A 55,695-nucleotide genomic window follows, 5' to 3' on the forward strand; every position below is an offset into this window, starting at 1 on the left:
GGCCGCCTGCGCGCGACGAGCTGGCGGCCATGGCGCGCGCCTTGCACCACCGCGGCCCGGACGGCCAGGGCGTATGGGCCGACGGCCCCATCGGCCTCGCGCACACGCGCCTGGCGATCATCGACCTGGCCGGCGGCGCACAACCCATGGCCAGCGCGGACGGCCAGGTGCAACTCGTTTTCAACGGCGAGATCTTCAACTACATCGAGCTGCGCGCCGAGCTGCGCGCACTGGGCCACCACTTCCGCACCGACTCCGACACCGAGGTGCTGCTGCAGGCCTACCGGGCCTGGGGCGATGCATTCCTGCAGCGCCTGAACGGCCAGTTCGCCATCGGCCTGTGGGACGCGCCACGCCAGCGCCTGCTGCTGGCGCGCGACGGCGTGGGCATCCGCCCGCTGTTCTGGACGCGCGTCGGTGACCGCCTGGCCTTTGCCTCCGAGGCCAAAGCCCTGTTCGCCCTGCCCGAGGTGCCGCGCGCGCTGGACCCGGCCGGCCTCGCATCCACCTTCGGCTGGTGGGCGCCGCTGGCGCCGCGCACGGCCTTCGCGGGCATCCACTGCCTGCCGCCGGGCCACTGCCTGGCGGTGGACGCGCGCGGCGAGACGATCACGCGCTGGTGGGACTGGGACTTCCCCGACACCGACCCCTTCGCGCCGGTGGACGAGGACGCGCTGGCCGACGAGCTGCACGCCCTGCTGGTGGACGCCGTGCGCCTGCAACTGCGCGCCGACGTGCCCGTGGGCGCCTACCTCAGCGGCGGGCTCGATTCGTCCATCCTCACCACCGTCATCCGCCGCCACACCGACACACCGCTGCGCAGCTTCTCGCTCACCTTCGACGAGGCCGAGTACGACGAGAGCGAGCACCAGCGCCTGATGGTGCGGCACCTGGACACACAACATTCCGCCATCGGCTGCGGCCGGGGCGACATCGCCGCCGCCTTCGCGCGCACCGTGCGGCACGCCGAGACGCCCCTGGTGCGCACCGCCCCCGCGCCCATGCTGCGCCTGGCCGACAGCGTGCGCGCCGCCGGCTACAAGGTGGTGCTCACCGGCGAAGGCGCGGACGAGGTCTTCGGCGGCTACGACCTGTTCAAGGAAGCGAAGATCCGCCGCTTCGTCGCGCAACTGCCGGGCTCTGCCAGGCGCGCCCGCGCGGTGGAGCGGCTCTACCCCTGGATGGCACGATCGCCCGGTGGCGCCCACAACGCGCTGGCGCAGCGCTTCTTCACCGACAGCCGCGTGCCCGACGGCGACGCCGGCTTCGCGCACCAGACGCGCCTGGCCAGCACGCGCCGCGCCTGGGCCTTCTTCACACCCGAGTGGCAGCGCGCGCTTGCCGCGCACGACCCGGCCGCGCAGTGGCAGGCGCAAGTGCCCGACGCCTTCGCGCGGTGGCCCGGCATGGCGCGCGACCAGTACACCGAGGCGCACACGCTCATGAGCGGCTACCTGCTCGCCGCGCAGGGCGACCGCATGGCCATGGCCGCGTCCATCGAAGGGCGCTACCCCTTCCTCGACCCGCGCGTGATCGCTTTCGCCGCCGCGCTGCCGCCGCGCCTGAAGATGCGCGGCCTGCGCGAGAAGCTGCTGCTGCGCCAGGCCTTCGCGCGCGAGCTGCCGCCCGCCATCGGCCAGCGCACCAAGCAACCCTACCGCTCGCCCGACTGCGCCAGCTTCTTCGACAAGGGCCAGCCCCTGCCCTGGGTGCGCGAGCTGCTGGGCGAGGACAGCCTGCGCGAGGCCGGCCTGTTCGACGCGCCCGCCGTCGCGCGGCTCAGCGCCAAGTGCGCGGCCGGCCGCGCCATCGGCTTCGCCGACAACATGGCCTTCGTGGGTGTGCTGTCCACCATGCTGTTGCACCGGCAGTTCGTGCGTGCCGAAGCGCCTGCGCTGGAGACCACTTGAACATGGGCCCCCACGCTCCACCGCTGCGCGGGTCGCTGCCCCCCGAGGGGGCTGATCCGCCTTGGGGCGGCCCTGCGGCGGATCGCGCGGGCCCCTTCGTGCACAGCGCCTTTGAAGCGCGTTGCCACGAGCAGCCGGGCAAGACCGCTCTGGTGGTGGGCGAGCGCCGGGTGAGCTACGGCGAACTCGCCGCGCAGGTCGAGGGCATCGCGGTGGCGCTGCACGAGGCGGGCATCGCACCCGGTGATCGTGTGGTGCTGCTGCTCGACAGCGGCGTGGACTACGTCGCCGCCTTGCACGCCGTGTGGCGCCTGGGCGCAGTGGCGGTGCCCCTGGGCCCGCAGACAAAGGCCGCCAAGCTCACGCACGTGCTGAACGACACCGGCGCGCGCGCGCTGCTCACGCAGGCCACGCTGTCGAGCGTGTGGAGCGCGGCCTCGAACGGTGCCTCGCTGCGCGTGTGGGTGCGCGGCGAAGCGCCCTCACCCGCCCTCGCGTGGCCCTCGCCATCGACCCACGCCGCCGAGCTGCCCGGCCCCGCGAACGCCAGCGATCTCGCCACCCTCGTCTACACCTCGGGCACCACCGGCCAGCCCAAGGGCGTGATGCTGAGCCACGCCAACATGCTGGCGGCCTGGCGCTCGGTGCAGTCCTACCTGCAACTGCGGCCTGACGACGTGATCGGCCTGGCGCTGCCGCCCAGCTTCAGCTACGGCCTGTACCACGTGCTCATGGGCCTGGGCATCGGCGCCACGCTGGTGCTGGAGAACACCGCGGCCTTCCCCGCGAAGCTGGTGCAACGCCTCGCGGCCGAGCGTGTCACGGTGTTCCCCGGCGTGCCCATGCTCTGGGCCAGCCTGCTCGCGCTCGACCTGGCTGCGCACGACCTGTCTGCGCTGCGCCTCATCACCAACGCCGCCGCTGCGCTGCCCGCCGCGCACACCGCGCAGCTTCGCGCCCGCCTGCCGCAAGCGCAGTTGCTGCTCATGTACGGCCTGACCGAGTGCAAGCGCGCCAGTTACCTGCCGCACGACGAGGTGGACACCCGCCCCGAGAGCGTGGGGCGCGGCCTGCCCTTCCAGGAACACTGGCTCGTCGACGAGCATGGCCAGCGCCTGCCCGACCAGGGCTGCGCGACCGGCGAACTGGTGGTGAGCGGCCCGCACGTGAGCGTGGGCTACTGGAACACGCCCGCCGGCCATGGTGCGCGCATCACGCCGGGCCCGCGCCCGGGTGAGCACACCCTGCGCACCGGCGACGTCTTCCGCCGCGACGAACACGGCTGGCTCTACTGCGTGGGCCGCACCGACGACATGTTCAAGTCGCGCGGCGAAAAGGTCTACCCGCTGGAGGTGGAGCACACCATCTGCGAGCTGCCCGGCGTGCTGGAGGCCGCCGTCGCGCCCATGCCCGACGAGCGCCTGGGCCTGGCCGTGAAGGCGCACGTGCGGCTCAAGCCCGGGGCCACGCTGGCCGAGCGCGACGTGATCCGCCACTGCCAGGCGCGGCTGGAGAGCTGGATGGCGCCCAAGGCCGTGGCCTTCGTCGATCAATTGCCCCAAACCGAGTCCGGCAAGCTGCGCCGGCGCGACCTGGCCTGAACCCGTTTCCCTTTCATTCCAACGAGCACACCACCATGAGCACCATCAAAGCCGAGGTCCGGCGCTACATCGAGGAGAACCTGCTGCTGGGCGCCGGCGCCGTCTCGCCCGGCGACGACGAGTCCTTCCTGGAGCACCAGGTGCTCGACTCCACCGGCTTCCTCGAACTCGTGGCGCACCTGGAAGAAACCTACGGCATCAAGATCGGCGACGACGAGATGGTGCCGGAGAACCTCGACTCGCTGAACGCGATCGAGGCATTCGTTCAAACCAAACGGGCAGTGGCCTGATGAGCACCGCCACGCCGCTGGGGCCGCAGAGCCTCGAACTCGACTGCGCGGCCGAACTCGCGCGCATCTGCGAATGGATCCCGCGCGTGCTGACGCAGAAGCTGCGCCGCCGCGGCCTCGTGGTGGCCATCAGCGGTGGCATCGACAGCTCCGTCTGCGCCGCGCTGAGCGTGCGCGCCGTCGGCGCGAAGAAGGTCTTCGGCCTGCTGCTGCCCGAGCGCGATTCCAGCGGCTTCAGCACCGAGCGCGGACGCCAGCTGGCCGAGCACCTGGGCATCGAGTACCAGGTGCACGACATCGCGCCCGCGCTGGAGGCCCTGGGCTGCTACCAGCAGCGCGACGAGGCCATCCGCCGCGTGGTGCCGGCCTACGGCGAGGGCTGGAAGAACAAGATCGTCATCGCCGGCGGTGTCGAGGGCGGCATCAACTACTTCAAGCTGGTGGTGCAATCGCCCGACGGCGAGCAGCAGAGCGTGCGCCTGCCGCTGCGCGAGTACCTGCAGATCGTGGCGGCCACCAACTTCAAGCAGCGCGTGCGCAAGACCATGGACTACTACCACGCCGACCGCCTGAACTACGCGGTCGTGGGCACGCCCAACCGGCTGGAGTACGACCAGGGCTTCTTCGTCAAGAACGGCGACGGCTCGGCCGACTTCAAGCCCATCGCCCACCTGTACAAGACCCAGGTCTACGCCATGGCGCGCCACCTCGGCCTGCCCGAGGCGATCTGCAATGCCGTGCCCACCACCGACACCTACACCCTGCCGCAGGGCCAGGACGAGTTCTATTTCGCCCTGCCCTACGCGCAGATGGACCTGGCGCTGTGGGCGCTGGAGCGCGGGCGCTCGGCGGAGGAACTGGGCACCGCGCTGGGCATGACAGCGGCGCAGGCGCAGCGGGTGTACGACGACATCCGCGCCAAACGCCGCGCCACGGAGTACCTGGCCGCGGCACCGGAGCTGCTGCCCACCTGATCGCCAGACGCTGAGCTACATTGCGGGCTTCATTCAGGAGCCCACCATGCCCAAAGGCGAACAACGCAGCAACAAGATGGTGAAGAAGCCGAAGAAGGACAGCGGCGCCCCGCTGGAGCCTTCGCCCGGATCGGCCTCGTCGCCCCGCCCGGTGGCGCCCACCACCTCGGTCTTCCCCAAGGGCAAGCTGAAGAACAAGTAGCGCGGTGCGCGGGCGGTGTCGGCCCGCCAGTGCCTTGAACCCCTCCCGCGCCCGCCATGGACATCAAGCTCATCGAAGACCTGGCTGCGCTGGAACGCTGCGCGAGCTTCGTGAAAGCGGCCGAGGCCCGGCACGTCACCCACCCCGCCTTTGGCCGGCGCATCCGCGCGCTGGAAGACTGGGCGGGTGTTCCCCTGGTGGCCAGTACGCGCGCGCCCGTGCGCCTGACCCCCGAGGGGCAGGCGCTGCTCACGCAAAGCGCGCCACTGCTGGCGGGACTGCGGCAACTGCGCACGCAGTGGGGCGCGCGCGACCCCGCCGAAGGGCAAGGCAGCGGCCTGCTGCGCGTCGGCACCGGCCGCACGCTGGCGCGCACCCTGGTGGCCGACTGGCTGGGCCGCCTGCGCGGCACCATCCGCGGCGCGCGCGTGCAGCTTCGCACGCAGGCCATGGAGGAGATCTGCGCCACCTTCGAGCGCGGCGAGGTCGACCTGCTGATCTGCTACGAGCACCCCGCGCTGTCCTATGGACTCACGGGGCAGCGCTTCCGCCACATCACCCTGGCCACGGATCGCCTGCTCCCCGTCGCGCGCGCCGACGCGTCGGGGCGCGCGCGCCACGACCTGTTCGACGCCACCTGGATCGGGTACGCGCCCAGCCTCACCCTGGGCCGCTTGCTCGAAGACCACCTGGCGGCCACGCGCACCGGACAACAGCCACCCCCCACCATCGTGTGCGACTCGGCCGACGCGGTGCTCGAACTGGCCATCAAGGGACTCGGCATGGCCTGGCTGCCGCATTCGCTGGCCGCGGCCGCGGTGCGCGCCGGCCTGCTGAAGGTGCTCGGCGGACGCGGCGACCAGATCCACTTCGAGGTCCGGCTGTACCGGCACCGCGCCCGGCAATCCGATCTGATCGAGGCTGCCTGGGAACACAGCAACCGCTAGACGTCACGCGCATGGGTTGGCACGGTTCGGTGCCGATCCGGCACGAAACGCCTCGTCGAGGTGCCTACAGTCCGCTTCACCGCTGCGCCGTTGCAGCCTACAAGGAGCGCCGATGAAGTCCCCACTTGTCCGCCGCCGTGAGGTTCTGATCCTCTCGGGTGCCGCCGCCGCCCTGGGCTGCGCGCCGGCACTGGCCCAGAGCACTAACTACCCGAATCGCCCGATCACCCTGGTGGTGGGCTACCCCCCGGGCGGCAGCACCGATCTGACCGCGCGCGTGCTGGGCGAGCACATGGCCCGAACGCTGGGCCAGCCGGTCGTGATCGAGAACGTCGGCGGCGCGGGTGGCGCGCTGGGCGCGCAGAAAGTGGCGCAGGCCGCGGCCGACGGATACACCCTGCTGCTGGGCAGCAACAACGAGATGGCCATCGCAGGGCTGGTCAACTCCGCGCTGCGCTACGACCCGCTCAAGCACTTCTCGCCCGTGGGCATGGTGGCCTCGCAGCCCATGGTGCTGGTGGCGAGCCCGCGCGCCGGCATGCCCGACGTGGCCAGCTTCATCGAGCGCGTGAAGCAGAACCCCGGCAAGTTCAGCTACGGCTCCTCCGGCATCGGCACGGGCCTCAACCTGGCGGGCGAGATGGTCAAGCAGGCGGCCGGGCTGTTCATCGTGCACATCCCCTACCGCGGCGTGGGCCCGCTCACCACCGACCTGATCGGCGGCCAGCTGGAGCTGGGCGTGTACGTGTTGTCCAGCGGCCTGCCGCAGATCAAGGCGGGCAAGGTGGTGGCGCTGGGTGTGACCGAGCGCGAGCGCTCGCCTGTGGCGCCCGACATACCGGCCCTGGCCGAAACGCCCAGCCTGCGCTCGGTCGACATCGGCACCTGGTTCGGTCTGTGGGGCCCGGCGGGCCTGCCGGCACCGGTCACGCAGCGCCTGCGCGCGGCGCTGGCGGAATCGCTCAAGGCGCCGGCCCTGGTGGACAAGTTGACCGCCTCGGGCGCCACCATCGCCCAGCCCGATGTGGTGCTCGGCGACTTCCAGGCGGCCGAGATCGCGAAGTACCGTCGCATCGTCGACCAGGCCGGAATCCGCGTGTGAACCCGCCGCCCTTCGAGATCTCGCCGCCGGACATGGGCCCCTGGCTGGCCGGCAACACCGGCACGCCCGGCGTGTGGCGATGGGTCGCCGATGAGCCCGGCCGGCACGTCATGGTGAGCGCACTGGTCCACGGCAACGAGTTGTGCGGCGCCTGGGCGGTGCGGGACCTGCTGTCCAGCGGGCTGCGGCCGCGGCGCGGCACGCTCAGCGTCGTGCTGGCCAACCTGGAGGCCTTCGCGCGCTTCGACCCGCAACGGCCGCACGTGTCGCGCTATCTGCACACGGACCTCAACCGCGTGTGGGGCGACATGCCCTGGCGCCACGACGGCACCGCGACGGGACCGGAACACCGGCGCGCGCTGGAACTGCTGCCGCACGTGGAGGCCAGCGACTGGCTGCTTGACCTGCATTCCATGCACGAGCCGGGCCCGCCGCTGGCGCTCACCGGACCCCTGGCGCACCACGCCGCCCACGCGGCCGCCCTGGGGCTCGGCGCCTTGCGGGTGGCGGACGGGGGCCACAAGGCCGGCGTGCGCCTGCGCGACCACGGGCGCTACGGCCGCGCCGAGGCGCAAGAGGCCTTCGCGCTGCTGGTGGAATGCGGCTACCACGGCGCACGCTCTTCGGTGGACGTGGCTCTCGATGCACTGGCCCGCTTTCTCGAGCTCAGCGCCGTGGTGGATGCCGCGGACATCCCGCGCCACTGGTGGCGGGACGAAGGGCCTGCCGATGCGCCCTTGCTGGTGGTGACGGACGCCGTGACCGTGGCACCCGATTCGGTCCCCGCCTTCGTGCGGCCCTGGAAGAGCGGCGACCGCGTCGCCAAGGCCGGCACGCTGATCGGGTGGAACGCGGCGCTGCCCGTCACCACGCCCTACGACGACTGCGTGCTGGTGATGCCGACGCTGCTGCACGCCCGGCCCGGGGCCACGCTGGTGCGCTTCGCCCATGAGGCAAACCCCAGTTGAACTGCCTGGATTCGCGGCCAGATGGAAGATTTTCCGGAGATATTCCTTTATCAGGTACATTTGTTCCTGATTAAGGAATATCTCAATGCATCCGCTCGACGCCCTCCTGTCCCCAGCCGAGCAACGGCTGATGAGCACGGTCCTGGTCCGTCCGGACCGGGACTTCGGCACCCTTGAACTGCTCAAGCGCATGGGCAACAGCCGCAGTGCTGGCAGCACGGCAATCAAGCGGTGGGTGGATGCCGGACTGCTGCGCGAGCGCAAAGTCGGCAATCAACGGAGGTTGAGCGCCAACCCGCAGTTCCTGCTGTATCCCGAGCTCCGGCGCATGGTGCTCAAGACGCGCGGGCTGACCGAGCCCCTGGCGAAGGCGCTCGCCCCGGTCGCGGACCGGTTGACGCAGGCGTTCGTCTTCGGCTCCGTGGCCTCAGGCAACGACACCAGCGAAAGCGACATTGACCTGGCGCTCGTGGGCGACGTGGACCTGTTCGCTGTGTCGCCGCTACTGGACGACGTTCAGGCAGAGCTCGGGCGAGCCATCCACGTGAACCTCTATTCCGCGAAGGAATGGGCCCTGGACGACCCGGTGCTCGCCGTGATCAAGCACGGCCCTCGGCTGGAGTTGATGGAGGCTATCCATGCCGAGGCCGCCTGAGTACGACAACCTATTGAAGATCGGCAGTTTCAAGGAAGCCGTCACCAGTGAGGCGTCCATTGCGCAGTTTCTGCGGACGGCCGACGACATGATGGCCGCCGCACAGCACCCCATGCCGGACTCGGCTCGTTTTTTTCTTGCGTACGAGGGCATGTTCAGCGTCGTGATGGCGGTGCTCGAGTTCCATGGCGTACGGCCCGCCGATACAGGCGGTCATCGGGCGACCGCCATCCGGCGTGTTGCGGTTGACCTCCAACTCGACGTGTCACGGCAAAGCGTTCTTGGGAGGCTGCACGATGTGCGCAATCGGGTCACGTACCGCGCGCCCTTGCCGCCGATCACGAAGGCCGATGCGGATGCGCTGCTGGCCATCCTGCAAGAGATGTTGATCGCAGGCAAAGCGCTGATCGCCAAACCGGCCGACGCAGGCCAGCGCTAGGCGCCGGTCCCCGCCGGCAGCACCAGCAGCGCCCGGAAGTCGTTCACGTTGGTGTGCGTCGGCCCGGTGATCACGAGATCGCCGATCGGCTCGAAGAAGCCGTAGGCGTCGTTGCGCTCCAGGTGCTGGCCGACCTTCAGGCCCTTGGCCGCCGCGCGCGACAGGGTATCGGGCGCCACCATCGCGCCGGCGTTGTCCTCGATGCCGTCGATTCCATCGGTGTCAGCCGCGATGGCCCAGACGTTCGCCTGCCCGCCCAGCGCCTGTGCCAGGCCCAGGCAGAACTCGCCCGCCCGGCCGCCGCGCCCGCGCGGCTGGCCTTCGGCGCGTGGTCGCACGGTCACGGTCGTTTCGCCGCCGCTGAGCAGCACGCAGGGCGCCTGAAAGGTGCTGCGCCCCAGCGCCACCGAGCGCGCCAGCGCGGCGTGCACCTTGCCAACCTCACGCGACTCGCCTTCGATCTCGTCGCTGAGGATGTGCGCCGGCAGGCCCATTGCGCGCGCCGCCTCGGCCGCGGCCTCCAGGCTCTGCTGCGGCGTGGCGATGAGGCGCGTGTCGTGGCCCGCCAAGCGCGGGTCGCCGGGCTTGGGCGTTTCCAGATCGCCGGCTTCGAGCGCGGCGCGCACCGGCGCCGGCACGGCGATGCGGTAGCGGTCGAGGATGGCGAGCGCGTCGGCGCAGGTGCTCGCGTCGGCCACGGTGGGGCCGCTGGCGATGACGCTCACGTCGTCACCGGGCACGTCGCTGATGGTGAGCGTGACCACCTGGGCCGGTGCGCACGCCGCCGCGAGCCGACCGCCCTTGATGCGCGAGAGGTGCTTGCGCACGGTGTTCATCTCGCCGATGTGCGCGCCACTGTCGAGCAGCTCGCGGTTGATGCGCTGCTTGTCTTCCAGCGTGAGGCCGTCGCAGGGCAATGTGAGCAGGGCCGAGCCGCCGCCGGAAATGAGGCACAGCACCAGGTCGTCGGGCGTGAGGCCCTGCACGCGTTCCAGGATGCGCTGCGCGGCCGCGAGACCGGCCGCGTCGGGCACGGGGTGCGAGGCCTCGACCACCTCGATGCGCTCGCGCAGGTCCGCCGGGCGCGGCGGCGTGTGGTGGTAACGCGTGACCACCAGGCCCGACAGGGGCGCGTCCGCCGGCCACAGCGCCTCCACGGCCTGCGCCATGGCACCGCCGGCCTTGCCCGCGCCGATGACCACGGTGCGCCCCTTGGGCGGTGGCGGCAGGAAGGCGGCGGTGTTGTGCAGGGGCAGCGCGCGGCGCACGGCCGCGTCGTAGAGCTGGCGCAGCAGGGCGCGGGGGTCTTGGAGGGACGGGCTCATCTCGTACGGAAAGTGGATGGGGTCGCGGCACCCGGCATTGTCCACAACGCGCGCGGCCGATCCGGCGCCGGGCCGCCCCAAGCCGGATCAGCCCCCTCGGGGCTGAGCCCCGCGGCTCCAGGCCTGCCTGCGCAGGCCTGGACGGGCGAAGAGGCGTTGCCTCCGGGAGCGCCGCGGCCTGCAAGGCCTCGCGACCCGCGAAGCGGCGGAGCGTGGGGGCTTGTCAGTCCTCGCCGGGCCAGCGCAGCGGCCGCTCCTCGAACTCGGTGCTCAGCACCACCGTGCTGGTGGTGCGCGCGACGCCGGGGATGGCCTTGATCGCGTAGAGCACGTCTTCCAGGGCGCGGGCGTGGGTGGTGCGCAGCTTGGCGATGAAGTCGTGCTCGCCGGCCACGCTGTGCAGCTCCAGGACTTCGGGCAGTTCGCGCAGGCGCGGCGCGATCTCGCGGCAGTGAACGCCGCCGTCGTTGCGGATGGCCACGAAGGCGGTGAAGTGCAGGCCCACGCGCTCGGGGTTCACCCGCAGCGAAAAGCGCTCGATCACGCCGCGCTCGACCATCTTCTTCACGCGCTCGTGCACGGCGGCGGTGGACAGGCCCACCTCGGCCGCCACGTCGGCGTATGACCGGCGGCTGTCGACACTCAAGGCCGTAAGAATTCCGGCATCGATGTCATCGAGCTGAATATTTGCTTGCATGGGCGCCCAGTTCTGATAAAAATACGGCCAATTGGCGATTCACCGAAAATATTACGTCACAGGTGGCTGCATGCCGTCCATTTTCAACCGATTCGGGTCACATGGCCAATCCGGCCCCTCCTGGCGCCTCGCCCTGGCGCTGCTGATCGTCTACCTTGTCTGGGGCACCACCTACTTCGCGCTGGCCGTGGCCATGCAATCGCTGCCGCCCCTGCTCATGAACGGGGCGCGCTTCGTCGCGGCGGGGCTGGCCATGCTGGCGATCGCGCGCTGGCAGGGCCTGGCCTGGCCCACGGCCGCGCAGTGGCGCGCCAGCGCGCTCATCGGCGGCCTGATGGCTTTCGCGGCCATGGCCCTGGTGGTGCTGGCGCAGAAAGCGGGCATCGGCTCGGGCCTGATGGCCACCGTGGTCACCACCATGCCCATGTGGCTGGCACTGTGGACGCGCTGGGGTGGCGAGCGCGTGCCGGTGACGAGCTGGCTGGGCCTGGTGCTGGGCGCGGCCGGCGCCCTGCTGCTGGCGCTGGAGGGGGACTTCTCCACCACGCTGCTGGGCACGCTGTGCGCCTTCGGCGCGCCGCTGGCCTGGAGCCTGGGCTCCTACGCCTCGCGCAAGCTGGCGCTGCCGCCGCCGGCCATGGCCTCGGCGGCGCAATGGCTGCTGGGCGGGATGATGTGCATGCTGGCGGCGCTGCTGTTCGAGCCCGATGCGCGCACGTTCCAGTGGGCGCAGGTGTCCATGGCTTCGGCCCTGGCCTGGCTCTACCTGGTGGTGATGGGCACCATGGTCACGCTCAATGCCTACCTGTGGCTGCTCAAGAACACCAGCGCGGCGCTGGCGGGCAGCTACTCCTTCGTCAACCCGGTGGTGGCGCTGGCGGTGGGCGTGTGGCTGGGCGGCGAGCGGCTCACGGGCTGGGTGTTCATCGCCCTGCCCCTCATCGGCGTGGCGCTGGCCCTGATCCTCTATGGCCGGCCGGTGGTGGACGCGGCCACCACGCTGTGGCGCCGCCTCAGCGCAGCAGGTCGAGCAACCAGCGGTTGAGGTCACCCACCTCCTCGGGGCACACGCTGTGGCCCATGGAATACGTGTGCCACTCCACCGGGTGGCCCAGCGCCAGGAGCGCATCGCGCGCGGCCTCGCCGCGTTCAAGCGCCACGATCTCGTCTTCTTCGCCATGACCCATGAACACGGGCAGGCCGGCGTTGGCCGCGCTGCGTTCTGCCGCCGTGGTGGCGGGCAGCGGCAGGTAACCCGACAGCGCCACCAGCCCGGCCAGGCGCTGCGGCGCGCGCAGGCCGGTGAGCAGGGTCATGGCACAGCCCTGCGAAAAACCCATGAGCACGATGCGCGAGGCCGGCACGCCCATCGCGATCTCGCGATCGATGAGGGCCTGCACCTGCGCCATCGAGGCACGCAGGCCGGGCTCGTCCTCCTGCCGCGGCTGCGCCGGGTTCGGCGAGGGCGGGAAGATGTCGTACCACGCGCGCATGGCGTAGCCACCGTTGAGCGTCACCGGGCGCACCGGCGCGCTCGGGAAAACGAAGCGCACCGGGCCGACGGCAGACAGGTCCAGCATCTGCGCCACGGGCACGAAGTCGTTGCCGTCGGCGCCCAGGCCGTGCAGCACGATGAGGCTGGCCGCGGTGGGCGCGTCGGGTGCGCCCGAGCGGCCTTCGAGAAGGTCGAGTCCGGTGTCGTTCATGGCATGGCAGCATAGCCGCGCACCCACCACAATGCCCGCATGACGCCCCAAACCCTGCTGCACCACTTCGACACCGGCCTGCCCTGGGCCACGCGCCTGAGCACACAGCCCGGCTACGACCTCGACCGCGCCTATGCCGACGCGCTGGCCGTGCGCGCATTGCGCGTGGCGCGCGGCGAGCGCCCGCTGGGCTACAAGGTGGGCTTCACCAACCGCGGCATCTGGCCGGTCTACAACGTGTACGCGCCCATCTGGGGCACGGTGTACGACCGCACCGTGGCGTTCTGCGAGGGCGAAGGCCGGCTCTCGCTGGAGCACACGAGCGAGCCGCGCATCGAGCCCGAGGCGGTGTTCGGTTTTCGCGCGGCGCCGAAGGCCGACGCGTCCCTGGCGGATCTCTTCGACGCGCTGGACTGGGTCGCGCCCGGCTTCGAAATCGTGCAGTCCCACCTGGCGGGCTGGAAGTTCGACGCCCCCGACACCGTGGCCGACGGCGGCCTGCACGCGCGCCTGCTGGTGGGCCGGCGCGTGCCGGTGCGCGAAGTCGCCAGCGACGCGGTCGGCCTGGACGCCGCCCTGGCCGGCGCGGGCGTGGTGCTCGCGCGCGACGGCGAGCCACTGGACCAGGGCAAGGGCGCGGCCGTGCTCGACGGCCCGGTGCAGGCCCTGTGGCATTTCGTGCAGGCGCAGCGCGCCTGCCCCGGTGCGCCGCCGCTGCAGGCGGGCGACATCGTCACCACCGGCACCTGGACCGACGCCTGGCCCGTGGCCCCGGGCCAGACCTGGCACGGCGCATTCGACGCGCCGCTCTCGCCACTGACGCTGCGGCTGGAGTGAGCTCCCCAATCGGTGGCCGACACGGGGAAAACCCAATGAGGGAATCGTCGCCCCCTCGCTAGATTGGGCGGGTTTCAAACCAAGGAGACCCGTTCATGAGCGCGAAGATCGCCGACGACCTGCTGGCCCTGCAACGCCTGTACGACTGGGAGAAGAAGGCCCCCGCGCGCGTGGCGCTGACGCAGCCCATGGGCGCAGGCGTGGTGCACGACTTCACCTGGGGCCAGGTGGCCGACCAGACGCGCCGCATGGCCGCGCACCTGCAGGCCCAGGGCTGGGCGCCGGGCAGCAAGGTGGCCATCCTGTCCAAGAACTGCGCCTGGTGGATGATGAGCGACCTGGCCATCTGGATGGCGGGTTACGTGTCGGTGCCGCTGTACCCCACGCTCGCGCCCGAGACCATCCGCCAGATCCTCGCGCACAGCGAGTCGAAGGCCCTGTTCGTGGGCAAGCTCGACGGGTGGGAGGGCATGAAGCCCGGCGTGCCCGCCGACCTGCCCTGCATCAGCTACCCGCTGTCGCCGGTGGACGCGATCCAGGCCTACGACGGCTGGGACGCGATCTGCGCGCGCACCGAACCCTTGAAAGGCCACCCGGTGCGCCCGGCGGACGACCTCGCCACGCTGATCTACACCTCGGGCACCACCGGCCTGCCCAAGGGCGTGATGCACAGCTTCGGCAACTTCGCCTGGGCGCTGGACAAGGGCCTGGCGCGCATTCCCCTCACGCAGAACGACCGCATGCTGAGCTACCTGCCGCTGGCCCACGTGGTGGAGCGCATGCTGGTGGAGCACGGCTGGCTGCGCACGGGCATGCACGTGTTCTTCGCCGAGTCGCTGGACACTTTCGCGGCCGACCTGCAGCGCGCGCGGCCCACGGTGTTCTTCTCGGTCCCGCGCCTGTGGGTCAAGTTCCAGCAGGGCATCCACGCCAAGATGCCGCCGGCCAAGCTGGAGCGCCTGTTGGGCATCCCCATCCTGGGCGGCATCGTGCGCCGCAAGATCCAGAAGGCCCTGGGCCTGGACCAGTGCCGGTTCGCCGCCGGCGGTGCCGCGCCCATGCCGCCCGCGCTGCTGCAGTGGTACGCGAAGCTGGGCATCCCCATCAACGAGGGCTACGGCATGACCGAGAACCTCGCGCTCTCGCACATCACCGAAGCGGGCAAGAACCAGCAGGGCAGCGTGGGCCCCACCTACCCCGGCGTGGAGCAACGCATCGACCCGCAGACCGGCGAGATCCAGATGCGCAGCCAGGCGCTGATGCAGGGCTACTACAAGGAGCCCGAGAAGAGCCGCGAGGCCTTCACCGAGGATGGCTGGCTCAAGACCGGCGACAAGGGCAGCATCGACGCCGGTGGCCTGCTGCGCATCACCGGCCGCGTGAAGGACCTGTTCAAGACCGGCAAGGGCAAGTACGTGGCGCCCGCCCCCATCGAAGACAAGCTGGTCATGCACGAGGCCATCGAGGCCTGTGTGGTCACCGGCGCCAATCTGGGCCAGCCGCTGGGCATCTGCATGTTGAGCCCCGACGCGGCCGAGAAGGCGAAGAACCCCGACGAGCGCGCCGCGCTGGAGCGCTCGCTGGCCGACCACCGCGCCGCCATCAACGCCACGCTGGACCCGCACGAGCAGTTGCAGTGCCTGGTGGTGGTGTCCACGCCCTGGACGGTGGACAACGACATGATCACGCCCACCTTCAAGGTCAAGCGCAACCGCATCGAGGATGTGTACGCGCGCAACTACGAGAACTGGGAGACCACGGGCCGGCCCGTGTTGTGGGCCGATTAGCAGGACCACCCCCGCCGCGCTGCGCGCGTCCCCCTCGAGGGGGCGGCGCCTGCGGCCCGGCAAAGCCGGTTCCGCGGCGCCCCCGAGTCGCGCGCTCGCTCGCAGCCATGCCGCTAACATCCGAGCATGCACATCCTGCTCACCGGCGCGGCCGGCTTCATCGGCATGCACACCGCGCAGCGTCTGCTGGCGCGCGGTGACACCGTCACCGGCATCGACAACCTCAACGACTACTACGACCCCGCGCTCAAGCAGGCGCGGCTCGCACAGTTGCAAGGGCTGCCGGGTTTTCGATTCGAGCGGCTGGACGTGGCCGACCGCGCGGGCATGGAGGCGCTGTTCGCGCGCGAGCGCTTCGACGCCGTGGTGCACCTGGCCGCGCAGGCCGGCGTGCGCTACTCCATCTCCCACCCGCACGCCTACCTCGAGAGCAACCTCACCGGCTTCGGCCACGTGCTCGAGGGTTGCCGCGCGCAGGGCGTGGGGCACCTGGTCTACGCCTCCAGCTCCAGCGTGTACGGCGGCAACACCAAGATGCCCTTCGAGGAGAGCGACCCGGTCGACCACCCGGTGAGCCTGTACGCCGCCACCAAGAAGGCCAACGAGCTGATGGCCCACACCTACAGCCACCTCTACCGGCTGCCGACCACCGGGCTGCGCTTCTTCACGGTGTACGGCCCCTGGGGCCGGCCCGACATGGCCTACTTCTCATTCACCAAGGCGGTGCTCGAAGGCCGGCCCATCGACGTGTTCAACCACGGCGACATGAAGCGCGACTTCACCTGGATCGACGACATCGTCGAGGGCGTGCTGCGCGTGCTGGACAAGCCCGCCACCCCGGAGAAAGAGGGCGGCGCCCCGTACCGCGTGTTCAACATCGGCAACCACGACCCCGTGCAACTGATGGCGTTCATCGCCTGCATCGAGCGCGCCACCGGCCGCGAGGCCACCAAGCGCCTGCTGCCCATGCAAGCCGGCGACGTGCCAGCCACCTACGCGAGCACCCAGGCCCTGCACGACTGGGTGGGCTTCGCGCCCGCCACGCCGCTGGCCGAAGGCATCGAGCGCTTCGTGCGCTGGTACCGCGGCTACTACAAGGTCTGAGGCGGCGCCACGTCTGCAGCGCCCGTGAGGCGCTCGATCACGCGCGGCGCGGCGCGCTCGCACATCGCCATCACGTTCTCGAAGCCCTGCAGCGGCCCGTAGTACGGGTCGGGCACTTCCCGCGGGCCCAGGCCCGCGTAATCCAGGAACAGGTGCAGCTTGTGCGCCTGCTCGGGCGGGCAGCGGCGCCGCAGGTGCGCCAGGTTGCCCTCGTCCATGGCGAGGATGGCGTCGAAGCATTCGAAGTCGTCCTCGCTCACCCCGCGCGCGCGCTCGGCCTCGATCGCCGCGTAGCCGCGCGCCTTGGCCAATTGGCGCGCGCGGCTGTCGGCGCGCTCACCCGCATGGCCGCCGTAGACGCCGGCCGACTCCACCGCCACGCGCCCTTGCAGGCCGCGGCGTTCCACCTCGGCCTGCAACACCGCGCTGGCCATGGGCGAGCGGCAGATGTTGCCCATGCAGACCACCAGAACCTTTTGCATGGGAGCGAGCATAACGACACGCGCCCATGAAAAAGCCCGCCGGGTGGCGGGCTTGTCGTCAGCGGGGTGAGACGCTCAGATCTTGTAGCTGTCCAGGTCCTTGCCGGCGGCCAGCGCGTCGCGCACCCACTGCGGCTTGCGGCCCGGGCCGCCCGCCCACAGCTCGCCGTTCGGGCCCCGGTACTTGGGGGCTGCCACCGATTTGGACTTGCCCGCCTTGCGGCCCACCGAGGCGCTGCCACCCAGATCGGCCACGGTGATGCCGTACTGCTTCATCTTGGCCTTGATGTCGGCGATCACATTGGACAGCTCGTTCTTGCGGGCCTGCTCGGCCTGTGCCATCAATGATTGCGCCTGCGCCATCAGTTCGGAATACGTTGCCATGTCGGTAATCCTTGTCGCTTTGGAAATGATTCGGGGGCATCGAACGATGCCGGGCGAATTCTATTCCGTTTTCAAAGCGAATCGACGAAACGTTGCAGTTCGGCGGGCAATTCGGTTTGCAATTCCAGTGTCGATTGGGTTTGCGGGTGCGTCAGCCGCAGGCGCCACGCGTGCAGGAACATGCGTTTGAGGCCGGCCCGCGCCAATTCGCGGTTGCGCTCGAAATCGCCGTATTTGTCGTCGCCGACGATCGGGTGGCCGGCGCTGGCCAGGTGCACGCGGATCTGGTGCGTGCGGCCGGTCTTGATGGTCACCTCCAGCAGGCTCAGCGGCCCGCGCCCGTCTGGCGAGGAAGCCCAGCGGCGGGCCACCTTGACGAGAGTGATCGCCCGCATGCCGTCGGGGTCGTCGGCCGAGGTCACGCGCACGCGCCGCTCGCCATCGTCCAGCAGGTACTTGTGCAGGGGCACGTCGATGACCTTGCGCGACGCCGGCCAATCGCCCAGCACCAGCGCCAGATAGGTCTTGCCGGTTTCGCGTTCGCGAAACTGGTCCTGCACCGCCTTGAGCACGCTCTTCTTTTTCGCAATGAGCAACAGGCCGCTGGTTTCGCGGTCCAGCCGGTGCACCAATTCGAGCAGGCGCGCGCTCGGCCGCGATTGGCGCAATTGCTCGATGACACCGAAACTCACGCCACTGCCGCCGTGCACCGCCACACCGGCTGGCTTGTCGATCGCCAGCAATCCTTCGTCTTCGTGCACCACCGGGAATTCGCGCGCCGGCGCGGGCCGCCCGGCCTTTTCCTCGGCTCGCCCGGAGACACGGATCGGCGGAATGCGCAGCACGTCGCCNNGCGCAGCACGTCGCCGGTGGCCACGCGCTCGTCGGCGCTGGCGCGGGCCTTGTTGCGGCGCACCTCGCCCGAGCGGATGACCCGGTAGATGTGCGTCTTGGGCACGCCCTTGAGCTGGCGCATCAGGAAGTTGTCCAGCCGCTGGCCGTCGGATTCCTCGTCCACGGTGATGTGGCGGACGGCGGGCGGGGTGTCGATTGGGGCTTTCATGGTTCCACCACGGACGCGGGGGACGTGTCTATAATGCGCGACGCCCGTTGTGTGCTGTAAGTGTTTGATTTGCCTTGAGTTTAAGGCAGCGGACACCGCAGTGGCCGACCCGGATGTGCCGGGAGCCCGGCGGGCGAAGGTGGCCAGCCACGGCACCCGGCCCTCGCGCCCGATCCCGATGCTGACTTTGCGCATCCCGGTCGGCCCCGAGCCGGAGGACGCCGCGGTGGAATCCGCAGACCCACAGCGAACCGACAACGGAATACCCCAATCGCCCAGGCCCCGACAGCAAACGGCCTGGACGAGGAGACGATTCAGCAGCCACCGAGGCCCGATGCTGTCACCGACAGCCATCGGCCCCTAGCGGCCCTGCCCTCATCTCCACGCGCCCATGCCCGACCCGGCACCCCGTCGCAGCGCCCAAGCGCGCGCGCCATTGCCCGGTCACGGCTCTCCGGCAATTCCTCCACCGTTCGTTGCGTAGGCGGCTTCCCGGCCTTGCGGGCGGCCCGGGCACATCGGCCCGAGCGCCGCCGTGTGCCAATGAAGGGAAACGCAACATGAAACGCATGCTGATCAACGCCACGCAGGCCGAAGAGCGCCGCCTGGCGATCGTGGACGGGCAGAAACTGCTCGACTACGAAATCGAGATCGAGGGGCGCGAACAGCGCAAGGGCAACATCTACAAGGCCGTCGTCACGCGCGTCGAGCCTTCGCTGGAAGCCTGCTTCGTCGACTACGGCGAAGACCGCCACGGCTTCCTGCCGTTCAAGGAAATCGCCCGCCAGTTCTTCCAGGGCAATGTCTCGCCGTCCCAGGCGCGCATCCAGGACGTCATCAAGGAAGGCCAGGAGCTGATCGTCCAGGTCGAGAAGGAAGAGCGCGGCAACAAGGGCGCTGCCCTCACCACCTTCATCAGCCTGGCCGGCCGCTACCTGGTGCTGATGCCCAACAACCCGCGCGCCGGCGGCGTCTCGCGCCGCATCGAGGGCGAGGAACGCGCCGAACTCAAGGCCGCGCTCGACCAGCTCGAATACCCCAACGGCATGAGCATCATCGCGCGCACGGCCGGCATCGGCCGCGACGCCGCCGAGCTGCAGTGGGACCTGAACTACCTGCTCAAGCTCTGGACCGCCATCGACGGCGCCGCCGGGGCCGGCAAGGGCGCCTTCCTGATCTACCAGGAATCGAGCCTGGTGATCCGCGCCATCCGCGACTACTTCAACAGCGACATCGGCGAGATCCTCATCGACACCGATGACATCTACGAGCAGGCGCACCAGTTCATGAGCCACGTGATGCCCGAGCACGGGCACCGCGTGAAGCGCTACCGCGACGACGCGCCGCTGTTCAGCCGCTTCCAGATCGAGCACCAGATCGAGACCGCCTACAGCCGCATCGTGCAGTTGCCCAGCGGTGGCGCCATCGTGATCGACCAGACCGAGGCCCTGGTGGCGGTGGACGTGAACTCGGCGCGCGCCATCAAGGGCGGCGACATCGAGGAGACCGCCACGCGCACCAACCTGGAGGCCGCCGACGAAGTGGCGCGCCAGCTCCGCCTGCGCGACCTCGGCGGCCTGATCGTGATCGACTTCATCGACATGGAGGAGAGCAAGAACCGCCGCGAAGTGGAAAACCGCCTGCGCGACGCGTTGCGCCAGGACCGTGCGCGCGTGCAGTTCAGCTCCATCAGCAAGTTCGGCCTGCTCGAAATGAGCCGCCAGCGCCTGAAGCCCATGCTCAGCGAAGGCGCCTCCATCCCCTGCCCGCGCTGCGGCGGTTCCGGCCACATCCGCGACACCGAGTCCTCCGCGCTGCAGATCCTGCGCGTCATCCAGGAGGAATCGCTCAAGGACAGCACGGCCGCCGTGCTGGTGCAGGTGCCGGTCGAAGTGGCAAGCTTCCTGCTCAACGAGAAGCGCACCGAGATCACCAAGATCGAGCTCAAGCAGCGCATCAACGTGATGCTGGTGCCCAACAAGTCGCTCGACACACCGAACTACAAGCTCGAGCGCCTGAAGCACGACGACCCGCGCCTGGACAACCTCGATTCCAGCTACAAGCTGGCCGAGGAAGTGGACGACGTGGCCAGCTTCACGCGCCGCAGCCAGGAACGCACCAACAAGCAGGAGCCCGTGATCAAGGGCGTGCTGCCCGACGCGCCCGCGCCCGTGGCCGTGCCCAAGCCGACGCCCGCCCCCGTGGCCCCGGTGGCGGCACCGGTGGCCAAGCCGGTCGCCGCACCGGCCGAGACGGGTTTCTTCGGCTTCCTCAAGAAGCTGTTCGGCGGCACCCCCGCCGCCACGCCCAGCCCCGCGCCCGCACCGGCCACGCCCGCAGGCAAGGAAGCCGGCAAGGGCGAGGCCCGCCGGGACGGCGGGCGTGATGGCGGCCGGGGCCGTGGCGGCCGAGGTGGCCGCGGCGAAGGTCGCGACAACCGCGAAGGCCGTGGCCAGCGCGATGGCCAGCCGCGTGACGCGCAGGCCGCCGAAGGCCAACGCCAGGGCGGTGGCCGCAACGGCGAGAACCGCCGCAACGAAGCCCGCCAGGACAACCGCGGCGAGGGCCGCAACGACAACCGAGGCGAAGGCCGGAGCGAAGGCCGCGGTGAAGGCCGAGGCGAAGGCGCACGTGGCCAGGGAGACAACCGCCGCGACCGCCGGGGCGAGCGCCGCGAGGCACCCGCCACTGAAAACGCGGAACTGAACGCCAACGCGGTACCGGCCACCGACACGGCCGACAACGCCGAGGCGCAGGCTCGTCGCGAACCGCGCCGTGGCCGCGGTCGTGATGGCCGCGAGGGCCGCGACGGCGAACAACGCCGCCGCCCAGAGAACCAGGACGCGCCGCGCGGTGACGACGAAACCGCCGTGTCAGCCGACGCCGCCGTCGCCGCCAGCCCCGAGCAGGGCGACGCCGACACCGCCCAGCGCGCCCCGCGCGAGCGCCGCAGCCGCGACCGCTACGGCCGCGAACGCCGCGAGCGCGGCCCGCGCGAGGACGCCGCCGAAGCGCCCGCCGAGGCCGGTGACACCGTGCCCATGGCCACGGAGGTCGAGGCCGCCGAGGACACGCCGCCGGTGCGCAGCTACTTCACCATGCCCCCTGCCGCCCCGGTAACCGCGCCGCCGGCCCAGAACCCGGCACCCGTGGCAGCGCCTGCCGTGGCGTCGGCCCCGGTGACGCCACCCGCGCCCGCTCCGGTGCCCGAGCCGCAGGGCATGCCCAAGGTCCAGCCCTACTCGCTGAGCGTCAATGAGCTCCAGGCCGTGGCCGCTTCCAGCGGTCTGGAGTGGGTCAACTCCGACGCCGAGAAGGTCGCCCAGGTGCAAGCCGCCATCGCGGCCGAGCCGGCACCCGTTCATGTGCCGCGCGAGCCCAAGCCGCCCGTGGCGCTCGACGAAGGCCCGCTGGTGCTGGTCGAGACCCGCAAGGACCTGCGTGACATGACGCTGCCGTTCGAGCAGCGCTGATCCGCCGGTGGCGCGGCGAGCCGCGCCACCGGGCGTCACGCCCAAACGAAAAAGGCCAGCGCACTTGCGCTGGCCTTTTCATTGGTCCGCCGGCGAACCGCGTACCGGGGTGAGGTCAATCGATCCGCGCTGCCTGACGCCAGGCCTCCTGCGCGGCCTCGGTGTCGCCGCGCTCTTCGGCCAGCCGGGCCAGCGAACGCCAGGTGCGCCGGCACAGCGTGGCGTCGCGCAGGCCGCTGCGCGCCAGACCCAGCAACTGAGCGGCCTTGCCCCACAACTGCCGATGCAGGCAGGCCTGACCCGCCAGGTACTGCAGGTGCGGGTTCTGCGGCCACTGGCGCTGCAGCAGTTCGAGGCGCGCCAGGCCGGCGGCGTCCAGCGTCGGCAGGTCGGGCTCCAGCGCGAGCGCCAGGCGCGCCTGGTGGCGTTCGTCGAGCGAACCGAAGTCGTCCCATAAGGGTGACAGCCACGCCCGCACGCGCTCGGCGACGTCCTGGCGGCGGGCTTCGTCGGCGCCTTCAGCCCCGTCGTCGCCGCCTTGCTCGAATTGCGCGAGCGCGTGGGCGCGATCGGCTGCCGCCAGCGCGAGCTCGGGCATGGTGCGCTCGGCGGCGTCGAGCCCGTCCCACACGCGCTGCAGTTGGGCGAGGTCGTGTGCGCCGCGCAAGGCATCGAGGGCAAGGCCCAGCAGCAGGCTGCGCGCGGCCTCGGGCGAGAAGGCGCGGTGCTTGGCGAGCAGGCGCGCGGTTTCGAGGGCTTCGCCGGTGGCGTCGCCCAGGCGCGCCACGCGCAGCTTCAGGCGAAGCGCCTGCACCCGGCGCTGCGCGCCCTGCGGCAGTTCCGCCAGGCGCGCCCGTGCGGCGCTGGCGTCGCGGTCCTCCACGGCCCAGCGGGTGGCGCGCAACAACGCACCCTCCAGCACCTCGGGCGAGGTGCGCGCGACGGTGGGGCTCAGCGCGGTCTGCAGGTGCTCGTCGCGCTGCGCGCGGTTCTGCAGCGAATGGGCGCTTTCGGCGGCCAGCAGATGGGCCAGCGCGCGCAACTGCTCGCGCCGGGGCCAGTCGCCACTGGTGCTGCCATCGAGGTGGTCGAGCGCGTTGCGGGCCGCCGACTGCGCGCGCACGAAGCGTCCCGCGATCTGGTTCGACAGCGCGTCGAGCACCCAGCCCACCACGGCGCGTTCCATCTGCTGGCTGCGCCAGCGCCGCGCCTGCAGCGGCAGGTCGCGCAGCAGGGCCAGCGCGCGCAGGGCGGCGTACAACAGCGCGAAACCGCCGATGAGCAAGAACAGCGCGAAGTTGAAGGAGATGTCGAAGCGCCAGGGCGGCCAGAACAGGGTGACCGTGCCGCGGTTGTCTCCCACCAGCATGGCCAGCGCCACGGCCAGCGCGGCCAGACCCAGCAGCCAGAACACGCTGCGCATGGCGCCCCGCTGCCGCGCGTGAGACCGCATCAGCGCCCCCCGGCGGCCGCGGCCAGGGCCGCGAGCGTGTCGTCGGGACGGGGCAGGTCCTGCGACACCAGGTCGCGGCGCAGGCGGCCCAGGCTGCCCAGGGCGCTGGCGATGGCAGGCGAGTTGCCGTCGAAGTACTGCTTGAGCAGGCCCTCGACAACGACCACGTCGGCGCGCGCGGCATTCATCTGGCGTGCCAGCAGCGCCAGGCGCGCGTTGAGCAGCTTGAGTTTGATGTTCTCGCGCAGGAAGAAGGCCTGCTCGGGCGCGAGCAGCGCGGCGTCGGGGTGGTCGATGCGGCTGACGTGCACCAGGTCGCGCGACCCCTGCACCACCCGCACGAAGGCCTCGCGCCACCAGCGGTTCCAGCGCTCGGCGAAGCGCTGCCACGGGGAGCTGTCCGCCTCCGGCTCGCTCGCGGCAGGTGGGGGGCCCGCCTCCGCGGCCGGAGCAGATGAGGTTGCACCACCGGCCGGCGCCGTCGCGCGGCGTGGCGCACGTGGTGCGGCCCGCTCCACGCCCACGGCGTTCTGCGTTGGCCAGTTGTCCACCTGGCGCACGAGTTCGTCGATCTGCAGGGCGAGGTTGGGGATGTCTGCCAGCGCGGCGGCGCGGATTCGGTCGACGTCGCGCGCAATGGCGCGCTGCACCGGGTTCAGGCGCGGCTGCGCGGCGCGCTGGATGCGCTGGTCGGCTGCCTGCAGAGCCGACACCAGCGGCTGCGCGCTGCCGGTGAGCTGGGACTGCTGCAGGGCCAGGCGCAGGGAGGCTTCGAGGTCCTGGATGAGGTTGTCGTCGCGCGATCGCGAGAGCGAGAGCATGAGCTCCTCGAGCTGGCTGCGCTGCAGGCTGACCTCGGACAGGCGCACCTCGGCCACGCCCAGGCGCGCCTGCAGTTCCTGCACCTGGGCCTCGGCCTGCGAGGCCACGGTGCGCGCTTCGACCACCTGCAGTTCGGCCTCGTGCGCGCGGCGGGCCAGCTCGGCCTGGGTGGTGTTCAGCCGCTGCCACAGCATGCCCGCCATGACCAGCGCGGCGGCGGCCACCAGCAGCGCGAGCAGGGTGAGGCCCACGGCCGGGCGCGCGGGACGCGGCGCCTCGGGCAGGGGGCTGGCGGGGGGATGGGCGCTGGGCGCGGGGGCCGCCACGGGCGCGGTGTCGTTGTCGGGTGCGTTCATGGCGAGGCGGATGCCCAGGATTCTAGGCCGCGCACCACGTCGGCCAATGTAGGACGGCAGCGGATCACGCGCGCGAATCCCAGGGCCCGCGCCGCGTCGGCGATGCGCGGGTGCGTGGCCAGCGCCACCGCCCGCGCGTCGGCGGGCCAGTGGCCTTTGAGGGCCTGCACGGCCTCGCTGCTGCTGAACAGCCAGACGGTGGCGGGTCCGCTGGCGGTCCGCAGGCGCTCGTGGTCGGCTTCGTCGGGCACCACGCGCTCGCGCCGGTAGGCCACGCAGGCCTCGACCTCGGCGCCGGCCTGGCGGCATTGCTCGATCAACCAGTCGCGCCCCTGGCCGGAGGGATCGCCCTCGGCCGCCTCGCTCGTGCCGCGCACCACCAGCACGCGCCGGCCCGGCGCCAACTGGTCGCGCACGACGGGCCACAGGTGCTCGGAGTCGAATTGTTCGGCCGCGGGCGGCGGCGTGTCGATGCGGTCCTCGCCCACGCCCAACGGCCACAAGGCCTGCGACAGCGCGCGCGCGGTGCCAGGGCCGGGCGCCCAGAAGCGGGTATGGGCGTTCGGCGGTGCCACGGGTTCGGCGAAGAAGCGCTGCACGGCGGCACTGCTCACGAACATCAAGGCGTCCTGCTTGGGCCAGGCCGCGCGCCAGATGCGCAGGCGCTCCAGCGCGGGGCCATCGGCCGGCTCGGCGATGCGCAGCAGCGGCCAGGCCTCGGCGGGCCAGCCGCGTTCGCGCAAGGACTCGACCCAGCGCGCGGCCTCGGGCTCGGGGCGCGTGACGATGACCCGCTCGATGGCGTGCGCGGCCTTCGAATTCAAGGGCTCACCCCCCGCCCTGTGCACCAGCGGCGCGCAGGGCGGCGGCCACGCGCACACCCAGGGCCTCGGCCTCGTCCAGACTGGCCACCGAGGCGGTGTCGTCGGCGCGCACCAGAGGGCCCGCGCCCTCGGGCTCGCCCCAGGCGGTGCGCAGCCACAGGCGCTCGCCCAGCCACTCGGCGTGCGCGGCCAGCGGCATGGAGCAGCTGCCGCCCATGGCGCGCGAGACGGCGCGCTCGGCCGCCACGCGCAGCCAGGTGGCCTGGTGCACGAGCGGTTGCAGGGCCTCGATCAGCTCGGCGCGGTCGGCCCGCACCTCGATGCCCAGCGCGCCCTGCCCCGCCGCCGGCAGCGACTGCGCGGGCTCGAAGATGGCGCGAATGCGGTCCCCCAGGCCCAGGCGCTTGAGGCCGGCGGCCGCGAGCACGATGGCGTGGTACTGACCCTCGTCGAGTTTGCGCAGGCGCGTGTCGAGGTTGCCGCGAAGGGGTTCGATGCGCACGTCAACGCGTCCCAGGGCGTTCAGGGCTTCGCGCAGCAGCACGACGCGGCGCAGGCTGGACGTGCCGACCACCGCGCCCTGGGGCAGATCGGCCAGGCCCGCCGCGCGCGGCGAGACCCAGGCGTCGCGCGGGTCCTCGCGCTCCATCACGCAGGCCAGCGCGAAGCCGTCGGGCAGCTCCATCGGCACGTCCTTGAGCGAGTGCACGGCGATGTCGGCGCGGCCGTCGGCGAGCGCGTGCTCGAGTTCCTTCACGAACAGGCCCTTGCCGCCCACCTTGGACAGCGTGCGGTCGAGAATCTGATCGCCCAGCGTCGTCATGCCCAGCAGTTCGACGCGGTGGCCGCGCGCCTGCAACAGCGATTGCACATGGCGGGCCTGCCACAAGGCGAGCCGGCTCTCGCGGGTGGCGATGGTGATGGCCAGGGGCGAAGACATGGGGAAATTCGGGGGACTGACGCCTGGCTGACGGCGCGCGCGACACGGGAAATTCGGTACCCGTTTCGGAACCGGAACAGGGTGCGGGCGATGCTAGCATGGCCCTTTCCCCCACCTGCCGTAAGCCTTCCGTCAAGGCACGCCCCGCCATGAGCCGATCGACCACGGGCGCCGCCCGCCGCGACAAGGACCAGCCCCTCATCCTCGACATCCGACTGCTCGGCCGCATCCTGGGCGACGTGATCCGCGAGCAGGAGGGCAAGGACGCCTTCGAGCTCATCGAGCGCATCCGCCAGCTCTCGGTGGCGTTCCGCCGCGACGACGACCGCTCGGCCGACAAGGCGCTCAAGAAGCTGCTCAAGTCGCTCAGCGCCGACCAGACGGTGAGCGTGATCCGCGCCTTCACCTACTTCAGCCACCTGGCCAACCTGGCGGAAGACCGCCACCACATCCGCCGCCGCGCCGTGCACGAGCGCGCGGGCGAGCGCTCGCAGACCGGCAGCCTGGCGCTGGCCCTGCAGCGGCTGCGCGAGGCCGGCATCACCCCCGCGCAGGTGGCGCGCACGCTGGCCGGCGCGCACCTGTCGCCGGTGCTCACGGCCCATCCCACCGAGGTGCAGCGCAAAAGCATCCTCGACGCCGAGCGCGCCATTGCCCGCCTGCTGACGGCGCGCGACGAGGCCTCGCCGCGCGAGCAAGTGGCCATCGATGCGCAACTGCGAGCGCGCGTGACCCAGCTCTGGCAGACGCGCCTGCTGCGCTTCACCAAGCTCACCGTGGCCGACGAGATCGAAAACGCGCTGAGCTACTACGAGAGCACCTTCCTGCCCGAGATCCCGCGCCTGTACGCCGAACTGGAAGCCGGCCTGGGCCGTCCCGTGGCGCCCTTCCTGCGCATGGGCCAGTGGATCGGCGGCGACCGCGACGGCAACCCCAACGTCACGGCCGCCACGCTGGAACTCGCCCTGCAGCGCCAGGCCGAGGTCGCGCTGCGCCACGTCCTCACGCAGGTGCACCTGCTGGGCGGAGAGCTCTCGATGTCGGGCATGCTGGTGGGCGCGAGCGAGGCCATGCAGGCCCTGGCCGACCGATCGCCCGACACCAACGCGCACCGCCAGGACGAGCCCTACCGGCGCGCGCTCACCGGCATCTACGCGCGGCTGGCGGCCAGCCTCCACGCGCTCACCGGCGGCGAGGCCGCGCGCCACGCGGTGGCCCCGCAAGACCCGTACGCCAGCGCCGCCGACTTCCTTGCCGACTTGCGCACCATCGAGGCCTCGCTGCGCGCCCACCACGGCGAGGCGCTGGTGGACATGCGCCTGAGCGGCCTGATCCGCACGGTGGAGGTGTTCGGCTTCCACCTCGCCACCGTCGACCTGCGGCAAAGCTCGGACCAGCACGAGATCGCCGTGGCCGAGCTGCTGGCCACGGCGCGCCTGGCACCCGACTACAGCGCGCTGGACGAAGCCGACAAGCGCGCCGTGCTGTTGCGCGCGCTGGACGACTTGCGCCCGCTGCGCGTGCCCGGTACCGCCTACAGCGAGCACACGCGCGGCGAACTCGCCATCTTCGAAGCCGCGAAGCGGGGGCGCGAGCGCTTCGGCACGCAGGCCATCCGCCACGCCATCATCAGCCACACCGAAACCGTGAGCGACCTGCTCGAGGTGCTGGTGCTGCAGAAAGAGGCCGGCCTGCTGCACGGCACGCTGAACGACGGCGCCGTGGCCGACCTGATCGTGGTCCCGCTGTTCGAGACCATCGAAGACCTGCGCAATGCCGCGCCCATCCTGCGCGAGTACTACGCCCTGCCCGGCGTGAGCGCCATGGTGCAGCGCGGCGCCGCCGACGGCTATGGCGAACAGGACGTGATGCTGGGCTATTCGGACAGCAACAAGGACGGCGGCATCTTCACCAGCAACTGGTCGCTCTACCAGGCCGAGACGGCGCTCGTGGCCTTGTTCGACGAGCTGAACGCCGGCAAGAAGAAGTCGATCGGTCTGCGGATGTTCCACGGCCGCGGCGGCACCGTGGGACGCGGCGGCGGGCCGAGCTACCAGGCCATCCTGGCGCAGCCCCCGGGCACGGTGCGCGGGCAGATCCGCCTGACCGAGCAGGGCGAGGTGATCGGCGCCAAGTACGCCAACCCGGAGATCGGCCGACGCAACCTGGAAACCCTGGTGGCCGCCACGCTGGAGGCCACGCTGTTGCAACCGACCCAGGACGCCTCGCCCGCCTTCCTGGCGGCGGCCGAGGCGCTGTCGCAGGCCAGCATGGCCGCCTACCGCGCCCTGGTGTACGACACGCCCCGCTTCGCCGACTACTTCTTCAGCGCCACACCGATCCGCGAGATCGCCGAACTCAACATCGGCTCGCGCCCCGCCAGCCGCAAGGCCACCGGCCGCATCGAGGACCTGCGCGCCATCCCCTGGGGCTTCAGCTGGGGCCAGTGCCGGCTCACGCTGCCGGGCTGGTACGGCTTCGGCTCGGCGGTGCAGTCCTTCGTGGCGGCCGACCCGAAGCACGCCGCGCTGCTCAAGCGGATGCAGCGCGACTGGCCCTTCTTCAACACCCTGCTGTCCAACATGGACATGGTGCTGGCCAAGAGCGACCTCGCACTCGCCTCGCTGTACGCCGAACTGGTGGAGGACAAGGCCCTGCGCCAGCGCGTGTTCAGGGCCATCGAGGCCGAGTGGCAGCGCACGGCCGAGGCGCTGGCGCTCATCACCGGCGAGCGCGAGCGGCTGGCCGGCAACATGGCCCTGCGCCGCTCCATCGAACACCGCTTCCCCTACATCGACCCGCTGCACCACCTGCAGGTCGAACTCATCCGTCGCCACCGCGCAGGCACCCTGAGCGCCGACGACGAGGGCCGGGCCAAGCGGGGCATCCACATCGCCATCAACGGCATCGCGGCGGGGCTGCGCAACACCGGCTGAGCCAACCCCGGCGACAGCGCGGCCATACCCCCACTCCTACAATGGAAGGCGTGAATCTCCTGCTCAACGCCGACCTGCACTGCCACTCCACCGTGTCGGACGGCACGCTTGAGCCGGAAGTCCTGGCCGCGCGCGCCAAGACCAACGGCGTGGAGCTCTGGGCGCTCACCGACCACGACGAGCTCGGCGGCCAACACCGCGCCCTGGCCGCTGCCCGCGCGCAGGGCCTGCCCTATCTCACCGGTGTGGAGATCTCCGTCACCTTCGCCGGCACCACGGTGCACATCGTCGGCCTGGGCATGGACCCGGACGACAAGGCCCTGCTCGACGGCCTGCGCGCCACGCGCGGCGGACGCGAGCAGCGGGCGCGTGAGATGGCCGAAGGGCTTGCACAGGTCGGCATCAAGGGCAGCTTCGAGGGCGCCCTGCGCTATGTGGGCAACCCGGACCTGATCTCGCGCTCTCACTTCGCTCGCCATCTGGTGGACAGCGGCGTGTGCAAGGACATCCCCGAGGTGTTCCGCAAATACCTCACCGAGGGCCGGCCCGGCTTCGTGCCCCACCGCTGGGCCGCGCTGGGCGACGCCGTGCGCTGGATCACCGGCGCGGGCGGCGTGGCCGTCATCGCCCACCCCGGGCGCTACAAGTTCACGCCCACCGAGGAATACGCCCTGTTCTCCGAGTTCCGGCAGCACGGCGGCCAGGCGGCGGAGGTGGTGACCGGCGCGCACAGCCAGTCCGAGTACGCCAAGTACGCGGGCTTCTGCACCGAGTTCGACCTCGCCGCCTCGCGCGGCAGCGACTTTCACAGCCCGGACGAGAGCCACACCGACCTGGGCAAGCTGCCGGACCTGCCGGGCAGCGTCACCCCCGTGTGGGCCCTGCTGGAAGAGCGGGTCCGTTGATGGGCGCCGCCGCGCCCCGGCCTGGCCAGGCCCTGGCCGGCATCGGCTTCCTGGTGGCCGCCACGGCCTGCTTCGCGGTGCTGGACACCGCCGTCAAGGTGGTGGGCGCGGTGGTGTCGGTGCTGCTGGCGCTGTGGTTCCGCTACGCCTTCCACGCCGTGGTGGTCACGGCCGTCATGCTGCCGATCCGCGGGCGCGCGCTGCTGCGCACCGACCACCCGCGCTACCAGGCGCTGCGCGGCGTGCTGCTGCTCTCGGTGAGCCTCATGTCCTTCCTGGCGGTGCAGTACATGCCGGTGGGCGAGTTCACCGCCATCGTCATGGTCACGCCGCTGGCGGTGACCCTGCTGGCCGCACTGTTCCTGCACGAACGCGTGACCGCGCTGCGCTGGCTGCTGGTGGCCGGCGGCTTCGCCGGCGCGCTGCTGGTGGTGCGCCCCGGCGGCGGCTTCCTGGGCTGGGCCGCGCTGATCCCGCTGGCGCTGGTCTTCATCTATGCCTGGTTCCAGATCCTCACCGCCAAGATGGCGCGCACCGAGGACCCGATGACCATGCACTTCTACACCGGCTGGGTCGGCACCCTGGTGGCCAGCCTGGTGCTGCCCCTGGTCTGGCAGGCCGTGCCCGACGCGCGCACGCTGGCCCTGCTCTGCCTCATCGGCCTCATGGGCACCGTGGGGCACTTCCTGCTGATCCTGGCCTTCCAGCGCGCACCGGCTTCCGCCATCGCGCCCTTCCTCTACACCCAGATCGGCTTCGCCATGTTCTGCGGCTGGGTGGTGTACGAGCACGTGCCCGGGGCGCTGGAGCTCGCCGGCATGGGCCTGATCGTGCTCTGCGGCGCCACGGCGAGCTGGCTCACGGCGCGCGAGAAGCGCCTGCCGGTGGAGCCCCCGGAGGCCTGAGCCCCAGCGACGCACCCCACCGCCATGACCGCCCTCATCGCGCCCGCCCCCGCCCGCACCCTCGCGGGCATCGCCCTTCTGGTCTCGGCCACGGCGTGCTTCGCCGTGCTCGACACCACCGTCAAGGCCGTCGGCGCCGTGGTCTCGGTGCTGCTGGTCATCTGGTTCCGCTACCTGTTCCACGCGGTGGCGATGACCACCTGGCTGCTGCCGCGGCGCGGCCGAGCCGCGCTGCGCACCGGGCACCCGCGCTTCCAGTTGCTGCGCGGCGCGCTGCTGCTGTCGCTCAGCCTGATGGGCTTCCTGGCGCTGCAGCAGATGCCGGTGGGCGAGTTCACCGCCATCCTCATGTTCACACCGCTGGCCGTGACGCTGATGGGCGCCACCCTGCTGCGCGAGCGCGTGTCGACCGTCCAATGGCTGTTGGTGGCCGGCGGCTTCGTGGGCGTGCTGCTGGTGGTGCGGCCCGATGGCGGCGACATCGGATGGGCCAGCGCGCTGCCACTGGCCATGGTCTTCATCAGCGCCTGGTTCCAGATCCTCACCGCCAGGATGGCGCGCACCGAAGACCCGCTCACCATGCACCTGTACACCGGCTGGGTGGGTGCGCTGGTCACCAGCGCCCTGCTGCCCTTCGTCTGGCAGGCCATTCCCGACACGCGCACCCTGGCCCTGCTGGTGCTCGTGGGCGTGATGGGCACCCTCGGCCACCTGCTGCTCATCCTGGCCTACCAGCGGGCGCCTGCCTCCACGCTGTCGCCCTACCTGTACACGCAGATCGCCTTCGCCATGGCCTTCGGCTGGTTGGCGTTCGGCCACGTGCCCGGGGCGATCGAACTGCTCGGCGTCGCGCTCATCGTGCTGTGCGGGGCGGTGAGCGGCTGGCGCACGACGCGCAGCCGCCTGCCCGTGAGTCCGCCGGAAGACTGACATGTCCCAGCTTTTCAGCGTCCACCCCGACAACCCGCAGCCGCGCCTGCTCAAACAGGCCGCGGCCCTGCTGCAGCGCGGCGGCGTGATCGCCGTGCCCACCGATTCCAGCTACGCCCTGGCCTGCCACCTGGACGACAAGGCTGCGGCCGACCGGCTGCGCCGCATCCGCCAGGTGGACGACAAGCACCACCTGACCCTGCTGTGCCGCGACCTGAGCGAGCTGGCCAGCTACGCCAAGGTGGACAACCGCCAGTACCGCCTGCTCAAGCTCGCCACACCAGGGCCCTACACCTTCATCCTGGAGGCCAGCAAGGAGGTGCCGCGGCGCGTGAGCCACCCTTCGCGCAAGACCATCGGCCTGCGCGTGCCCGAACACCGCGCGCTGCGCGAACTGCTGGAGCAGCACGGTGCGGCCCTGCTGGCCACCACGCTCATCCTGCCCGGCGACGAACACCCGCTCAACGACCCCGAGGCCATCCGCGAGCGCCTGCAGCACGAGGTGGACGGCGTCATCGACGCCGGCGCCTGCGCGCTGGAGCCCACCACCGTGCTCGACCTGGTGCCCATGGGCACCGGCGGCGAACCCGACGTGGTGCGCCAGGGTCAGGGCTCACTGGCCCCGCTCGGGCTCTGACACGCGGCTCTGGGACAATCCGCCGATGGATATCGCCCTCATCGTCCAGACGGTCACGCTCTACGCCATCCCGGTGCTGTTCGCCATCACCCTGCACGAGGCGGCGCACGGCTACGTGGCGCGCCACTACGGCGACCCCACCGCCTGGCAGCTCGGCCGCGTCACGCTCAACCCGGTGAAGCACATCGACCCGCTGGGCACCATCCTCATGCCCCTGTTGCTGTACTTCGCCACGGCGGGCAACTTCCTGTTCGGCTACGCCAAGCCGGTGCCGGTCGATTTCGGGCGGCTGCGCAACCCCAAGCGCGCCATGATCTGGGTCGCCCTCGCGGGCCCGGCGTCCAACCTGCTGCAGGCGGCGCTGTGGCTGCTGCTGCTCTACGTGCTGCGTTCGGCCGGTGTCGAGGAGCGCTTCTGGCTCGCCATGTGCCGCGCCGGCTTCGTGGTCAACCTGGTGATGTTCGCCTTCAACATGTTCCCGCTGCCGCCGCTGGACGGGGGTCGCATCCTCACCGGCCTGCTGCCCTGGAAACAGGCCGCCGCCTTCTCCCGCATCGAGCCCTTCGGCTTCTTCATCGTGCTGGCGCTGGTGGTCACCGGCCTGGTGGGCGAGTACTGGCTGCGTCCGCTCATGAACCTCTCCGGCAGCGCCATCGAATGGCTGCTCACCCCGATCCGACTGCTCCTGCTCTGATATGAACCCCGTTCGCGTCCTCACCGGCATCACCACCTCGGGCACGCCCCACCTGGGCAACTACGTCGGCGCCATCCGCCCCACCGTGCGCGCCAGCCGCCTGGCCGGCGTCGAAAGCTTCTACTTCCTGGCCGACTACCACGCGCTCATCAAAACCAGCGGTGACCCGGCACGCGTGCAGCGCTCCACGCTGGAGATCGCCGCCACCTGGCTGGCCTGCGGACTCGACCCCGAGAAGGTCACCTTCTACCGCCAGTCCGACATCCCGGAGATCCCCGAACTCACCTGGATGCTCACCTGCGTCACCGGCAAGGGCCTGCTCAACCGCGCCCACGCCTACAAGGCTTCCGTGGACAAGAACACCGAGTCTGGCGCCGAGCCCGACGACGGCGTGACCGCGGGCCTGTTCATGTACCCCGTGCTGATGGCGGCCGACATCCTGATGTTCAACGCCCACCAGGTGCCGGTGGGGCGCGACCAGATCCAGCACATCGAGATGGCGCGCGACATCGCCTCCAGCTTCAACCACCTCTACGGCGAGCACTTCACCCTGCCCGAGGCCGTCATCGAGGAGAACGTGGCCACCCTGCCCGGTCTGGACGGCCGCAAGATGAGCAAGAGCTACGACAACACGATCCCGCTGTTCGTGCCGCGCGAGCAGTTGAAGAAGCTCATCATGGGCATCGTGACCGACTCGCGCGCGCCGGGAGAGCCCAAGTCCACCGAGGGCTCGGCCCTGTTCCAGCTCTACCAGGCCTTCGCCAGCGCCGAAGAGACCGACGCCCTGGCCAAGGCCTACGCCGAGGGCATCGCCTGGGGCGAAGCCAAGCAACTGCTGTTCGAGCGCCTGGACCGCGAGATCGCGCCGATGCGCGAGGTCTACGACGGGCTGATCCGGGATCCGGCGCGCATCGAGAAGACGCTGAAGATGGGCGCTGCCAAGGCGCGCGCCATCGCCACCCCGTTCACCCAGCGCCTGCGCCACGCCGTGGGCCTGCGCGCGCTCGACACCCAGGCCGACACCAGCACGCCCAAGGCCGCCAAAGCCGCCCTGCCCGTCTTCAAGCAGTACCGCGAGAAAGACGGTCTCTTCTATTTCAAGCTCACCGACGCCAGGGGTGCGCTGCTGCTTCAGAGCACCGGATTCGCCGCCCCGCGCGAGGCCGCCCAGGCCATGGCCCGCCTGCAAGCCGAAGGAAAGCTTGCGCTCGATGCATTGGCACCCCAATTGATTGCGCCCGATGATGTGGAGCGCGTCACGTCTGCCCTCGACGTTTTGCGCCAATCGGCCGCCTGAATTGGGTCACAATCGGCCCCGGGCGGCCTGCGCAACCCTTCGCCGCCTTCTGCGTGCCCCTGGGGAAGGGCGCCCGGCTATCGCCAAATCGGGGTTATGCCGATATGCTGTGCAGTCAAACCAAATCATGAATTGCGCATCCTGACATGAGTATTTTTGTCATTGACGATCACCCGCTGATGCGCGAAGCCGTGGTCATGTTGCTGCGCCGCCTGCGCGCATCCACCCAGGTGGTCGAGCTCGAGCGACTGGCCTCGGTGAGCAAGGCCATCGCCGAACACGGCGAACCCGAACTCGTCTGCCTCGACCTGAAACTGCCCGACACCAATGGCGTCTCCGGCGTGCGCGAGATCCGCCAGATGCTGCCCGACACCTCGCTGATCGTGCTGTCGGCGTCCCCCTCGTCCGATTACGAAGACCTGGCCCGCGAGGCGGGTGCCGACGCCTACGTGGAAAAATCCGCCGGCGCAGCCCAGATCGCCAAGGTGCTGCGCGAATTCCTGGCCGACGAAGTCGAGGACGAGAACGCGCCCACCATCCCCGACAAGCTGTCCAAGCGCCAGAAGCAGTTGCTGGTGATGCTGGACCGGGGCCTGTCCAACCGCGACATCGCCGAGCAACTGCAGATCAGCGAGCACACCGTCAAGGTGCACCTGTGGCGCCTGTTCCGCCGCCTCAACGTGAAGAGCCGCTCGCAGGCCAGCCACCTGGCCCGCACCGCCGGTCTGCTGGACCTCTGAATCCTCCGCCCTCCCGCACAACCGCCGCCCTTCGCGGCGGTTTTGCTTTTCAGGACTGAACCACGGTGGGCTGAGGCGCGGGCGCGCCTTCCTGCTGCGTGTAGGCGGGCAGCATCACGCGGAACACGCTGCCCCGGCTGGCCTCGGACTGCAGCGCGAGCTGGTAGCCCATGAGCGTGGCGAGCTTCGACACGATGGTCAGCCCCAGGCCCAGGCTGTCCTCCGTGCCCTGGTGCTGAGAGACGCGGAAGAACTCCTGGAAGATGGCCTGCTGGTGCTCTCGCGCAATGCCAACGCCCGTGTCCCAGACCTCGAACACCACCATGTCCTGGCGACGGCGCAGCGCCAGCAGCACGCCGCCGCGCGTGGTGTGGCGCAGCGCATTGGAGACCAGGTTGCCCAGGATGCGGCGCAGCACCACCGGGTCGGACCACAGCACCAGGGGCTGGGCGCGCGTGCGCAGGCGCAACTGCTTGCCCGCGGCCACCGGCTCGAATTGCAGCGCAATGTCGGCGAACAGTTTGTGCACCTCCACATGCTGCAGGCGCACCTTGTAATTGCCGGCGTCGATGCGCGTGAGGTCGAACAGCGAATCGAACAGTTCGTTGATGGCGCGGGTGGACTGCAGGATGCGCGGCGCGATGTCGCGCGCCATCTCGGGCTCGCTCGCGAGCCAGTCGGCATACAGGCTCAGCGCGTGCACCGGCTGACGCAGGTCGTGCGCGGCCGAAGCCAGGAAGCGGTTCTTGGTGGAGACAGCGCGCAACGAGGCGCGCGTTTGCAGGGTGAGCGAGTCGATCAGCTCCTGGTTGGAGAACTGCAGCTCGAAGCTGGACCGGTACACCTGGTGCAGGCGCAGGCCCGCCAGTTGCAGCAGGGCCCAGAAGACCATGAGCACAGCGAACAGGGCGGTGGTCTGCAGCAGATCGGTGCGCTCGAAATAAACGACGGTGGCCAGCACCAGGCCGATCAGCGCGGACAGCGACAGCGCGTTGGTATAGGCACGGTAGATGGGCCGGTAGGCGCTGTACGCGGCCAGCGTGACCAGGCCCTGGCCCACCACCAGCAGCGCACAGACGAACTGGGTGATGAAGCTGGCCTGCAGGTAGCTCAGGGCCACCGGACCGCCCCACAGCAGGCCCATGGCGGGCCAGGTCCAGCCGTAACGCTCGACGAAGGCCTGGCGCTGCGGGCCGTCCACGCTGTCGTAGCGCAGCCGGTACACACCGATCAGGCGAAAACGCAGCACAAGGGCCGCGAGCATGGCCACTGTCCAGAGCACCAGGGCGGTCGTGGACACCTCGCCCGCCATCAGGTAGAGCAGTATCGGCATCGACAGCCCGCCCAGCAGCAGCGTGGACCCGAGGTTGTCCATCATCACGCCAATGAGCTGGGACTGGACCCAGGCGTCGCGCACCTCCGGCGCGGCCGGGACGTGCTGGTGGGTGGCGGGCTGGGTGTCGACGAGCATGGCGGCGGCGTTGGAGTCGCGCGATTGTGCACTGGCGCCCAGGGGGCGGCGGCACGAGCGGTTCGGGGCCCGCCGCCTGCTAGAATCGCGGGCTTCGACACGGAGAGATGGCAGAGTGGTCGAATGCACCGGATTCGAAATCCGGCGTACAGGTTCTCCTGTACCGAGGGTTCGAATCCCTCTCTCTCCGCCAGCGAGTCTCGAGCCCCTGCAGTGCAGGGGCTTTTTTGTTGGCGGAACGCGAGGCGTGGCGCCTCAGTTGAGCGTGATGTTCGCCTGCTTCGCCACAGCCGAGAACTTGGCCAGGCTCTTGAGCACGAAGGCCTGGGCGTCGCCAGGAGACAAGGGGCTCGCCACCTGGCCGCCCGCCTCCAGGGCCAGCCTGACTTCCGTTGACGCGCTGGCCACGCCCACGGCCGCGTTCAACCGGGCCACGATGGCGCCCGGGACGCCCTTGTGCGTCGCGACGGCGAAGTACTGCGTCGCCTCGTAGCCCTTCAAGCCGGCCTCGTCCATGGTCGGCACGTCCGGCAGGCTGGGGATGCGAAACGGCGTGGTGACCGCGTAGGCCTTGAGCTGCCCCGACTGGATCTGCGGCAGAACCGGCGTGAGCCCCAGCATGGCGAGCCTGACCTGCCCGCCCACGACGTCGACCACGGCCTGGCCGCCGCCTTTGTAGGGCACGTGCAGCATCGCCGTCCCGGCCATGGCGTTCAACAGTTCACCGGCCAGATGCTGCCCTGTGCCCACGCCGGAACTGGCGAAGCTCCACTGCTCGGGCCGCTGCTTCATGGCGGAGATCAAGGCCTTCAGATCGCCAGGCGCGTTCGCGGCGGTGCCTACCAGGACGATCGGCCCCTGCGACAGCAGGCCAACGGCCTGAAGCTCCTGGCCGATCTGCGGCACCGGTCGGCCGAACAGCACCGGCCCCGGCACGGTGACGAAGGTATAGCCGTCGGCTGGCGCTCGCGCGGCCTTCTGCAGCGCCAGCGAGCCAGAGGCGCCCGGTACGTTTTCCACGACGATCGATTGGCCGATCTGTTCGGAGATGCTCTTGGCGAAGACGCGCGTCAAGGTGTCCACCGTGCCGCCCGGAACGAATCCGACGATCCAGGTGATCGGCTTGGCGGCCGGCCATGGGGCCTGCGCCTGGGCAGGCAGACACAGAGGTGCGATGGCGAGCGGCAGGATGAGTCGCAGCAGGACGTGGCGGCGGATGGGCATGTCGGCTCCTTTGTGCGTCGGTGGGGGTCGTTCAACGATCGGGTTCGCCGGGCGGCGTGTTGGGGTGTTCGCGACAACTGGCATTGAAGTCACGGACCATTCGCAGGATCGGCCCCATGACCCAGGTGTTGAAGACCAGCACATCGGTCTCTTCCTTCGGGTCACGCGTGAGGTTGAACAGGTAGGGCGATTCGAGCTTGCCCTGTCCCTGGTTGACCTCGGGCTCCCAGTGGAAGTGCAGCTTCCAGTCGCGCCACTTGGCCGCCCGAAGTTCCTGCTTGATGTAGAAGAGGAAGCCTTCGCGGGCGGACTTCGGCGTTTCGCCGCACAGGAAGGCGCGCTGGTCCACGCCATCGATCGGACGGTCCGTCGGCACCGAAGCGCCACCGATGGCGGCCAGCGTGCTGAACAGGTCCGTCACGTGAACCAGCTCGTTGCTCACGCGGCCGGGGGCGATGCGTCCCGGCCAGCGGGCGATGAAGGGCACGCGCAGGCTGCCCTCCATGGCCGTGTGGTAGGTGCCGCGCCAGGGGCCGGCCGTGCCGCGGTAGGGCGCGCGGAACTCCGGTCCGTTGTCGCTGCAGAAGATGAACAGCGTGTCGTCCGCGATGCCCAGGCGCTGCACCTCGTCCAGCACCTGGCCGACGCGGTGGTCCATCTCCGCCATGGCGTCCGCGAAATCGCCATGGCCGGTGCGCCCGGCGAAGTCCGGGTGCGGCAGCGTGGGAAAGTGCAGGTGCACCAGCGGCAGGTACAGAAAGAAGGGGCGTGCGGCCTCGACCTGGCGACGCATGAAGCGGCACGAGCGCTCCACCAGTTCGGCGTCGATGCCCCGCCGCGCATCCAGGTCGTACACCTTGACCTGGCGCGACGGTTCTCCTGCGACGCCCTCCATGATGCAGGGCAGTTCGACAACGCTCGGGTCGAAACCGATCGAGGACGTGAACTGACTCTCGTCCGTGGTCCGGGGGATGCCATACCACTCGTCAAATCCCCGGTCGGACGGGTAGCGACCCTCGACATCGCCCAGGTGCCATTTGCCGAAATGGGCCGTGGCATAGCCGGCGGCCGAGAGCAATTGCGCCAGGGTGATTTCGCTGCGGGTCAGGCCCTGGGGCAGGCCCGGCGGCACCGATTGCAGGCACCCCGTGCGGATGGGGTGGCGGCCCGACATCAGGGCCGAGCGCGTGGGAACGCAGTCGCTCTCCACGTTGAAGTTCTGCAGCAACAGGCCGTCGCGCGCCAGTTGATCGATGCGGGGCGTGGGTGCGCCCCTCAGCGCGCCGCCTCCGTAGCAGCCCAGTTCCCCCCAGCCGAGGTTGTCGGCCACGATGAGGACGATATGGGGGCGGGCATGGGAGGGCATCGGCGGCAGGGGCTGGGAAGAAGGCACCAATCTACGCCCTGCGGTCGCGAACGGCCATTCCTGATGCGATTGCGTCCTATAACATCCAGGAATGTCTATCGCCATTCAGGACATTCAGTACTTTCTCGCCGTGGCCGAAGCGGGCCGGCTGTCGGGAGCGGCCGAGGAGCTGGGTGTCACCCAGCCGGCGCTCAGCAAGGCCATGCAGCGGGTCGAAGCCCAGTTCGGCCTGCAGCTCTTCGAGCGCCGTGCGCGCGGCGTGGTGCTGACCTCGGCCGGCATACGGGTGGCCGAGCAGATGCGCAAGCTGCAGGCCGACTACGCCGACATCGTGCTGCTGGCCGACGAGATGCGGGCGCAGCAGGCCGGCCTGTTGCGGGTGGGCGTCACGGACACCACGGGCCGCAACCGGATGATCGCCGCCATGGCGTCGCTGCTGAAGCAGCGCCCGGGCCTGCGCGTGCGGATCCGCGTGGACCGCTCGGACGCCCTGGCCGCGCAGGTGCGCGAAGGCACCCTCGACCTGGCGCTCGTGCCCGCCTATGACGGGCAGGCCCTGGGCAGCGAGCGCACCAAGATCGACAACGATCCACTCCTTCCGCTGGTGCGCGCGGGCCACCCCCTGGCCCGCCGCTCACGCCTGAGCCTCAAGGACGTCGCCCCCTTCGGCTGGATGATCGGTCCCGAGCACTCGGCCGCCTATCGCGCACTGCAGGCCGTGTTCTCGCACCACGGCCTGGCGGCGCCCACCATCGTCGTGGAGGTGCCCTTCTCTTCCGAGATGAACCTCGCCATGCTCGCAGCCACCGATCTGCTCACGCTGGTGCCGCGCTCACTGCTTCAGAACACGGCCTCGGCCCGCTTCGCCGAACTGCCCGTCGCGGCGCTTCGCATCCCGCGGGCGGTGGTGCTGCTGTCCCGCGAAGGATCTCCCTGGTCGCCATTGATGCGCACGCTGCGCGACCAGTTGCTCGCGCGTCAGAAGACCTAGTGCATGGCGAGCGACCCGTGCGAGCGCGCGTAGACCTTGGTGAATTCGGCGCCCAGCAGAAAGATCTGCGCGGCGTAGTAGACCCAGGCCAGCAGCACCACCAGAGAGCCCGCGGCCTGGAAGGACTCGGTGATGCCGCTCTTGCCCAGGTACAGGCCGATCAGCAGCTTGCCGAGCTCGAACAGGGCGGCCGTGACCAGCGCACCGATCCACACGTCGCGCCAGGCCACGGACGCGCTCGGCATGAACTTGAAGATCATGGCGAAGAGCACCGTGCTGAAGCCCAGCGACACGAGCATGTTGAGGGCCTGGAGCAGCGCCTCGGCCCCCGGCATCAGCCCGCCTGCCCAGCTCCCCATGGCGGCGATGGCGGCGCCCACCACCAGCGAGACCATCAGCAGGAAGGCCAGCCCCAGGATCAGCCCGAAGGACAGCAAGCGCGCGCGCAGGATGCCCCACACCCCCGTGGGCTTCTCGCGCTCGGGCACGTGCCAGATGCGGTCGAGCGCGCTTTGCAGCTCGGCGAACACCGTGGTGGCGCCGACGACGAGCACCACCATGCTGATGGTTCCTGCCACCAGACCGCGGTCGGTGTCGCTGGCGCGGGCCACCAGGCCCTGCACCAGGCGGGCGCCTTCCGCACCGATCAGGTCGGTGAGCTGCTGCGTGATCTGTCCCGTGACGGCCTCGCGGCCAAAGATCGCTCCGGCGACCGCGATGACGATCACCAGCAGCGGCGCCAGAGAGAACGCGGTGTAGTAAGAGATGGCCGCACCCATGCTGGGGGCGAAGTCGTCGACCCAGGCCCCGATCGCCTGGCGGCAGAGGGCAAGAATCTGTCGCGCGTTCACGGGGCCCCCGTCAGGACCGGTCCGGGGCCTCGCTGGCGGCCAGCGCGGACAGCGCCTCCTCGATGTCCTGCGCGCGGCGCGGCCGCACGGTCCGGCCGACCTCTCGGCCGTCGCGCAAGACCACCAGGGTCGGCCACCACCTGATACCGAACGAGCGGCCGAGCGGCTGCCCGGGACCGTCTTCGATCTTGAGGTGGCGAATGGGCGAGCGGCCCGCGTGGGCGCCCAAGGCCTCGGCGATGGCCGCTTGTGCGGCCCGGCAGATGCCGCAGCCGTTGGAGCCGAACTCGATCACCGTGTCACCGGCCAGGGCGTCGACGTCGGCGCGAGACGGCGCATCGCTCGCATAGGGGAAATCAGGGCTCATGGGTGCGCTCCGGCAAGGCGGGTCCGTCCCCGGCAAATGGCGTGCCCCCTCACGCGGCGGCCAGTCGCTCCAGGCCGCCCAGGTAGGGCCGCAAGGCGGCCGGCACGGTGATGCTGCCGTCCGCGTTCTGGTGGTTCTCCAGCACCGCCACCAGCGCGCGCCCCACGGCCAGGCCCGAGCCGTTGAGCGTGTGCACCAGCTCGTTCTTGCCCTGCGCGTTCTTGAAGCGCGCCTGCATGCGCCGCGCCTGGAAGGCCTCGCAGTTGGAGCAGCTCGAGATCTCGCGGTAGGTGTTCTGCCCGGGCAGCCACACCTCCAGGTCGTAGGTCTTGGCGGCGCCGAAGCCCATGTCGCCGGTGCACAGCGCGACCACGCGGTAGGGCAGTTCCAGTTTCTGCAGCACCGCCTCGGCGTGACCCACCATGTGCTCCAGCGCTTCGTAGCTCTTGTCGGGGTGGGTGATCTGCACCATCTCGACCTTGTCGAACTGGTGCTGGCGGATCATGCCGCGCGTGTCACGGCCCGCGCTGCCGGCTTCCGATCGGAAGCAGGGGCTGTGCGCGGTGAGCTTGATGGGCAGGTCGCTTTCCGCCAGCACGCGCTCGCGCACGGTGTTGGTGAGCGAGATCTCCGAGGTGGAGATGAGGTACTGCTCGGCCGCGTCTTCGTCACCGCCACGCAGCACCCAGAACATGTCGTCCTTGAACTTGGGCAACTGGCCCGTGCCCTCCAGCACCTCGCGGTTGACGATGTAGGGCGTGTAGCACTCGGTGTAGCCGTGCTGCCCGGTCTGCAGGTCGAGCATGAACTGCGCGAGCGCGCGGTGCAGCCGCGCGACCGGGCCGCGCAGGAAGCTGAAGCGCGAGCCGGAGAGCAGCGCGCCGGTTTCGAAATCCAGGCCCAGCGGGGCGCCGAGGTCCACGTGGTCGCGCACGGGGAAGTCGAAACTGCGCGGCGTGCCCCAGCGGCGCACCTCCACGTTGCCCGATTCGTCCTCGCCCACCGGCACGCTTTCATGCGGCAGGTTGGGCACGGCCATGAGCAAGGCCTGCAGCTCGGCCTGGATCACGTCCAGGCGCGCGGCACCGGCTTCCAGCTCGGCCTTGATGGCGCCCACCTGCGCCATGGCCGCCTCGGCCTCGGCGTGCTGGCCCTTGCCCTTGAGCATGCCGATCTGCCTGGACACGCTGTTTCGCTGCGCCTGCAGCTCCTCGGTGCGGGTCTGCAGCGTCTTGCGCTCGCTTTCGAGGGCCTGATAGGCCGCGACGTCGAGGTAGGGCTGCGGCTGCTTGCGCGTCTCGAGCCGGGCCACGACGGCGGGCAGGTCCTTGCGCAGTTGAACGATGTCGAGCATGGGAAGGGGCGGGTGAAGGAAATCAGTGGGTGCCGGCGTCGCCGAGCTTGAGGCCCTTGGGCAGCGGGAATTTGACGGTCTCGGTCAGGCCGTCCATGGAGCGCACGGAGATGGCGCCGAAGGACTTGATGCGGTCGACCACCTGGCGCACCAGGATCTCCGGCGCCGAAGCGCCGGCGGTGAGGCCCACGCGCACGCGGTCCTCGAACCACTCGGGACGCAGCTCGTCCGCGTTGTCCACCATGTGCGCGGGCGTGCCGAGCTTGAGCGAGACCTCGCGCAGGCGGTTGCTGTTGGAACTGGTGGGGCTGCCCACCACGATGACCACGTCGACTTGCGCGCTGAGCAGCTTCACCGCGTCCTGCCGGTTCTGCGTGGCATAGCAGATGTCCTGCTGCTTGGGCTCACGCACCTGCGGAAAGCGCGCCTTCACGGCCCTGAGGATCTCCGCCGCGTCGTCCACCGACAGCGTGGTCTGCGTGACCACCGCAAGCTTCTCGCTCTGCGCCGGGGTCACACGTGCGACGTCGGCCACGTCTTCCACCAGGTGGATGCCGCTGTCGAGCTGGCCCATGGTGCCCTCGACCTCGGGGTGGCCCTTGTGGCCGATCATGATGAACTCGTAGCCCTCGCGGTGCAGCTTGGCCACCTCGATGTGCACCTTGGTCACCAGCGGGCAGGTGGCGTCGAACACGTGAAAGCCGCGCTGCGCGGCCTCGTTCTGCACCGCCTTGCTCACGCCATGCGCCGAGAACACCAGCGTGGCGCCGGGCGGCACGTCGGCCAGGTCCTCGATGAAGATCGCGCCCTTGGACTTGAGGTCGTCGACGACGTAGCGGTTGTGCACGATCTCGTGGCGCACGTAGACGGGCGCGCCGAACTTCTCCAGCGCGCGCTCCACGATCTCGATCGCGCGGTCCACGCCGGCGCAGAAGCCGCGCGGCTCGGCCAGGACGATGTCTTGCAGTTGCGCCATCAGAGCACCCCGATCAGCTCGACCTCGAAGCGCACCGCCTGGCCCGCCAGGGGGTGGTTGAAGTCGAACAGCACGGCGCCATCGGCGCGCACCTCGCGCACGGCCCCGGCGTAGCTGCCCAGGCCATCGGGCGTGGGGAACTGCACCACATCGCCCACGGCGTATTGCTCGTGCGGGTCGCCCAGCTCGTTGAGCAGCTTGCGGGCCACCCACTGCTGCATCTCGGGCTGGCGTTCGCCGAAGGCCTCGCCGGGCGGCAGATCGATGACGGTGCGCGTTCCCTCGGCCAGGCCGATCAGGCGCTGCTCGATGGCGGGCGACAGCTCGCCCTGGCCCAGGCTCAGCGTGGCGGGCTGGCCATTGAAGGTGTCGATGATGACCTGCCCTTGCGCGCCGCTCATGCGGTAGTGCAAGGTGAGAAAGGAGCCGGGCTGGACGTGGGACATGGTGGGGGCGGCAATGCACCCTGGGGGATGGGCGAAACGCGTATTGTAAAAAGCGCGTCCGATCCGGGGAGGAACCACATGCAAGCCCATCTGCGGGCCGGGCCCAAAGGCCTGCCCAGCGACGCGCGACCGCGCGAGAAACTGCTCTCGCGCGGCGCCAGCGCCCTCAGCGACACCGAACTGCTGGCCCTGCTGCTGCGCACCGGCATGGCGGGCAAGCATGTGCTGCAGCTCGCCCAGGAACTGCTCGACACCTGCGGCGGCCTGGCCGGCCTGGTGGCCACGGACGCCGCCGCGCTCGGTCGCATCAAGGGCCTGGGGCCGTCCAAGCGCGCGCTGATCGCGGCGGTGATGGAGATCGCCCGCCGCGCGCTCGCCCAGCCGCTGAAGGCGCGCGACCTGCTCAACGACCCCGCCGCCGCCAGCGAATTCCTGCGCCTGCAGCTGGGCGACCGACCGCACGAGGTGTTCGCCCTGCTGCTGCTGGACAGCCAGCACCGGCTGATCGCCTTCGAGGAACTGTTCCGCGGCACGCTCAACCAGGCCAGCGTGTTCCCTCGCGAGGTGGTGCTGCGCGCCCTGCACCACCAGGCCGCCGCCGTGGTGCTGGCGCACAACCACCCCAGCGGGCTCGCCGAGCCGTCGGCGGCCGACGTGGCGATCACGCGCAGCCTGCGCGACGCGCTGGCCCTGGTGGGTGTGCGGGTGCTCGACCACATCGTCGTCACGCGCGAGCGCGCGGCCTCCTTCTCGCAGCTCGGGCTTCTCTGAGCCGTTCGCGCCGCGTGCCGGGCCCGGCCCGACAATGGCGGCATGAAGGTGAAGACCCTCGGCGAGCTCAAGTCCATCCGCAACGCCCTGGCCGAACGCCGCGCGCGCGAGGCGGCCGAGCGCGAGGCCGAACGCCTGGCCGCCGCGCGGCGCGAGCGCGAACACCGCCTGTTCGAGATCGCGGTGGGCCCGGTGCAGCGCCTGCCCGCGCACGGGCGCGCCCAGCCGCCGCGCCCCTACCCCGAGCCACGCCCGCTGCAGCGCGAGCGGGACGAGGCGGCCGTGATGCGCGAGGCCCTGTCCGACGAGTTCGACGTCGAAACCCTGCTGCACACCGACGAACAGTTGAGCTACCGCCGCCCCGGTCTGGGCCCGGAGGTGGTGCGCAAGCTGCGCGAGGGGCGCTGGGCCATCCAGCGCGAGATCGACTTGCACGGCCTGCGCACCGACGAGGCCCGCGAGGCCCTGGGCCGCTTCGTGCGCGACAGCCACCTGCAAGGTCTGCGCTGCGTGCGCGTGGTGCACGGCAAGGGCCTGGGCTCGCCGGGCCGCGCGCCGGTGCTCAAGGGCCGGGTGCTGCGCTGGCTGGTGCAGAAGAAGGAAGTGATGGCCTTCGTGCAGGCCCGTCCGGCCGATGGCGGGGCCGGTGCGCTGGTGGTGCTGTTGCGTCCGGCGTGACACGCAGGCCCCGCGCGGCGTGACGCCGTGCACGCGGGGCGCCGCCGTGGGGTGCGCGTCGCGCCGACGCGCACCGGCCACGGCATGATCTCGGGCCATGCAGCCCGCCCCGCCCCGCTCGCCGGCCGATCGCCGCCACTGGCTGCTCGCCGTCGGCGCCGCGCTGGCGGGCTGCGCCACGCCGGGCGACCCGCCTCCCGGGGGCCCCGGTGACGACGCCATCGATGGCTCGGCCTGGGCGAAGGCCTGCCGGTTCGACGGTCTCACCGCCGCCGGCCCCTGGCACCACCGCCGCTATGGCAACCGCCGCCCCACCGACTACCGCGCCACCATGTTCGACGGGCATCCCGCGCTGCACGCGCGCAGCGACGCGGGCAACAGCCTGCTGCGCCTGGCCCTGAAGCCGACCGAGCTGCCGCCCGGCGCACGGTTGCGCTTTGCGTGGCGGGCCGATGCGCTGATGGAGCAGGCCGACATGAAAGACCCTCAGGCCGACGACGCCGTGGCGCGGGTGCTGCTCAGCTTCGACGGCGACCGCCAGTCCTGGAGCCGGCGCGACCACATGCTCTCCGAGCTGGCCCACCTGATGACCGGCGAACCCCTGCCCTACGCCACGCTGATGTACGTGTGGGACAACCGCTACCCCGTGGGCACCGTGGTCGAGAACCCCCACACGCGGCGCATCCGCAAACTGGTGGTGCAGCAGGGGCCGCAGCAACTGGGGCGATGGGTGGAGCATGAACGCGACGTACGCGCCGACTACCTCGCGGCCTTCGGCCAGCCCCCGGGCCCCCTCACCGCCGTTGGGCTGATGACCGATGCCAACAACCTGGCCACCCGGGCCGAGGCCTGGTACGGGCCGCTGACGCTGCGCGAGCTCTCGCTGACCACGCGCTGAGCCCCGCTCTCAGCCCCTGCTTCAACCCGGACTGTTGCGCATCCAGTCCGCCGTCTGGAAGAAGCTCTTCCTGAGCCGCTCGCGCAATTCGGCGTCCACCCCGGTCTCGCCCATGGCCTGGTCCATGCAGGCCAGCCACTGGTCGCGCTCCACGATGCCGATGGCGAACGGCATGTGCCGCATGCGCAGGCGGGGGTGGCCGAAGCGCGAGACATAGTGGTCCGGCCCGCCAAGCCAACCGCACAGGAACCAGAACAGCTTCTCGCGCGCGCTGTCCAGCGTGTTGCCGTGCGCGGCGCGCAGTTCGCGGTAAGCAGGCTCCAGGTCCATCAGGTCGTAGAAGCGGTCGACCAGCGCGCGTACGCGCGCCTCGCCGCCGATCCACTCGAACGGGGTGGCGAACTTCGCGGGTTCTTCAGGTTGCAGGAGTTGGTCGCTCATCGGGTTCAGGTGGCGGCGCGGCGCAAAGTTTCAACGACGGGGGTGCGCAGGATGGCGCGCAGGCCCCACCACCCGGCGGCCAGCGCCAGCACCGCACCCGCCAGCGCCCCGCCCAGCGGCACCCAGGGTGAGGCCGTCCAGGTGAATTCGAAGGCGTAGCGAGCCAGCGCCCAGCCCACGGCCACCGCCACCACCGAGGCCAGGAAGCCCGCCAGCAGGCCCACGCCCAGCAGTTCGATGCGCTGCACCTGGCGCAGCAGGCCCGAGCCGGCGCCCACGGCGCGCAGGATGGCGAATTCGCGTTCGCGCTCACCGCGCGTGGCCGTGACGGCCGCCAGCAGCACCACCAGGCCGGCCGCCAGCGTGAAGGCGAAGAGGAATTCGATGGCCGCGATGACCTGTCCCAACACGCGTTGCACCTGCGCGATGGTCTGGCTCATGTCGACGTTGGTGATGTTGGGAAATTCGCGCACCAGGCCGTTGTCGAAGCCCGCGGCCTGGGGCGCGCGGAAGGCGCTGATGTAGGTGATCGGCACGTCGTTCATTTCGGCCACGGGGAACAGCACGAAGAAGTTCACCCGCATGGAGCCCCAGTCGACCTTGCGCAGGCTGGTGATGCGCCGCTCGACCGTCTGGCCGGCGATGTCGAAGCCCAGCGCGTCGCCCAGCTTGAGGCCCAGTTCCTCGGCCAGGCCCTCTTCGACGCTCAGGCCATCGGCCTCCCCGGCTGCCCAGCGCCCGGCCACGACGGGGTTGTTCTCCGGCCGTTCGGCCGTGTGCGACAGGTTGAACTCGCGCTCGACCAGGCGCTGCGCGCGCTCGGCCTCGAAGTCCTCGGGCTGCACGGCCTTGCCGTTGATGGTGACCAGTCGGCCACGGATCATGGGGAACCAGTCGTACTGGCTCACGCCCGCGCGGCGCAAGGCCTGCTGGAAGGGCTGAGCCTGTTCGGGCTGCACGTTGATGACGAAGCGGTTGGGCGCATCGGGCGGTGTGGCGCTGCGCCAGCTGTCGATGAGGTCGGTGCGCAGCAGCACCAGCAGCACCAGCGAGAGCAGACCCACGGCCAGCGCGCTGATCTGCACCACCGCGTAGGCCGGGCGCGCCGAGAGCTGGCGCGTGGCCATGACGAGGGCGCGCGGCGCGGTGGTTTCGTTCACGCTGGCGCGCAGCACGCGCACCGCCAGGTAGCTGATGGCGGCGAACAGCAGCACCGCCGCCGCGAAGCCACCCACAGCGATGCCGCCCAGCAGCAGGTCGCGGCTGGCCGCCAGCAGCAACCCGGCAAAGCCCACCACACCCAGGCCCAGCACACCCAGCGTGGCCGGCTTGAGCTGGCCCACGTCGCGGCGGATCACGCGCAGCGGTGGCACCTTGGCCAGCTGCAGCACCGGGGGCAGACCGAAGGCCAGCAGCAGCGTGAGCCCCATGCCCAGGCCCAGCAACACCGGCACGGGACCGGGCGCGGGCAGGCTGGACTCCACCAGGCCCGCCAGCAGCAGCACGAAGACGTGGTGCACCACCCAGCCCAGCAGCACGCCAAGCGCACTGGCGAACAGGCCCACGATGGCGAACTCGACCGTGTAGGCGCGCGCCATGTTGCCTTGCGAAAGACCCAGCACGCGCAGCATGGCGCAGTCGTCCAGGTGGCGCTGCGCGAAGCCGCGCGCCGCGATGGCCACGGCCACCGCGCACAGCAGCGCGGCCAGCAGGGCCACGAGGTTGAGGAATTTCTCGGCCCGCCCCAGGGTGCGCTGCATCTCGGGCCGGCCGCCCTCGAGCGACTCCAGCCGCACGCCGCGCACGCCGGGGCGCTCGATCTCTGCGCGCGCCCAGCGGCTGAACCCGGCCACGGCGGGCTCGGGGCCGGCCACGGCGAGCCGGTAGCTCACGCGACTGGCGGGTTGCACCAGGCCGGTGGCCGGCAGGTCGTCGTTGCGGATCATCACGCGCGGCGCGAAGCTCATGAAGCCGCCGCCCCGGTCGGGCTCCGCTGTGAGCACGCGCGCGATGGTGAAGCGCCCGTCGCCCAGCAGCAGCGGCTGGCCCACGCGCAGGTCGAGTTGCACCAGCAGGGCCGCGTCCACCCAGGCGGTGCCGCGCGCGGGGATGCCGGGGGCGACGGCGTCGGGCGCGTCCGGCGACTCGGACACGCGCAGCGTGCCGCGCAAGGGGTAGCCCTCGCCGACCGACTTCAGCGCCACCAGTCGCGCCGCGCCGCCCTGCTCATCGCTCGCGCGGCCCATGGTGGGGAAGTTCAGGCTCTGCGTGTGGCGCAGGCCCAGTGCCTCGGCGCGCTCGACGAAGGCCGCGCCGGCCGGCTGGTCGGACACCACCACGGCGTCGCCGCCGATGAGGGCACTCGCGTCGCGCGTCAGGCCTCCCTGCAGGCGGTCGGCGAAGAAGCCCACGGCCGTGAGCGCGGCCACGGCGAGCGTCACGGCGATGACGAGCAGGCGCAGTTCGCCCGCGCGCCAGTCGCGCAGCAGGGACGTCCAGCCGATGCGCCAGAAGGAAGGAGCTTGGGGGTTCATGGACGGCAACCCTAACGCAAACCAAATAACAAAGCTGTCATCAGGACGCAACCCCGGGGGCACGCCAACCCCGAACCGCGAATGCCACGGATCCGGCTCCGCCGGTCCGTCGGCATTGCCCCCTGGGGGGAGGCGCGCAGCGCCGCAGGGGGTTTCTATTTCGTTCCGAAGATGCGGTCGCCGGCGTCGCCCAGTCCCGGGACGATGTATCCGTGCTCGTTGAGGCCGCGGTCAATGACCGGCGTGTAGACCGGCACATCAGGATGCGCATCGTGGAAGGTCTTGAGGCCTTCGGGGCAGGTGACCAGGCAGACGAAGCGGATGGAGCGGGGGTTCGTCTTCTTGAGCCGGTCCACCGCCGCCACGGCCGAGTTGCCCGTGGCCAGCATCGGGTCGAGCACGATCACGTCGCGCTCGTGCATGTCCTGCGGCATCTTGAAGTAGTACTCCACGGCCTTCAACGTGGCCGGGTCGCGGTACAGGCCGATGTGGCCTACGCGCGCACCCGGAATGACCTGCAGCATGCCGTCGAGGAAGCCGTTGCCCGCGCGCAGGATGGAGGCCAGCACGATCTTCTTGCCGTCGATCACGCGCGACTTCATCGGCTCCAGCGGGGTCTCGATGTCGATCTCCTGCATGGGCATGTCGCGCGTGAGCTCGTAGGCCAACAGGGCGCTGAGTTCGTGCACCAGCTCGCGAAAGCTCTTCGTGCTGGTGTCCTTGCGGCGCATCAGCGTGAGCTTGTGCTGCACCAGGGGGTGGGTGATGACGTGGACGTCGCGTGCCATGGCGTGAGGTGGATGGAATTGCGGGGAGGTGGATCAGCCCATGCCGGGCAACTTGGGCATGCCCTTCATGCCGCCCATGCGCTTCATCATCTTCATCAGGCCGCCGCCCTTCATCTTCTTCATCATGCCCTGCATCTGCTCGAACTCCTTGAGCAGGCGGTTGACTTCCTGCACGTGCACGCCCGCCCCGGCGGCGATGCGGCGCTTGCGGGTGGCCTTGATGATCTCGGGCTTGCGGCGCTCCGCCAGGGTCATGCTGCAGATGATTCCTTCCTTGCGCCGGATGTCCTTCTCGGCGCGCGAGAGGTCGGCCTCGCCGGCCTTGGCCGCCATCTGCGCGGGCAGCTTGTCGAGCAGGTTGGACAGGCCGCCCATCTGCTTCATCTGGCGCAACTGGTCGAGGAAGTCATTGAGGTCGAAGCCCTCGCCGCTCTTGACCTTGGCCGCGAGCTTCTGGGCCGAGGCCATGTCCACACCGGCCGTCACCTGCTCGACCAGGGCCACGATGTCGCCCATGCCCAGCACGCGCTGCGCGTGGCGCTCGGCGTCGAACACCTCCAGGCCATCGATCTTTTCCGAGACGCCGGCGAACTTGATCGGCGCGCCGGTGATGGAGCGCACCGACAGCGCCGCGCCGCCGCGCGCGTCGCCATCGAGCTTGGTGAGCACGATGCCGGTGAGCGGCAGCGCTTCCTTGAACGCCTTGGCGGTGTTGATCGCGTCCTGGCCCTGCATGGCGTCGACGACGAACAGGGTCTCCACCGGGTTCAGCACCGCGTGCAGCTCACGGATCTCGCGCATCAGCGCCTCGTCGATGGCGAGGCGGCCGGCGGTGTCGACCAGCAGCACGTCGAAGTGGTGGCGGCGCGCGTGGTCGAGCGCGGCGCGCGCGATGTCGGCGGGTTTCTGCTCGGGCGTGCTGGGGAACCACTCGGCGCCGGCCTGGGCGGTCACGGTCTTGAGCTGTTCGATGGCCGCCGGGCGATAGACGTCTCCCGACACGGTGAGCACCTTCTTCTTGCGCTTCTCGATCAGGTGCCGCGCCAGCTTGGCGGTGGTGGTGGTCTTGCCGGCGCCCTGCAGGCCCGCCATGAGGATGACGGCGGGGGGTTGCGCGGCCAGGTTGAGGTCGGCGACGCCCGCCCCCATGGTCGCGGCCAATTCCCGGTTCACGATGCCCACCAGCGCCTGGCCCGGGGTGAGCGAGCCCACCACGTCCGCGCCCAGCGCCTTGTCCTTCACGCGCGCGATGAAGTCGCGCACCACCGGCAGGGCCACGTCGGCTTCGAGCAAGGCCATGCGCACCTCGCGCAGCATGTCGCTCACGTTGCTTTCGGTGATGCGGGCCTGGCCACGCATTTCCTTGACGATGCGTGACAGGCGGTCGGACAGGGCTGAAGCCATGGCTGGGGCGGAAGTGAGGAGGCGCCGACGGAGCGCCATGGGGACCCGTTGAACGGGGGATCGGGCCGCAAGGCGCCCGGGAGGCGCCGTTAAGATGTGCGGCTGATTTTAGCCCTCGGCACCTGCCGCGCTGGCCCGTGGCCATGAACCTCCTGCCCCAACTGGCTTTGAACCTGCCGGCCGCCGTGCTCTCCACGCTGGCCGCGCTGGCGTATGCGCTGGTGGCCTGGGCGCACCCCCGGCTGGGCAGCTTCCAGGCGCGCGGCCTGCTGGCCATCACCTGGGGCCTGCACCTGCTGGCCCTGCTCGCCAGCCTGCTCAGCGAACCGGTGCGCTTCGGCTTCGCGCCGGCGCTGTCGGTCACGCTGTGGCTGGTGCTCACCGTCTACCTGGTCGAAAGCCGCCTGTACCCGCAGCTTCGGGCGCGCTGGGCGCTGGCCTTGATGGGGGCGGCCGTCATGCTGCTGGTCATTGCCTTTCCGGGCGCAGAACATCCGACGCTGCCCTCGGTCTGGATGCCGCTGCACTGGGCCCTGGGCATCGCGTCCTACGGACTCATCGCCGCCGCCGTGGTGCACGCCTGGCTCATGCAGCGCGCCGAGCGCGCCATGCGCAGCGGCGTCACCAGCGACACGGCCATGCCTCTGCTCACGCTGGAGCGCCTCACCTTCCGCTTCGTGGCCGCCGGTTTTCTGCTGCTCAGCCTCACGCTGGCGGCCGGCTGGCATTTCTCCGAGCAGCTCAACCAGCGCATGGTGTGGAACCACAAGACCGTGTTCTCCGTGCTGGCCTGGGCCACCATGGGTGTGCTGCTCTGGGGCCGCTGGCAACTGGGCTGGCGCGGCCGCACCGCCGTTCGCACGCTTTACGTGGGCGCAGGCTTTCTGCTGTTGGCCTACGTGGGCTCGCGCTTCGTGATCGAGGTGCTGCTGCAACGCACATGACGCACCAAGAATGAAATACCTGCTCGTGCTCGCCGTCGTCGTGGTGGCGTTCTACGTGTGGCGCAACAACCGCCGCACCGAGCGCCAGGAACGTGAGGCCGCCGCGCCGCCACGCCCCGAGCGCAGGCCCGGCCAGCCGATGGCCATGGTGGCCTGCCGCGCCTGCGGCACGCACCTGCCGCTGAGCGAGGCCACCACCGGCCGCGACGGCAGCTACTGCAGCGCAGAGCACCGGCAGCGCATCGAAGGCCCGTCGGCCTGAGGACCCGCATGGCACGCCACGACAGTTCCAGCTTCGCGCCCTCGTGGTACTCGGCCCACGACAGCTCGGGTGCGCAGGCACACGACCAGCGCACCCGTGCCTTCGAACGCCTGTGGCGCGCCTTCATGCGGGCGCGCGTGTTCGTGGCGCTGGTGCTGCTGGCCCTGCAACTGTTCCTGCTGCTCAGCACCCAGGGAAGCACGGTCTGGCTGACCGCCCTCGCCTCCACCTACCTGCTGGCCACCGTGGCGGTGCTGCTGATGTGGAAACCCGCGGAGCATGGCCGCGCGCCCACGGTGCAATGGCTGGTCACCATCGGCCTGGACGTGGCGGTGGTGGCCCTGCTGCAGCACTTCCAGTCGGGCAGCAGCATCAACTTCACCCCGCTGTTCGCCCTGCCGGTGCTCACGGGCGCCATCCTCGGCCCCATGGTGCTGGGCCTGGGCACGGCGGCCGGCGTCACGCTGTTGCTGCTGGCAGAGGCCGCGGTCGACGCCTCGGGACTCGGCCAGCTGGACACCGCGCGCTTCCTGCAGGCCGGGCTGGCGGGCACGGGCTTCTTCCTGGTGGCGGTGCTGGCCCACCAGCTCGCCCTGCGCCTGGCGCGCGAAGAGGCCGTCTCGGCCAGCAGCCAGGCCGCCGCGCGCGCGCAGGCCGCCGTCAACGAGGTGGTCATCGAAAGCCTGGGCGTGGGCGTGCTGGTGATCGACACGCACGGCGTGGTGCGCAACGCCAACCCCGCCGCGCGCGGCATGCTCATGGGCGAGAACTACCCCGAAGGCGCGCGCCTGCTGCTGTCGGCGCGGCCGAGCTGGTCGCACCTGGCCGCGCTGGTCGAGGAAAGCTTCGCCATCGACGCCGCGCTGGAGACCGAAACCACCATCGAACACGGCAACCGCCCCAGCCAGCGCCTGCACGCACGCACCAAGCTCACGCCCGCGGTGGGCGAACGCGGCTCGCTGTGCGTGCTCTTCCTCGAAGACCTGCGCGAGGTCGAGGCGCGCGTGCGGACCGAGAAGCTCGCCTCCATGGGCCGCATGTCGGCCGCCGTGGCGCACGAGATCCGCAACCCGTTGTCGGCCATCACCCAGGCCAACGCCCTGCTCGACGAAGAGGTGCGGGAGCCCGGGCAGAAGCGCCTCACGAAGATGATCGACCAGAACGCGCAGCGGCTCTCGCGCATCGTGGACGACATCCTCAACATCGCCCGTCCCCAGCCCAGCCGAGCCGACGGCCACGTGCCGCCGCTGCCGCTCGATTCCATGGTGCGGCAGGTGACGGCGGAATGGATGCGCCAGAACAGCGTCACCCAGACCCTGGGCGTGCACCTGCACGCCTCGCAGGGCCTGGTGGCCTTCGACCCGGAACACCTGCGCCGCCTGCTGGTCAACCTGCTCGACAACGCCCTGCGCCACGCCAGCGGCAAGCCCGCGTCGATCCGCATCGTCACCCAGCCCAGCGGCAGCGAGCACCTGCGCCTGTCCATCTGGAGCGATGGCGGCCCGCTCGAGGCCAGTGTGCTCAAGCACCTGTTCGAACCCTTTTTCTCGTCCGAGAGCCGCTCCAGCGGCCTGGGCCTGTACATCTGCCGCGAGCTGTGCGAACGCTACGGAGCGCAGATCGCCTACCAGCGCGCCCGCCTGGACCAGCGCGAGGGCAACGAGTTCTACGTGCTCATGCCCTTGGCGACAGGGGCCGCGGCCACCGCCACGCCCGCGCGCGCAGGCGGCCAGCAGCTCAGCCTCTCGCCCGCGTCGAACCCGGCCCACGACCACGAGCACACCATCGTCGATCCGTTGCGCTCGGGCCACCCGCCCCTGGCCACCGGCTGAGCCCAGATGACCGCCTCCGCGAGCGCCTCCATCCTGGTCGTCGACGACGAGCCCGACCTGCGCACCCTGTACGAACTGACGCTGCTGCGCGAAGGACACGCCGTCACCACGGCCGCCAACCTGGAGCAGGCCCGCGAGGGCCTGGCCCAGCAGCGCTTCGACGTGCTCATCACCGACATGCAGCTGCCCGACGGCCTGGGCCTGAGCCTGCTGCGCGAGATCACCGACGGCCAGCGCACCGAGAAGTGCATCGTGATCACCGCCTTCGGCTCCGCCGAGAACGCGGTCGAGTCGCTCAAGGCCGGCGCCTTCGACTACCTCACCAAGCCGGTCGATCTGCGCCAGTTGCGCGGGGCCGTCACGTCGGCGCTGCGCGGCCAGCGGGCACCGCTGGCCGCCGTGCCAGCCAGCGAACCCACCCGCAGCGCGCCCCCGCCACCCAGCGGCGTGCGCGCCCTGGCGCGCCTGGTGGGGCAGGCGCCCAGCATCGTGCAGATCAAGGCCCGAATCGAGAAGGTCGCCACCAGCATGGCGCCGGTGCTCATCCTGGGCGAGTCGGGCACCGGCAAGGAGCTCGTGGCGCGCGCCGTGCATGAATGCAGCCACCGCGCCAGCGGCCCCTTCATCGCCGTCAACTGCGGCGCCATTCCCGAGAACCTCATCGAGGCCGAGTTCTTCGGCGCGCGCAAGGGCGCCTACACCGGCGCCAGCG

52 protein-coding genes, 1 tRNA gene and 1 pseudogene (1 of these 54 only partly in view) are annotated in these 55,695 nt (G+C 70.6%); 32 read left to right on the plus strand and 22 right to left on the minus strand.

Annotated features, from left to right (window positions below):
- From asnB to GTO19_RS14615, 10 genes are all read left to right on the plus strand, one after another.
- The coding region (gene asnB / locus GTO19_RS14570) for an asparagine synthase (glutamine-hydrolyzing) (RefSeq protein ID WP_363302969.1) at positions 1-1,910 on the plus strand (1,910 nt) is incomplete at its 5' end.
- Positions 1,911-2,008: 98 nt separating this feature from the next.
- Positions 2,009-3,511: a class I adenylate-forming enzyme family protein gene (locus GTO19_RS14575; RefSeq protein ID WP_291021851.1), complete on the plus strand. Its 1,503-nt coding sequence runs from the start codon at positions 2,009-2,011 to the stop codon at positions 3,509-3,511.
- Between the two features lie 35 nt (positions 3,512-3,546).
- A complete protein-coding gene (locus GTO19_RS14580) occupies positions 3,547-3,801 on the plus strand; it encodes an acyl carrier protein (protein ID WP_291021853.1) in 255 nt (84 codons plus the stop codon).
- Positions 3,801-4,775 carry an NAD(+) synthase gene (gene nadE, locus GTO19_RS14585; RefSeq protein ID WP_291021855.1) on the plus strand — a complete coding sequence of 325 codons (975 nt, stop codon included), beginning with the start codon at positions 3,801-3,803 and terminating at the stop codon, positions 4,773-4,775. The genes GTO19_RS14580 and nadE overlap by 1 nt, the downstream gene beginning before the upstream one ends.
- A gap of 46 nt (positions 4,776-4,821) precedes the next feature.
- Positions 4,822-4,977 (plus strand): hypothetical protein, encoded by a 156-nt coding sequence (locus GTO19_RS14590; RefSeq protein ID WP_291021857.1) that lies wholly within the window; start codon positions 4,822-4,824, stop codon positions 4,975-4,977.
- 56 nt (positions 4,978-5,033) lie between these two features.
- A complete protein-coding gene (locus tag GTO19_RS14595) occupies positions 5,034-5,924 on the plus strand; it encodes a LysR family transcriptional regulator (protein ID WP_291021859.1) in 891 nt (296 codons plus the stop codon).
- A gap of 112 nt (positions 5,925-6,036) precedes the next feature.
- On the plus strand, positions 6,037-7,026 hold the full coding sequence (locus tag GTO19_RS14600; protein WP_291021861.1) for a tripartite tricarboxylate transporter substrate binding protein: 990 nt from the start codon (positions 6,037-6,039) through the stop codon (positions 7,024-7,026).
- Positions 7,023-7,994: a succinylglutamate desuccinylase/aspartoacylase family protein gene (locus GTO19_RS14605; RefSeq protein ID WP_291021863.1), complete on the plus strand. Its 972-nt coding sequence runs from the start codon at positions 7,023-7,025 to the stop codon at positions 7,992-7,994. The genes GTO19_RS14600 and GTO19_RS14605 overlap by 4 nt, the downstream gene beginning before the upstream one ends.
- 85 nt (positions 7,995-8,079) lie before the next feature.
- Positions 8,080-8,649, plus strand: coding sequence for a nucleotidyltransferase domain-containing protein (locus GTO19_RS14610; RefSeq protein ID WP_291021865.1), 570 nt, complete (start codon positions 8,080-8,082; stop codon positions 8,647-8,649).
- A gap of 13 nt (positions 8,650-8,662) precedes the next feature.
- A complete protein-coding gene (locus GTO19_RS14615) occupies positions 8,663-9,088 on the plus strand; it encodes a hypothetical protein (protein ID WP_291021866.1) in 426 nt (141 codons plus the stop codon).
- Here the strand turns inward: GTO19_RS14615 and GTO19_RS14620 are convergent.
- Positions 9,085-10,413: a glycerate kinase gene (locus GTO19_RS14620; protein WP_291021868.1), complete on the minus strand. Its 1,329-nt coding sequence runs from the start codon at positions 10,411-10,413 to the stop codon at positions 9,085-9,087. The genes GTO19_RS14615 and GTO19_RS14620 overlap by 4 nt on opposite strands.
- A gap of 223 nt (positions 10,414-10,636) precedes the next feature.
- Positions 10,637-11,110: an Lrp/AsnC family transcriptional regulator gene (locus GTO19_RS14625; RefSeq protein WP_291021870.1), complete on the minus strand. Its 474-nt coding sequence runs from the start codon at positions 11,108-11,110 to the stop codon at positions 10,637-10,639.
- A gap of 70 nt (positions 11,111-11,180) precedes the next feature.
- On the opposite strand from GTO19_RS14625, the gene GTO19_RS14630 reads away from it, so the two are divergent.
- A complete protein-coding gene (locus GTO19_RS14630; protein WP_291021871.1) occupies positions 11,181-12,155 on the plus strand; it encodes an EamA family transporter in 975 nt (324 codons plus the stop codon).
- On the opposite strand, the gene GTO19_RS14635 is transcribed toward GTO19_RS14630, so the two are convergent.
- Positions 12,124-12,816, minus strand: coding sequence for a dienelactone hydrolase family protein (locus GTO19_RS14635; protein ID WP_291021873.1), 693 nt, complete (start codon positions 12,814-12,816; stop codon positions 12,124-12,126). The two genes, GTO19_RS14630 and GTO19_RS14635, sit on opposite strands and share 32 nt — an antisense overlap.
- A 39-nt stretch (positions 12,817-12,855) precedes the next feature.
- Here GTO19_RS14635 and GTO19_RS14640 point away from each other — a divergent pair, with 39 nt between their 5' ends.
- The 3 genes from GTO19_RS14640 to GTO19_RS14650 all read left to right on the plus strand — a co-directional run bounded on the left by GTO19_RS14640 (position 12,856) and on the right by GTO19_RS14650 (position 16,544).
- Positions 12,856-13,653 (plus strand): hydratase, encoded by a 798-nt coding sequence (locus GTO19_RS14640; RefSeq protein WP_291021875.1) that lies wholly within the window; start codon positions 12,856-12,858, stop codon positions 13,651-13,653.
- Between the two features lie 95 nt (positions 13,654-13,748).
- On the plus strand, positions 13,749-15,440 hold the full coding sequence (locus tag GTO19_RS14645) for an AMP-binding protein (protein ID WP_291021877.1): 1,692 nt from the start codon (positions 13,749-13,751) through the stop codon (positions 15,438-15,440).
- A 126-nt stretch (positions 15,441-15,566) separates the two neighbouring features.
- A complete protein-coding gene (locus GTO19_RS14650) occupies positions 15,567-16,544 on the plus strand; it encodes an NAD-dependent epimerase (RefSeq protein WP_291021879.1) in 978 nt (325 codons plus the stop codon).
- Here GTO19_RS14650 and GTO19_RS14655 read toward each other — a convergent pair.
- From GTO19_RS14655 to GTO19_RS14665, 3 genes and pseudogenes are all read right to left on the minus strand, one after another.
- Positions 16,532-17,026, minus strand: a complete 495-nt coding sequence (locus GTO19_RS14655) for a low molecular weight protein-tyrosine-phosphatase (RefSeq protein WP_291021881.1) — start codon at positions 17,024-17,026, stop codon at positions 16,532-16,534. The two genes, GTO19_RS14650 and GTO19_RS14655, sit on opposite strands and share 13 nt — an antisense overlap.
- A gap of 75 nt (positions 17,027-17,101) precedes the next feature.
- Complete coding sequence (locus GTO19_RS14660) at positions 17,102-17,410, minus strand: H-NS histone family protein (protein ID WP_291021883.1); 309 nt, start codon at positions 17,408-17,410, stop codon at positions 17,102-17,104.
- A gap of 71 nt (positions 17,411-17,481) precedes the next feature.
- Positions 17,482-18,473 (minus strand): annotated as a pseudogene (locus tag GTO19_RS14665) (RluA family pseudouridine synthase).
- Between the two features lie 560 nt (positions 18,474-19,033).
- On the opposite strand from GTO19_RS14665, the gene GTO19_RS14670 reads away from it, so the two are divergent.
- Positions 19,034-21,946 carry an Rne/Rng family ribonuclease gene (locus tag GTO19_RS14670; protein ID WP_291021885.1) on the plus strand — a complete coding sequence of 971 codons (2,913 nt, stop codon included), beginning with the start codon at positions 19,034-19,036 and terminating at the stop codon, positions 21,944-21,946.
- A 115-nt stretch (positions 21,947-22,061) separates the two neighbouring features.
- Here GTO19_RS14670 and GTO19_RS14675 read toward each other — a convergent pair whose 3' ends face one another.
- The 4 genes from GTO19_RS14675 to hemC are packed head-to-tail and all read right to left on the minus strand — an operon-like array spanning position 22,062 to position 26,341.
- Positions 22,062-23,369, minus strand: coding sequence for a heme biosynthesis HemY N-terminal domain-containing protein (locus GTO19_RS14675; protein ID WP_291021887.1), 1,308 nt, complete (start codon positions 23,367-23,369; stop codon positions 22,062-22,064).
- A 29-nt stretch (positions 23,370-23,398) separates the two neighbouring features.
- On the minus strand, positions 23,399-24,577 hold the full coding sequence (locus GTO19_RS14680) for a uroporphyrinogen-III C-methyltransferase (protein ID WP_291021889.1): 1,179 nt from the start codon (positions 24,575-24,577) through the stop codon (positions 23,399-23,401).
- The gene (locus GTO19_RS14685; protein ID WP_291021891.1) at positions 24,574-25,401 is read right to left on the minus strand and encodes a uroporphyrinogen-III synthase; all 828 of its coding nucleotides are present in this window, start codon (positions 25,399-25,401) and stop codon (positions 24,574-24,576) included. The genes GTO19_RS14680 and GTO19_RS14685 overlap by 4 nt, the downstream gene beginning before the upstream one ends.
- A gap of 4 nt (positions 25,402-25,405) precedes the next feature.
- A complete protein-coding gene (hemC, locus tag GTO19_RS14690; protein ID WP_291021893.1) occupies positions 25,406-26,341 on the minus strand; it encodes a hydroxymethylbilane synthase in 936 nt (311 codons plus the stop codon).
- A 149-nt stretch (positions 26,342-26,490) separates the two neighbouring features.
- On the opposite strand from hemC, the gene ppc reads away from it, so the two are divergent.
- From ppc to GTO19_RS14730, 8 genes are all read left to right on the plus strand, one after another.
- Positions 26,491-29,277 carry a phosphoenolpyruvate carboxylase gene (gene ppc, locus GTO19_RS14695; protein ID WP_291021895.1) on the plus strand — a complete coding sequence of 929 codons (2,787 nt, stop codon included), beginning with the start codon at positions 26,491-26,493 and terminating at the stop codon, positions 29,275-29,277.
- A gap of 50 nt (positions 29,278-29,327) precedes the next feature.
- Positions 29,328-30,182 carry a 3',5'-nucleoside bisphosphate phosphatase gene (locus GTO19_RS14700; RefSeq protein ID WP_291021897.1) on the plus strand — a complete coding sequence of 285 codons (855 nt, stop codon included), beginning with the start codon at positions 29,328-29,330 and terminating at the stop codon, positions 30,180-30,182.
- Positions 30,182-31,087, plus strand: a complete 906-nt coding sequence (locus GTO19_RS14705) for a DMT family transporter (protein WP_291021899.1) — start codon at positions 30,182-30,184, stop codon at positions 31,085-31,087. Before GTO19_RS14700 ends, GTO19_RS14705 begins: the two co-directional genes overlap by 1 nt.
- A gap of 24 nt (positions 31,088-31,111) precedes the next feature.
- A complete protein-coding gene (locus GTO19_RS14710; protein WP_291021901.1) occupies positions 31,112-32,017 on the plus strand; it encodes a DMT family transporter in 906 nt (301 codons plus the stop codon).
- Position 32,018: 1 nt separating this feature from the next.
- Complete coding sequence (locus tag GTO19_RS14715; RefSeq protein WP_291021903.1) at positions 32,019-32,654, plus strand: L-threonylcarbamoyladenylate synthase; 636 nt, start codon at positions 32,019-32,021, stop codon at positions 32,652-32,654.
- A gap of 25 nt (positions 32,655-32,679) precedes the next feature.
- Entirely contained in the window at positions 32,680-33,348 is a 669-nt protein-coding gene (locus GTO19_RS14720) for a site-2 protease family protein (RefSeq protein WP_291021905.1), read from the plus strand.
- A 1-nt stretch (position 33,349) separates the two neighbouring features.
- Positions 33,350-34,645: a tryptophan--tRNA ligase gene (locus tag GTO19_RS14725; protein WP_291021907.1), complete on the plus strand. Its 1,296-nt coding sequence runs from the start codon at positions 33,350-33,352 to the stop codon at positions 34,643-34,645.
- Positions 34,646-34,791: 146 nt separating this feature from the next.
- Entirely contained in the window at positions 34,792-35,385 is a 594-nt protein-coding gene (locus tag GTO19_RS14730; protein ID WP_009517829.1) for a response regulator transcription factor, read from the plus strand.
- 49 nt (positions 35,386-35,434) lie between these two features.
- Here the strand turns inward: GTO19_RS14730 and GTO19_RS14735 are convergent, their stop codons facing one another.
- Positions 35,435-36,856, minus strand: coding sequence for a HAMP domain-containing sensor histidine kinase (locus tag GTO19_RS14735; protein WP_291021911.1), 1,422 nt, complete (start codon positions 36,854-36,856; stop codon positions 35,435-35,437).
- Positions 36,857-36,957: 101 nt separating this feature from the next.
- Here GTO19_RS14735 and GTO19_RS14740 point away from each other — a divergent pair.
- Positions 36,958-37,049, plus strand: a tRNA-Ser gene (locus tag GTO19_RS14740).
- Positions 37,050-37,111: 62 nt separating this feature from the next.
- On the opposite strand, the gene GTO19_RS14745 is transcribed toward GTO19_RS14740, so the two are convergent.
- A complete protein-coding gene (locus tag GTO19_RS14745) occupies positions 37,112-38,080 on the minus strand; it encodes a tripartite tricarboxylate transporter substrate binding protein (protein ID WP_291021913.1) in 969 nt (322 codons plus the stop codon).
- Between the two features lie 31 nt (positions 38,081-38,111).
- Positions 38,112-39,446: an arylsulfatase gene (locus tag GTO19_RS14750; protein WP_291021915.1), complete on the minus strand. Its 1,335-nt coding sequence runs from the start codon at positions 39,444-39,446 to the stop codon at positions 38,112-38,114.
- A 91-nt stretch (positions 39,447-39,537) separates the two neighbouring features.
- Here GTO19_RS14750 and GTO19_RS14755 point away from each other — a divergent pair, with 91 nt between their 5' ends.
- Positions 39,538-40,437 carry a LysR family transcriptional regulator gene (locus GTO19_RS14755; RefSeq protein ID WP_291021917.1) on the plus strand — a complete coding sequence of 300 codons (900 nt, stop codon included), beginning with the start codon at positions 39,538-39,540 and terminating at the stop codon, positions 40,435-40,437.
- Here GTO19_RS14755 and GTO19_RS14760 read toward each other — a convergent pair.
- Genes GTO19_RS14760 through GTO19_RS14780 form a run of 5 tightly spaced genes read right to left on the minus strand, consistent with a single transcriptional unit; the run spans position 40,434 to position 44,431 of the window.
- Positions 40,434-41,288, minus strand: a complete 855-nt coding sequence (locus tag GTO19_RS14760) for a YihY/virulence factor BrkB family protein (RefSeq protein WP_291021919.1) — start codon at positions 41,286-41,288, stop codon at positions 40,434-40,436. The two genes, GTO19_RS14755 and GTO19_RS14760, sit on opposite strands and share 4 nt — an antisense overlap.
- 10 nt (positions 41,289-41,298) lie before the next feature.
- Positions 41,299-41,655, minus strand: coding sequence for a thioredoxin family protein (locus GTO19_RS14765; RefSeq protein ID WP_291021921.1), 357 nt, complete (start codon positions 41,653-41,655; stop codon positions 41,299-41,301).
- Positions 41,656-41,704: 49 nt separating this feature from the next.
- A complete protein-coding gene (serS, locus tag GTO19_RS14770) occupies positions 41,705-43,009 on the minus strand; it encodes a serine--tRNA ligase (RefSeq protein ID WP_291021923.1) in 1,305 nt (434 codons plus the stop codon).
- A 22-nt stretch (positions 43,010-43,031) separates the two neighbouring features.
- On the minus strand, positions 43,032-43,985 hold the full coding sequence (ispH, locus tag GTO19_RS14775) for a 4-hydroxy-3-methylbut-2-enyl diphosphate reductase (RefSeq protein ID WP_291021925.1): 954 nt from the start codon (positions 43,983-43,985) through the stop codon (positions 43,032-43,034).
- Positions 43,985-44,431, minus strand: a complete 447-nt coding sequence (locus tag GTO19_RS14780) for an FKBP-type peptidyl-prolyl cis-trans isomerase (RefSeq protein ID WP_291021927.1) — start codon at positions 44,429-44,431, stop codon at positions 43,985-43,987. Before GTO19_RS14780 ends, ispH begins: the two co-directional genes overlap by 1 nt.
- Positions 44,432-44,509: 78 nt before the next feature.
- Between GTO19_RS14780 and radC the strand changes: the two genes are divergently transcribed.
- From radC to GTO19_RS14795, 3 genes are all read left to right on the plus strand, one after another.
- Positions 44,510-45,202, plus strand: coding sequence for a DNA repair protein RadC (gene radC, locus GTO19_RS14785; protein ID WP_291021929.1), 693 nt, complete (start codon positions 44,510-44,512; stop codon positions 45,200-45,202).
- Between the two features lie 42 nt (positions 45,203-45,244).
- Positions 45,245-45,880: a Smr/MutS family protein gene (locus GTO19_RS14790; protein WP_291021931.1), complete on the plus strand. Its 636-nt coding sequence runs from the start codon at positions 45,245-45,247 to the stop codon at positions 45,878-45,880.
- 97 nt (positions 45,881-45,977) lie between these two features.
- Positions 45,978-46,778 carry a DUF3047 domain-containing protein gene (locus tag GTO19_RS14795; RefSeq protein WP_291021933.1) on the plus strand — a complete coding sequence of 267 codons (801 nt, stop codon included), beginning with the start codon at positions 45,978-45,980 and terminating at the stop codon, positions 46,776-46,778.
- Positions 46,779-46,799: 21 nt separating this feature from the next.
- Here GTO19_RS14795 and GTO19_RS14800 read toward each other — a convergent pair whose 3' ends face one another.
- From GTO19_RS14800 to ffh, 4 genes are all read right to left on the minus strand, one after another.
- Positions 46,800-47,219 carry a group II truncated hemoglobin gene (locus GTO19_RS14800; RefSeq protein ID WP_291021935.1) on the minus strand — a complete coding sequence of 140 codons (420 nt, stop codon included), beginning with the start codon at positions 47,217-47,219 and terminating at the stop codon, positions 46,800-46,802.
- Between the two features lie 5 nt (positions 47,220-47,224).
- The gene (locus GTO19_RS14805) at positions 47,225-49,753 is read right to left on the minus strand and encodes an FtsX-like permease family protein (RefSeq protein WP_291021937.1); all 2,529 of its coding nucleotides are present in this window, start codon (positions 49,751-49,753) and stop codon (positions 47,225-47,227) included.
- A gap of 155 nt (positions 49,754-49,908) precedes the next feature.
- Positions 49,909-50,541 carry a uracil phosphoribosyltransferase gene (gene upp / locus GTO19_RS14810; protein ID WP_291021939.1) on the minus strand — a complete coding sequence of 211 codons (633 nt, stop codon included), beginning with the start codon at positions 50,539-50,541 and terminating at the stop codon, positions 49,909-49,911.
- A 33-nt stretch (positions 50,542-50,574) separates the two neighbouring features.
- Positions 50,575-51,945 (minus strand): signal recognition particle protein, encoded by a 1,371-nt coding sequence (ffh, locus tag GTO19_RS14815; RefSeq protein ID WP_291021941.1) that lies wholly within the window; start codon positions 51,943-51,945, stop codon positions 50,575-50,577.
- 143 nt (positions 51,946-52,088) lie between these two features.
- Here ffh and GTO19_RS14820 point away from each other — a divergent pair, with 143 nt between their 5' ends.
- The 4 genes in view from GTO19_RS14820 to GTO19_RS14835 are tightly spaced (at most 10 nt apart) and all read left to right on the plus strand, a layout consistent with a single transcriptional unit that may run on beyond the window.
- The gene (locus GTO19_RS14820; RefSeq protein WP_291021943.1) at positions 52,089-52,889 is read left to right on the plus strand and encodes an inner membrane protein YpjD; all 801 of its coding nucleotides are present in this window, start codon (positions 52,089-52,091) and stop codon (positions 52,887-52,889) included.
- Positions 52,890-52,899: 10 nt separating this feature from the next.
- Positions 52,900-53,151, plus strand: coding sequence for a PP0621 family protein (locus tag GTO19_RS14825; protein ID WP_291021945.1), 252 nt, complete (start codon positions 52,900-52,902; stop codon positions 53,149-53,151).
- A gap of 8 nt (positions 53,152-53,159) precedes the next feature.
- A complete protein-coding gene (locus GTO19_RS14830) occupies positions 53,160-54,983 on the plus strand; it encodes an ATP-binding protein (protein WP_291021947.1) in 1,824 nt (607 codons plus the stop codon).
- 6 nt (positions 54,984-54,989) lie between these two features.
- On the plus strand, positions 54,990-55,695 hold the start of the coding sequence (locus GTO19_RS14835) for a sigma-54 dependent transcriptional regulator (protein WP_291021949.1). Its footprint extends 797 nt past the window's final position; the window shows 706 of its 1,503 coding nt (coding positions 1-706); the start codon lies at positions 54,990-54,992; its stop codon lies beyond the right edge, outside the window.

This window comes from Hydrogenophaga sp., from assembly GCF_011772445.1.
GTDB lineage: Bacteria > Pseudomonadota > Gammaproteobacteria > Burkholderiales > Burkholderiaceae_C > Hydrogenophaga.

Excerpts from the sequence above, each read along its gene's own strand:
- GTO19_RS14580 (WP_291021853.1), top strand. The coding sequence starts at position 3,547 with ATGAGCACCATCAAAGCCGAGGTCCGGCGCTACATCGAGGAGAACCTG.
- nadE (WP_291021855.1), top strand. The coding sequence starts at position 3,801 with ATGAGCACCGCCACGCCGCTGGGGCCGCAGAGCCTCGAACTCGACTGC.
- GTO19_RS14590 (WP_291021857.1), top strand. The coding sequence starts at position 4,822 with ATGCCCAAAGGCGAACAACGCAGCAACAAGATGGTGAAGAAGCCGAAG.
- GTO19_RS14595 (WP_291021859.1), top strand. The coding sequence starts at position 5,034 with ATGGACATCAAGCTCATCGAAGACCTGGCTGCGCTGGAACGCTGCGCG.
- GTO19_RS14600 (WP_291021861.1), top strand. The coding sequence starts at position 6,037 with ATGAAGTCCCCACTTGTCCGCCGCCGTGAGGTTCTGATCCTCTCGGGT.
- GTO19_RS14610 (WP_291021865.1), top strand. The coding sequence starts at position 8,080 with ATGCATCCGCTCGACGCCCTCCTGTCCCCAGCCGAGCAACGGCTGATG.
- GTO19_RS14620 (WP_291021868.1), bottom strand. The coding sequence starts at position 10,413 with ATGAGCCCGTCCCTCCAAGACCCCCGCGCCCTGCTGCGCCAGCTCTAC.
- GTO19_RS14625 (WP_291021870.1), bottom strand. The coding sequence starts at position 11,110 with ATGCAAGCAAATATTCAGCTCGATGACATCGATGCCGGAATTCTTACG.
- GTO19_RS14630 (WP_291021871.1), top strand. The coding sequence starts at position 11,181 with ATGCCGTCCATTTTCAACCGATTCGGGTCACATGGCCAATCCGGCCCC.
- GTO19_RS14635 (WP_291021873.1), bottom strand. The coding sequence starts at position 12,816 with ATGAACGACACCGGACTCGACCTTCTCGAAGGCCGCTCGGGCGCACCC.
- GTO19_RS14640 (WP_291021875.1), top strand. The coding sequence starts at position 12,856 with ATGACGCCCCAAACCCTGCTGCACCACTTCGACACCGGCCTGCCCTGG.
- GTO19_RS14645 (WP_291021877.1), top strand. The coding sequence starts at position 13,749 with ATGAGCGCGAAGATCGCCGACGACCTGCTGGCCCTGCAACGCCTGTAC.
- GTO19_RS14650 (WP_291021879.1), top strand. The coding sequence starts at position 15,567 with ATGCACATCCTGCTCACCGGCGCGGCCGGCTTCATCGGCATGCACACC.
- GTO19_RS14655 (WP_291021881.1), bottom strand. The coding sequence starts at position 17,026 with ATGCAAAAGGTTCTGGTGGTCTGCATGGGCAACATCTGCCGCTCGCCC.
- GTO19_RS14660 (WP_291021883.1), bottom strand. The coding sequence starts at position 17,410 with ATGGCAACGTATTCCGAACTGATGGCGCAGGCGCAATCATTGATGGCA.
- GTO19_RS14670 (WP_291021885.1), top strand. The coding sequence starts at position 19,034 with ATGAAACGCATGCTGATCAACGCCACGCAGGCCGAAGAGCGCCGCCTG.
- GTO19_RS14675 (WP_291021887.1), bottom strand. The coding sequence starts at position 23,369 with ATGCGCAGCGTGTTCTGGCTGCTGGGTCTGGCCGCGCTGGCCGTGGCG.
- GTO19_RS14680 (WP_291021889.1), bottom strand. The coding sequence starts at position 24,577 with ATGAACGCACCCGACAACGACACCGCGCCCGTGGCGGCCCCCGCGCCC.
- hemC (WP_291021893.1), bottom strand. The coding sequence starts at position 26,341 with ATGTCTTCGCCCCTGGCCATCACCATCGCCACCCGCGAGAGCCGGCTC.
- ppc (WP_291021895.1), top strand. The coding sequence starts at position 26,491 with ATGAGCCGATCGACCACGGGCGCCGCCCGCCGCGACAAGGACCAGCCC.
- GTO19_RS14705 (WP_291021899.1), top strand. The coding sequence starts at position 30,182 with ATGGGCGCCGCCGCGCCCCGGCCTGGCCAGGCCCTGGCCGGCATCGGC.
- GTO19_RS14710 (WP_291021901.1), top strand. The coding sequence starts at position 31,112 with ATGACCGCCCTCATCGCGCCCGCCCCCGCCCGCACCCTCGCGGGCATC.
- GTO19_RS14715 (WP_291021903.1), top strand. The coding sequence starts at position 32,019 with ATGTCCCAGCTTTTCAGCGTCCACCCCGACAACCCGCAGCCGCGCCTG.
- GTO19_RS14720 (WP_291021905.1), top strand. The coding sequence starts at position 32,680 with ATGGATATCGCCCTCATCGTCCAGACGGTCACGCTCTACGCCATCCCG.
- GTO19_RS14725 (WP_291021907.1), top strand. The coding sequence starts at position 33,350 with ATGAACCCCGTTCGCGTCCTCACCGGCATCACCACCTCGGGCACGCCC.
- GTO19_RS14730 (WP_009517829.1), top strand. The coding sequence starts at position 34,792 with ATGAGTATTTTTGTCATTGACGATCACCCGCTGATGCGCGAAGCCGTG.
- GTO19_RS14735 (WP_291021911.1), bottom strand. The coding sequence starts at position 36,856 with ATGCTCGTCGACACCCAGCCCGCCACCCACCAGCACGTCCCGGCCGCG.
- GTO19_RS14745 (WP_291021913.1), bottom strand. The coding sequence starts at position 38,080 with ATGCCCATCCGCCGCCACGTCCTGCTGCGACTCATCCTGCCGCTCGCC.
- GTO19_RS14750 (WP_291021915.1), bottom strand. The coding sequence starts at position 39,446 with ATGCCCTCCCATGCCCGCCCCCATATCGTCCTCATCGTGGCCGACAAC.
- GTO19_RS14755 (WP_291021917.1), top strand. The coding sequence starts at position 39,538 with ATGTCTATCGCCATTCAGGACATTCAGTACTTTCTCGCCGTGGCCGAA.
- GTO19_RS14765 (WP_291021921.1), bottom strand. The coding sequence starts at position 41,655 with ATGAGCCCTGATTTCCCCTATGCGAGCGATGCGCCGTCTCGCGCCGAC.
- serS (WP_291021923.1), bottom strand. The coding sequence starts at position 43,009 with ATGCTCGACATCGTTCAACTGCGCAAGGACCTGCCCGCCGTCGTGGCC.
- ispH (WP_291021925.1), bottom strand. The coding sequence starts at position 43,985 with ATGGCGCAACTGCAAGACATCGTCCTGGCCGAGCCGCGCGGCTTCTGC.
- GTO19_RS14780 (WP_291021927.1), bottom strand. The coding sequence starts at position 44,431 with ATGTCCCACGTCCAGCCCGGCTCCTTTCTCACCTTGCACTACCGCATG.
- radC (WP_291021929.1), top strand. The coding sequence starts at position 44,510 with ATGCAAGCCCATCTGCGGGCCGGGCCCAAAGGCCTGCCCAGCGACGCG.
- GTO19_RS14790 (WP_291021931.1), top strand. The coding sequence starts at position 45,245 with ATGAAGGTGAAGACCCTCGGCGAGCTCAAGTCCATCCGCAACGCCCTG.
- GTO19_RS14795 (WP_291021933.1), top strand. The coding sequence starts at position 45,978 with ATGCAGCCCGCCCCGCCCCGCTCGCCGGCCGATCGCCGCCACTGGCTG.
- GTO19_RS14800 (WP_291021935.1), bottom strand. The coding sequence starts at position 47,219 with ATGAGCGACCAACTCCTGCAACCTGAAGAACCCGCGAAGTTCGCCACC.
- GTO19_RS14805 (WP_291021937.1), bottom strand. The coding sequence starts at position 49,753 with ATGAACCCCCAAGCTCCTTCCTTCTGGCGCATCGGCTGGACGTCCCTG.
- upp (WP_291021939.1), bottom strand. The coding sequence starts at position 50,541 with ATGGCACGCGACGTCCACGTCATCACCCACCCCCTGGTGCAGCACAAG.
- ffh (WP_291021941.1), bottom strand. The coding sequence starts at position 51,945 with ATGGCTTCAGCCCTGTCCGACCGCCTGTCACGCATCGTCAAGGAAATG.
- GTO19_RS14820 (WP_291021943.1), top strand. The coding sequence starts at position 52,089 with ATGAACCTCCTGCCCCAACTGGCTTTGAACCTGCCGGCCGCCGTGCTC.
- GTO19_RS14825 (WP_291021945.1), top strand. The coding sequence starts at position 52,900 with ATGAAATACCTGCTCGTGCTCGCCGTCGTCGTGGTGGCGTTCTACGTG.
- GTO19_RS14830 (WP_291021947.1), top strand. The coding sequence starts at position 53,160 with ATGGCACGCCACGACAGTTCCAGCTTCGCGCCCTCGTGGTACTCGGCC.